Source organism: Proteus sp. G2300 (genome assembly GCF_009915965.1).
GTDB lineage: Bacteria > Pseudomonadota > Gammaproteobacteria > Enterobacterales > Enterobacteriaceae > Proteus > Proteus vulgaris.
Genome location: NZ_JAABNK010000002.1, coordinates 1 through 57,671 on the forward strand (window position 1 = coordinate 1; position 57,671 = coordinate 57,671).

Sequence of the window (57,671 nt, forward strand, 5' to 3'; positions counted from 1 at the left end):
TCTGCTTCTTGACGTGCTACCTCTAAACGCTCTTGTTCCGCGTTGAGCTCAGCTTGACGCTGTGCTTCTTCTTGCGCAAGGCGTTCAGCTTCTTGTTCTAAACGTTCTTGTTCTAAACGTGCTTGCTCTGCGCGTTCTGCTTCTTGACGTGCTACCTCTAAACGCTCTTGTTCTAAACGCTCTTCTTCTAAGCGTTGCTGTTCTTTCTCTTGCTCAATATTTTCTTCTTTGTTACGCCCAAAACCGAGCCACGAGAAAAAACCTTTTTTTTCTTTTGCCATTAGCTACTAAACTCCTCGCACTAAATCATGGCGCGATTACATTGACGATATTGAAAATAATAATGAAGTCTATCATTTGATCATGGATAAACGCATCTTTTATACGAATTTTATGGTAAATTATTCTGGATTAAATCAAGGGAAGTCATCAAGATATTAATAGACACCGATCCCTTATTCAAAAAGACACTCCAGAAATCACGTTTAAACGATATAAATCAAATAATATGGCCAAAAAACCACAAAAAGCCCCAATGGGACAAATTAGAGTCATTGGCGGGAAATGGCGTGGTCGTAAACTCCCTGTTCTCGATAGTCAAGGATTACGACCAACAACCGATAGAGTGAAAGAAACGCTCTTTAATTGGCTTATGCCCATCATTCAAGATGCACGCTGTCTCGACTGTTTTGCCGGTAGTGGTGGCTTAGGAATTGAGGCACTTTCTCGCTATGCTCGTGAAACCACGTTTATCGAATATGAGCGTCCTGTTGCCAAACAAATTACTGCAAATTTAGCCTTACTTAATGCTGATAATGGACATGTTATTCAAGACAGCGCATTATCCGTTCTCGCAAAACAAGGCACGCCTTATAATGTGGTTTTCTTAGATCCCCCTTTTCATAAAGGCATGTTGTCTGACACTATCCAACTATTAGAAAATAACGGTTGGTTAGCACAAGATTGCTATATTTATATTGAGGAAGAAGTTAAAGCACAAACTTATACTATTCCGCCTCATTGGACATTGCATAGAGAGAAGATCGCAGGACAAGTTGCGTATCGCCTTTATATTCGCAGTTTATCTGCTTAATTTTTTATGGAGTTGCTATGTTAATCTTTTTAGGCCGATTTTTAATGGTTGGTGTTTGGGGTTTTCTGTTTTTAAATATTATTTCCCCATTTCCTAAGCCTTTAAAGTATTTTATGGATATTGCATTGATTTTTATGGTAATTATGCATGGGTTACAAATCGTTATGTATAAAGCGGGACAACCTAAAGATCAAAAACCATCAACAGCTCAACAATTTCGCATTTTCTTCTTTGGTATTTTTGAACTATTGAAAATACAAAAAGAGTTACGAAAAGAATACGAAGAAAAACAGAAAAATAAAACGAAACAATAGTCGTAATATTCGTATACCCTCGCAATTATCTGGGGTTGCCCATCTACCCCAGAGGTTGCAAATCTTATAAAGACTCTTGCTTATTTTTTACTTTGCTCATCAATTGGTACATCTGTTTCAAATTTCACAAAACGACTGCCTTGCATAAATAAACGTCCTTTCATTTCAGGTTCAATATTTAGATAAGAAGATTTATCAATATTCAAAACCAAATCTTTACGCTCATCAGTAGTTAAACGAAAGGTGACTTGATAATAATACGTTGTTTCTGGACCATTCACGTCATTTTCTCTTGAGCGCCTTTCATTTGCCGCGACTTCTTTTTTATCTATTATTTCAACCATATAAAGTTTTACAGGTGCATTATCGTCACTTACTCGTTGTTTTCGCTGTTCAAAAAAACGATGCGTTGCCGATGCTATAATAATGATCAGTACTGCAATACCAATAATCGCTGCTTTATTCATTACATTAATTCCTATTGTTATATGGATTAAAAAGCAGTGTGCTTATATTATTTTAATGAGTCCGTCAGTTTCGTCATTAACCGCTATTCTTAAATTAAGCTTTCTGTTATGAATAATAAAACAGTTCTGAATATAAGGGAGATATTATGAGTTGGCCTTTTCTCGCGGTATTATTCTCAGGATGGCTTTATATCGATGCCGCATATCGTGGACCTAATTGGCAACGATGGTTATTCCGTCCTATTACACTACTTCTTTTATTACTTTGGGCATGGCAAGTCCCTGAACACAATATTAATAGCTACCTGATTGTTGGCGCGTTATTAGCAACGCTGCTTTCTGATCTATTAAGAATATTTGATGGTAAGTATTTACTACCATCCATTGCCTTGGTATTCCTGAGTTATATTCTTTATATGGTGAGTTTTTTATTACCACTCCAACTCTCGTTTTATCTTCCTTTACTTGGGTTCGTTATTCTTGCTTTCATTATCATTTTAGCCATTGTTTGGACAAAACTCGATAAATTAGCAATCCCGGCCTCTCTCACGTTATTAGCCGCATTTGCCATGTTTTGGATTGCGGGTGAAAAATTCTTTTACCTAAGTAATGATTACAACTTATCTATTATGATTGGCTCTCTATTGTTAGTAATTGCTTACTCTATATGGCTTATCAATCGATTCCGCTTCTCTTTTACAGCATCTAAAGGGCTTGTCAGCGCCTGTTATTTTATTGGGCACTTCTTTATTGTTAGAGCATTGTTCCTTTAGTTTTAATCAACCCCTTGTTTTGATTTTTAAATCAAGGGGTTAGTTTTTCAACTTAATTCGCATTTTTTGACAATGAATTTTTATCACACATCTTGACTCTGGACTCTACTCCAAGCTGTAAAGTACTTATCAAATAAATGAAATTAGACTTTACTTCGTTGAACAAGGAGAGCCCGTTATGACTAAACATGCTCATCAACACGATAATCATAAACATACCGATGCTTGTTGCTCAAGTTCTCAATGCTGTTCAGGGCACTCTGAGAATAGTACGCACTCACATACTGAAAATGGACATTCTCATACTAAAATAGATAAAAGCGATCCTGAATGCGAGGATGAGCATCACAGCAAGCATTCTCACAATCACGATCACGATGGTCATGGAGGTTGTGATATCAACGCCCCTGTTTCAAATATTGAACCCGAGAAAATTGCACAACAACGCTTTAGTTGGAAAGTCCAAGGCATGGACTGCCCAAGTTGCGCACAAAAAATTGAAACAGCTGCACTCAAAGTCGTGGGTGTAAAACAAGCAAAAGTCCTTTTTGCCACCGAAAAATTGGTTGTTGATGCAGATAGTGACTTACGCGCTGATGTCATTGCCGCAATTAATAGTGCAGGTTTTGAGCTTTTTGATCTCTCATCACCTCTATCTAAAAAAGTCGCTAAGCAAAGTCTCTTGAAAGAAAGTTCATTTGTTATTGTATTAGCACTTTTAATGGCAATTAGCTGGGGTGCAGAGTTTATTGATCCTCAAGCAGGTCGAGCAGCCTTTATCGCAACAACCTTGATTGGACTATTCCCCATTGTGAAAAAGTCCTTACAACTTATTCGCAGTGGTACACCGTTTGCTATCGAAACATTGATGAGCGTTGCCGCAATTGGTGCACTATTTATTAATGCTACCGAAGAAGCCGCAATGGTTATTCTGCTGTTTATGATTGGTGAAATGTTAGAGTCTTACGCAGCAGGTCGGGCTCGTCGTGGTGTAAGTGCTTTAATGGCGCTAGTTCCCGAAGAAGCCACATTAATCAAAAACGGCAAAAAACAAACCGTTTCTGTTGCGCAACTGCGCCCAGGCGATCTTATCGAAATAGCACCAGGTTCACGTTTACCAACCGATGCTGAATTAGTCAGCGCATTTGCAAGCTTTGATGAGAGTGCATTAACGGGAGAATCTGTCCCTGTAGAACGCTTACAAGGCGAAAAAGTGGCTGCAGGCTGTTTATCTGTGGATAGATCTGTGCAAATGAAAGTGGTCTCAGAACAAGGACAAAATGCCATTGACCGTATTTTGCAACTGATCGAAGAAGCAGAAGAGCGTAGAGCGCCAATCGAGCGCTTTATTGACCGTTTTAGTCGCTACTATACACCCGCTATTATGCTGTTCTCAGCACTAGTTATCATTATCCCACCGTTATTATTTTCACAACCTTGGGAAACATGGATTTATCGCGGTTTAACTCTGTTACTCATTGGTTGTCCTTGTGCTTTAGTTATCTCAACACCTGCTGCAATCACATCAGCCTTAGCAGCCGCAACTAAACGTGGAGCATTGATTAAAGGAGGTGCAGCATTAGAACAATTAGGCACAGTTAATACTATCGCACTAGATAAAACAGGCACGCTAACTGAAGGGAAACCTCAAGTTACTGATGTTGTTGCCGAAACCGGTTTTAATGAGAAAGAGGTCCTGACGCTTGCATCATCTGTAGAAGTGGGTTCTCATCACCCATTAGCAAAAGCGATTATCAATAAGGCGCAAGAAAACGATGTGCTTGTTGTTGAAGCAGAAGATCGTAAAGCGCTAGCCGGTAAAGGGATTGAAGGTTATTTAAATAGCCAACATATTCTGGTGAGTGCGCCTTCTCAATTATCAGAAGCCACATTACTCTCTTCTCAATGGCAACAAGAGGTTGCTCGCCTTGAAGATGAAGGCAAAACCGTGGTAGTCGTATTAAAAGAGAGTCAGCTTATCGGTGTTATCGCTATGCAAGATACCTTACGCAGCGATGCTGTCGAATCAATGAAGTTATTGAAAGAGATGAACATCAATGCCGTTATGCTAACAGGTGATAATCCAAGAGCAGCAGCCGCTATTGCGAAAAAATTAGGTATGGATTTCCGTGCAGGATTACTGCCTGAAGATAAAGTGACTTCAGTAATGGAAATCAGTAAAACGCATAACACAATGATGGTGGGCGATGGTATTAATGATGCACCAGCAATGAAAGCCGCAACGATTGGTGTCGCGATGGGAAGCGGTACAGACGTTGCACTTGAAACAGCTGATGCAGCATTAACGCATAACCGTTTAACTGGCTTACCTGAAATTATTAAGTTGTCTCGTGCGACACGTAAAATTATCCGTGAAAACATCACGATAGCACTTGGTTTAAAAGCGATATTTTTAGTAACAAGCTTATTAGGAATTACTGGACTTTGGGTTGCTGTTCTTGCTGACTCAGGAGCAACAGCACTGGTAACAGCCAATGCCGTAAGACTGTTAAGAGTAAAAATTAGCGCTTCAAACAAAGAGTAAGCACGCTAAAATAACAAAACCCAAACCTCAGTATGTGGGGCTTGGGTTATTTTTTAGCGCGATAATAAGCAATGTTTACAGTATAAATTACAGATTGCTCTCTTTTTTACGGATAAGATAACGATAAGGTGCAGATTGTGTCTCTTGATTTAATAAATCATGTTCCATAAATCGACAAAAGCCAGGAATATCACGCACTGTGGCAGGATCATCAGCAATCACTAATAACGTCTCACCTAATGCCATATTTCTTATGGTTTTACGGACTAACATGACTGGCTCTGGACAACGTAGCCCCAACGTATCTAATGTTTTAGTTGCATCATCAAATTGAGCATTCATTCTATTAACCATTTTTCTTAACACTGACAGATACCGTCATTATATCTCGCTTTCGTATTTACATCACGGCACATTAAGCACAAGAGGATTATCGCTAATCTTTGCTTTTGTTGCGCAACCAGCGTATTATGCGCATCCTCTCATTTAAGAGAAAAATCACTGTTTTATTGGGTTCCCTCACCCCAATCACTAAAAAGGTACAATTTATGTATACGTTTACTCCCCGCCAAAAAGCGGTAGCGCTGTTATGGCTTTCTTTATTTCATATCCTGATAATTACATCTAGTAACTATCTTGTGCAATTACCTATCTCCATCTTTGGTTTTCATACCACTTGGGGAGCCTTTACTTTTCCGTTTATTTTCCTAGCAACAGATTTAACGGTTCGTATTTATGGTGCCCCCCTTGCCAGACGCATTATTACTGCCGTGATGCTACCCGCATTAGCGATTTCTTACCTGATATCAACACTCTTTTTTCAAGGAAGTTGGCAGGGTTTTACCTCATTAGGTGATTTCAATATCATGGTGGCAAGGATCGCAACAGCAAGCTTTATGGCTTATGTGTTAGGTCAAATCATGGATGTGTCTGTCTTTAATCGTTTAAGACAACAACAAAAATGGTGGGTAGCACCAAGTGCAGCAATGTTCTTTGGTAATTTACTCGACACACTCGCATTCTTCTTTATTGCCTTTTATCGCAGTACAGATACCTTTATGGCGACAAATTGGGTTGAAATTGCCTTAGTCGACTATGTATTCAAATTAACCATTTGTATGTTTTTTTTCTTGCCGGCCTATGGTGTATTACTGAACTTTATTTTGCGTTACTTTTTTTCCCAACAAAATAATTCTGAAAGAAAATTCGTTGAGATAAATTAAAATAACTTCCCCTCATTTAACGGTTCTAAATGAGGGGAAGTTAAAATAAATTTATTTTGAATGTTGAAAGAATACACTAGGCATATTCTCTAACTTTTTAGAAGGTATTATCATATCCACAAACTTATACCCTACTTTATAACCAATCGAAGTAATTGATTTTGCGATAGAAGAGCTGTGAGGATGAAATATTTTTTTATTATTCGCAGATGTATTTGGATTGGTAAGGCTACCTACAACACCTCCTTGTAGCGTTGTTTTACCATAGTATGCTTCTACTGTTGCACCTAATTTGTCAGCTAAATATTGTGCGCTACAAAATCGTCCTCCATTAGCGCTATAGCACGATCTCAATTTCAACAAAATATTGGTATTGTGTAATTCAGAAATATGTTCCTTTATTACTTTAGTATAACCAACCATTGACTTAATTTTGGGATCCATCTTTATGGATTCTATCCCATCTTTGCTATGTCCACTGATTAACATAGACTCGCTTCGCATTAGAAATGGTGCGCCATGCCCTTGTAAAGTAATAATCATAATAGTCCTTTAAATTTAATGAGTTAAATTGTTTATGAAGCTTACCTCAACTCAGAAATAAATTTATATGAAAAAAGGAACATTTCTCAATATCGGCAACATATTTATATATACATGACTAAAATCTTAAATAACATCCTAACTCTTAATTAATATCACAATATATTTAGTATGATATTGAGAGAATAAAAAATGAGTCATTTTTTATCTATCATTAATACGTTGCATACAGATTTTCTCTCGTTTCACCAATAAACAGTAGGAGTCTATTATGTTAAAAATTATTCAATCCCCCGCTAAATATATTCAAGGGCCTGATGCGTTATTTCATATCGGTAAATACACTAAGCCTTTTGGTGATAGAGCATTGATCATTGCTGATAAATTTGTAATGGAATTAGTCGGCAGTACCGTTAAAGACAGTATGTCTCAGTATGAAGTTAATGGGCATTTCGAATTGTTTAATGGTGAATGTACACATAACGAAATTAATCGTTTATCCGAACTCGCAAAAGCCCAAGCATCGCTTGTGATCATCGGCGTTGGTGGTGGTAAAACACTCGATACTGCCAAGGCTGTTGCTTATAAATGTCAGCTCCCTGTCGTGATATCGCCTACCATTGCGTCGACTGATGCCCCAACCAGTGCTCTTTCCGTGATTTATACAGAACTCGGCGCCTTTGATAGTTACCTGTTTTACCCAACCAACCCTGATGTGGTTGTTATGGATACCAATGTTATCGCTTCTGCGCCTGCCCGTTTATTAGTTGCAGGTATGGGTGATGCTTTAGCAACTTATTTTGAAGCGAGAGCCTGTAGCAACGCGCAAAAACAAACTATGGCGGGAGGTAAATCAACACTTGCAGCACTTGCTTTGGCAGAACTTTGTTATAACACGCTTTTAGAAGATGGCTATAAAGCAAAACTGTCTGTTAGTCGCGGGGTTTGCACAACAGCCGTCGAAAATATTATCGAAGCCAATACATTCCTAAGTGGTATTGGTTTTGAAAGTGCAGGTCTTGCTGCCGCTCATGCCATTCATAATGGATTTACCGCATTAGAAGAGTGCCACCATATGTATCATGGCGAAAAAGTTGCCTTTGGTACATTAGTGCAATTAGTTTTAGAAAACAGTCCATTGGAAGAATTAGAAGAATTTCTCGACTTCTGTATTTTAGTGGGCTTACCTGTCACCTTAGAAGAATTAGGTATCAACGCTACAGGCGACGAGTTGAATGAAAAAATCATGGCAGTGGCTGAGTTAAGCTGTGCAGAAGGAGAGACAATTTATAACATGCCATTTGATATTGATTCAGATAAGGTTTACGCCGCTATTTTAACTGCCGACCAATTAGGTCGGGAATGGCTTTATTAAAACCTGAGTAAACAGGGAGTATTTAATTCTCCCTGTTTACATTGGCAAAAAAAGTGCTTTATGGTCAATATTGTATTAGTTTCAAAGAACCTTATGCTCGCCAATGGTATTAAAGAGCTCGTAAATCAGACTGTAGATCGCCAAGTCAAAATTGCCATCGCAACCAATTATCAAGCACCTTTAGATCTAACTCATAAAGTCTTTTCAGAAACCATACTGACAACCATAAAAAAATATTATGCAAGCAAGGTGTACTTGTTTTACTCGATACTTATACTCTTGCCATAGCTAATCTCGATCATGATATTGTAGCCCATGTTGCCTTAAGCTCTGCCCCTATTGTTGAAGGAACATTAGTCGCTACTAATGCATTAGGCGGGAAAGCAAGCGTTATTGCTGACTAATGGGCAAAATATCACACTTAAAAAAGTACAAAATATTTGGCTTTATCAAAACAGCTATATTTATATTTCTCATTAAACATAATCATTTTAAAATAATCTATTATCAACAAGGGTGGATTACTTCCTTTTTATTGTTTTTTTCTAGTACATTCGCGTTTCAATAAAAAAAGGGAATAAAAGATCCTCTTTTATTCCCTAGTTGCTTGTTATCTTAGTAATCAATTACGTTTTTATTATCTAATAGGCAATACTTATAATGCTCTTGCCAATAAACTAATAGGGTGTTCACATTTTTTCGTTGTTGACATCTCTATTTGCCATTTACAGGTTTCACAGTCTGTTATGACTAAATCGCAACCACTCTCTTCAATTTGACGGAATAAGCCAGCCCCAATACCTTGCGCAACATCGTAGTTTTCAGATTTAAAACCATAAGTTCCGGCAATACCACAACATTGAGAGTCAAGAACGATCACTTCAACGCCAGGGATACGTTTAATTAAATCAATAGAATATGCCGTCCAACCCATTTTTTCCATATGACAAGGAGTGTGATATACCACTTTTAACGGGGTGTGTTTCAGTGGTAATTCACGGCCATCTTCTAGTAAGCGATAAATATAACGTGTCGCTAATTCGATATTTTCACGTACTTTTGATGTATCAACATCAAGGATGTGTTCATACTCATCACGAATAGTGAAGGTACAAGTTGATGATGTTGCAACGACAGGAATGTTGTTTTCAACAATTTTTTCTGTCAGAGATTCAAGGTTCACGGCGGCTTGTTTTTTGGCTTGTTTAACAAAACCATTCGCAATTAATGCAACACCACAGCATTTTTCACGTTTTAATAACTGAACACCAATATCCATTTTGTTAAATACTTTAACTAAATCTTTCCCTAATTGTGGGTGGTTATAGTTAGCATAACAACCATGGAAGAAGGCAACTTGATCTTTAAAACGCGCCTGCTCTTCAACTTGTTTTTTCATCCATGTTCTAAATGTACCAAAAGAGTATTTTGGTAATTCACGACGATGATCGATTTTAAGCGCTTTATCCAAGATTTTACGGACTGGTTTTAATCCGGTAATAGTATTTACTATCGGCGCCATTGGCGTTGACAGTGTTCCCATTAAATCCGTATGACTTAAAATAGCATCCCGAATTTTAGGTGTTTTGGTATTGTAGTTCAGTTTCGCGCGCGAAATGATATCACCAATTTTTACATCTGACGGACATGCGACTTCACAACGCTTACAGTTAGTACAATATTTCAATGCTTCATCATAAAGCATCGGATCTTTTAAGCGTAAACGCTCACCATCAGGGCCTGCTTGTTTAGGACCAGGATAAAGTGGATTCACTTTTGCAACAGGGCAGTAAGTTGTACAAACTGTACACTTAATGCAAGCTTCAAAACTGTTATCTTGTAAACTCATTGTGCTGCCTCCACAACCGCAGATGTGGTCTGTTCTGATTTGTGATGTTGTAAAATTTGTTGCGCGGCATAAAGAGCACTAATCATTGAAACACCAGCACCACAACCTTCATTTAGCGGATCAAATCCACCTAACACAGCGCCCACAGCATAGACATTGTCTAATACTTCACCATATTTCATGGGCCTTAATTGGCTATCGGTATTAACACCAAAGCGCATATAAGGCTGTTTCGCAAAGACATTCTCTTGTGTCCACTCATTACGAGGTAATACCTCTAACAAATCCAGCTCCATTAAAGGCTCATAAACACGATCGAATTCGGCAATTAAGCCATTATTAAAAAAGCTTCCCGTTGCTAACACCACATGCTCACTACGAATAGGAATATCAGTGTGATTTCTAGTGTGAACGCCTGTAACAGTGTTACCCACTAAGTCAACTTCCTCCGCGCGATCACCTGGCATGATTAAACCACCCGCTTTTTGAAAACGCAGTTTTAATGCTTGATGTAGACGAATTCCTAATAGAGAAGGTGGCAATGTTGGTAATAGACAAATCGCTTTACCGACTAACTGTTGCAGTAATGTCACAGGCTCTTCAGCATCAAGTCCAATACATGCAGGTAAAATAATCGCTTCAACACTGTCATCAACATGCTTTTTCAGTTCGTCAGCTAACGCTTGTGTGTTTTCAGGTTTATCTAAGTAACGCGCAATATTAACTGCTCTAAATTCACTTGGATTATCACGCAATCTATCTAATAACGGTAAGTGGATATGATAAGGAATAGCTTCAACACCTTGCTCATTAAGCGTATTACTTGCAAACTGAGGTTGAAAATCTAAGAAACCTTCAATTCCTACCACGGCCAGCTTTTTCCACGGCAATGCTTTATCAATACCATGAATGGGGACTCGTTTGGGACTCATCCAACTCATACGAGAATGCCCTACTGGCGTAATACGATAATGGTTTTCATCACCACTACCTTGATATTCAAGGCCATTTGTACTTGCCAACAATGCTTGAGCTTGTTCAATTAAGGTTGAAACCTGTATTTCACCCATACGGCTATAAGGATGTTTAGGTGCTAACTCTGCCAAAGTTGCCAGTGCTTTTTTGGGGTGAGTCACCGATGTTCCATCAGGAAGATGCGTCAATAAATCCAGTGAACCTGACGAAAAATGCAGTGCACTTTGGCCATTGCTAATGATTGCACAAGACTTACCAGCTTCGGCAAGACGAATACCCGCCGTTAATCCCGCCAGCCCGCTACCTATAATGATGACGTCAAATTTCATTATCTGCCTCCGCTGAAGCTGTTTTTTCAATCATATCTGCATCTAAACCACATAAACCTTGATAAACCCAACTGGTAAACTCACTTTCACGTAACGCATTCCCCCAAGCAATTGGTCGAATGCCTTTCCAACGCTCATTGAGGAAATGAGCAAGCTGTTGCTCTGATTCATGAGGGGTAGTAACTTGTAAACGGTTTAATAACCCTGCGGCACGACAAGCACAAAGCTCACCTTGGCAAGTCCCCATCCCAACACGAGTACGACGACGTAAATCAAGTAAGTTATTAACCGTTAAAGAGTTAACCGCGTAACGCACTTCAGCAGCGGTTACTGCCTCGCATTCGCACACTAAGCTTTTATCAATACGTTCATTACTCAGTAATTTATTCGCCAAATCACCATGGCGATAAACGGCAGAGCCACGGATTGGCGCAGGCAGAGACACAACACTACGTAATGCTTGCTCCGCAGATTGGCGAGAGCCAGGTAATGCTTCTTCTGCGGTAGTACATTTCGCAGAAATATTTAATTTCTCACAGATTTTATCTGTCGCCCATTCAGCCATTAAACGGTAAGTCATTAATTTACCGCCCGTAATAGTAATAAACCCTTCTAAACCATCGCGTTGAGCATGGTCGAGTAAAACGATACCACGACTCACATTACGACCAGAAGGATCATCATCACTAGCCACTAAAGGCCGGACACCTGCGTAAGCACGTAGAATTCGTGTTTGAGCCAATTTAGGCGCTAACATTGAACCTTCACGAATAAGGATATCGACTTCTTCAGGAGTGACATACATATTGTCGATTTCATCGTAAGGCACACGCGTTGAAGTTGTACCAATTAATGAGATAGTATCACCAGGCACTAAAATATCGGCATCCGCAGGTTTACGACAACGGTTGATCACCATATTGTTAATACGATGACCTAAAATCAGTAATGCACCTTTTGCTGGGAACATTCGAATTTTTAATTCACCGTATTCAGCAATTTTTTGTCCCCAAATACCACCAGCATTCGCCACAATTTGCGCACGAATTTCATACATTCTTTTTGTTTGATGATCGTAAACTTTGACACCTTTAACACGATCGCCTTCACGAATAAGGCCAACAACTTCATGGTAAGTCAGTACTTGTGCACCATGTTCGCGAGCATCTAACATATTTGCTGCAGTTAGACGAAATGGATCAACGGTGCCATCAGGCACTTTAACTGCGCCAATTAAATTTGGGTTAACAGAAGGCTCTAAGCGAATAGCTTCTTCGGGTGAAATCGCTTGAGCATCAATACCTGCAGCTTGGCAAGCTTGAATAAAAGTCTGTTGAAACTCTAAAGAATCATCAGGTAAGGTAATAAAAAGGCCATCCGTCTTTTCAACACAATGACGAGCAACCCGTTTTAAGATCATATTCTCTTCAATACACTCACGCGCTGATTCAGGATCGGTTACTGCATAACGCGCACCACTGTGTAACAATCCATGATTTCGACCGGTTGCACCGGTTGCAATATCGTGTCTTTCAAGCAGGACGCAACGTAACCCACGGCGCGCGCAGTCTCTTGCCATGCCTGCACCGGTTGCTCCCCCGCCAATAATAATGACATCTGTTTCTGTCACTGGTGAACCGCTCATCATAGAGATGCCCTCTCACATTACATTCAGCAAACGCTTAATTATTCTTTAGCGCTAATTATAGTGTATAAGATACACAAAAAGTGTGGTTAATGTTTGATAATGAGCAAAAACGAAAGAGAAACGCTCATGAGTGAGAAATTAAAACCACATCTGTGATACTAATCACAAATTATTTAACAGAAAGTATTTCATAAAGTTAACATATCACTCAAAATTGCACATATTGAAAATTTATTCGACAACTGAGTAATACCTCACAGTAAATTTGATTGTATAAGTTTACTATTAAGTTCGTTAAAGAAAATTTTTTGATAACTTCATTGTTCGTTTTGTCATTATTTAATATCAACATATTAAAATAAAAGCCATCGGAGGCTAATATGTTAAGTCTGTTTAGACCTGCGCCACATAAAGCGCGTTTGCCAAAAGAGCAGATAGATCCCGTCTATCGTCGCCTACGCTGGCAGATCTTTATGGGGATTTTCTTCGGTTATGCTGCTTATTATTTAGTAAGAAAAAACTTTGCATTAGCAATGCCTTATCTCGTAGAAGAGGGATTCTCTAAAGGTGATTTAGGTTTTGCTTTATCAGGGATCTCCATTGCTTATGGTTTCTCTAAGTTTATCATGGGCTCTTTCTCTGACCGTGCTAACCCTCGTTATTTCTTACCCGCAGGTCTTATTTTAGCGTCTTTAGTGATGCTAGTTATGGGCTTTGTGCCATGGGCAACTTCGAGCATTATGGTTATGTTCGTTCTGTTGTTCCTTTGTGGTTGGTTCCAAGGTATGGGTTGGCCTCCTTGTGGACGTACCATGGTTCACTGGTGGTCACAGAAAGAACGTGGCGGTATCGTTTCGATTTGGAACTGTGCGCATAACGTCGGTGGTGGTTTGCCTCCATTACTATTCTTATTAGGTATGGCGTGGTTTAACGACTGGAAAGCAGCGTTATATATGCCAGCATTTGCAGCAATCTTAGTTGCAATGATTGCATTCGCATTAATGCGCGATACCCCTCAATCTTGTGGTTTACCTTCAATTGAGGAGTACAAAAACGACTATCCACCTGATTATAAAGAAACTGACGAACAAGAACTGACTGCAAAAGAAATCTTTATGAAGTATGTGTTCCCTAACAAACTTCTGTGGATGATTGCGATTGCGAACGTGTTCGTTTACTTACTGCGCTACGGCGTGCTGGACTGGTCACCAACTTATCTGCGTGAAGTTAAACACTTCGCAATGGATAAATCATCATGGGCTTACTTCTTATACGAATACGCAGGTATTCCGGGCACTCTGCTGTGTGGTTGGATGTCAGATAAAGTGTTCAAAGGTAACCGTGGTGCGACAGGTGTGTTCTTCATGACCTTAGTAACTATCGCAACTATCGTATTCTGGATGAACCCAGCGGGTAACCCGAATGTTGATATGGCGTGTATGTTAATCATCGGTTTCTTAATCTATGGCCCTGTTATGTTGATTGGTCTGCATGCACTTGAGCTTGCACCGAAAAAAGCAGCAGGTACAGCAGCTGGCTTTACCGGTCTATTCGGTTACTTAGGTGGTTCTGTTGCGGCGAGTGCTATCGTAGGTTACACAGTTGACTACTTCGGCTGGGATGGCGGCTTTATGGTCATGATCGGCGGTAGTGCACTGTCTGTTGTATTATTACTTATCGTGATGGTTACTGAAACCAAACACAAACGTGAAATGCTTCAGAAGTACGAATAATCGCTAACTGATTATTTATGAAATTAGTTAAATCTCATCTCTAAAAACCAAGCCACATCAACTGTTTTGATGTGGCTTTTTTATTGCCAACTGTACATAACTTTGTTGTACGTAGAATTAAAATGGAGCAGCTTTATGAGTACATCTTTTAGAATAAAACCGTTAGTTGCAGGCGTTCTTTTAACTCTATCTTTAAGTGCAATCGCACAAGCGGCAAGCGATAAGGTTGTTATTGCTCACCGTGGTGCAAGTGGTTATTTGCCTGAACATACGCTTCCTGCCAAAGCATTAGCTTATGCCCAAGGCGCAGATTATCTAGAGCAAGACTTGGTGATGACCAAAGACAACGAATTAGTTGTTTTACATGACCACTATCTTGATCGTGTAACAGATGTGGCTGATCGTTATCCTGATAGAGCAAGAAAAGATGGTCGTTATTACGCCATTGACTTTACACTTGAAGAAATTAAAGGACTGAAATTTACGGAAGGCTTTGACATTGTTGACGGTAAAAAAGTCCAAAGTTACCCAAACCGTTTCCCTATGGGTAAATCGGATTTCCGTGTACATACTTTCCAAGAAGAAATTGAATTTATCCAAGGCTTAAACAAATCAACAGGCCAAGATATTGGTATTTACCCTGAAATTAAAGCCCCTTGGTTCCATGAGCAAGAAGGCAAAGATATCACCAAAAAAGTACTTGAAGTACTTAAACAGTACGGTTATACGAAAAAAACTGACAATGTTTATCTACAATCCTTTGATGCTAACGATCTAAAACGCATCAAAACAGAATTAATGCCCCAAATGGGCATGGATTTAAAACTTGTTCAGCTAATCGCTTATACTGACTGGAATGAGACGTATGAGAAACAGCCTGATGGAACATGGACAAATTACAGCTATGAGTGGATGTTTAAGCCAGGTGCAATGAAAGAGATTGCCACTTATGCAGATGGAATTGGACCGGATTACCATATGTTAGTGGAAGATAATTCAACACCAGAAAATATCACTTTAACGGGTATGGCGGCAGATGCTCACGCTAATAAACTCACCATTCATCCGTTTACAGTACGTATTGATAAACTACCTAAATACGCAAAAGATGGTGATCAGCTTTACGACATTATCTATAACCAAGCTGGAGCGGAAGGTGTCTTTACTGACTTCCCTGATTTAGGAGTTAAATTCTTACAAAAACAAGCTAAATAACCCATCGCATTTTATTTACGCCCTAAATAATTCAAGGTGTAGCTAAGCGGATACTAGTCGCATACATTAGTATGCGACTAGTACGAGTAAACGCAGTCAACAACGCTACAACTTGAAGTATGACGAGTATCCTATTCTTTATTGTGAAAGAGTAGGCTATTTGCACCCTTTCTGATTGTATATTTCTTCATCTTTCTCTAAGTTGCTCTAATAATTTAATTAAAAACTATAATCACTTTTTAATTTAGCTATCATCATTTATTAAATATTCAGAAAAAGGGATCACAATGACAATAATGGCTATTATTTTACTCGTTCTTATCGTTCTTTTTATTAGTTGGGGTATTTCAATTTATAATCGTCTTATTGCGATGCGCAATCAAGTCAGTAATCAATTTGCGAATATCGACGTTATTTTAAAACAGCGAGCAGACCAAATTCCTCAATTAATGGCTGTGGCTGAAAAAGCCATGGAGCATGAAAAAAGTGTATTTATTGCATTAAGCGACGCAAGACAACGCTACTTTAAAGCGCAAAATATTAATGAAAAAATCAGCGCATCAAATGAGATGAATACCGCATTGCGCGGCATGATTGCCCTTGCTGAAAATTATCCTACATTAATTTCAGGTGAACAATTAGCATTACTTCAAACTGGTGTTAGTGATGTAGAAAATAAAATTGCTCAACGTCGTGAAGGCTTTAATGATGCAACCACCAACTACAATACTGCAATAGAAATGTTTCCTGATAGCTTAATTGCTGGCCTTTTCCGCTTTGAACACATGCAATTGCTAGAAATACCAAAAGAAGAAATGAAGTTTGAAGGCATTCATTTTAAATGACAGCAATTTAAATAACCGCATTAAGGATAGGTTACAGTGTTAATTTATTTTTTTATCGGCTGTGCTGTAGGCGCATTAATCTATTTTTTACGTAGCAAACGCACCCAAAAAAAGAAGAATAACTTAGGTATTGTTCCCTTTTTAGGGATCGCTTTTGCTACTGGAAATTATCTGTTTTTTTCGCGAGAAAATGGCCTTTATCCTAGCGGTGAAGACTCCATTGTTAATCTCATCTCCTGTATTGCATTTGTTGTTATTTTGATATTTTCCTATGGTATTTCAAATCATATTGGAAATATTGGTGAAAAGGCGATAAAAAATTATCATCAATTACAAATGGAAGGTGAGTCTAAGTTTTCGGCACTGGTTAACACCATATTTATTAGCCTTTTACTGCTCTGCTTAAGCTTTGGCTTTTTTATTGACCATAGATTGTTCTTTTTAAGTTTCGTTTTAATGTTCGTTTATCAAGTTGTCAAAAGAACACCTGAAAAGCGTTTTTTACGTTTTCAAAAAATTCTAGCGACATCTAAAATTCGCTCTTTAGCCATTGGACTTGTTGAGATAGAAGGCAAGATAACTGCGGGAAAAAAATTAATAAGCCGCCTCGGTAAAAAAGAGTGTTATGGTTACTTCTATTATGAATATGACGTATCCAAAGATAAAGAAGGCAAGAAAAGTTATCATCAGTCATTCTGTGAAAAAAAGATCAACAATTTCACGATGACTGATGATACCGGATCAATTCAAGTTCTCGCAGCTGATAACCCCTTAGTGCATCTTGGTATCGAGCCTCATCAAGATCTTGAATACAATAATAAACGTTTTAAAGAGTACATCTTAGGATCAGACACAACATATTTATTAATTGGTAATGCAGAATCTATCAATGGCGAAGTGGTTATCACACGTAAAGAACCACATTACCTGCTAGGTTTATCACCACAAGATTATGTTGCGCGTTGGAACAAAGCGCGCCCTTTTCGTCGTAACTCTACCATCATCGTTATTATTGCTCTTTTTGTTATCTTCTCCATTTTAGTAATACCCATGGATTACCAAAACGGCATACTAACACTTTATTTTAATAACACTTTTTCTTGGTAATTGATTAATATGGAATGGCTTATTTTCATCATTTTTATTCTCACCTTGGTTTATTTTTTAATACGCCAATTAGTGATGATTTATAACAACATGGTGATGCTCAAAAACAATTGCTATAAAGCCTTTGCAAATATTGATGTTTTATTAAAAAAACAAGTTGACTTGATCCCCATGCTGATAGTGATTACACAAAAAGCAATGGGCCATGAAAAAATCTTATTTGAAAGATTAGCTGAAAATAGAGATCACTATTTACATGCAGATGTATTAGATCAAAAAGTTAATTTAGCGAATCAGTTATTACCTCAAATAAAAAAATCACTCATTATTGCTGAAAATTATCCTGAACTTATCAGTGAAAAAAATTTATACTTATTACAAACACAAGCTAAAGAATTAGAAGAATGTATTGCAGATAGGCGTGAATTCTTTAATCAATCTGTCACGCTCTATAATACTGAAATACATATTTTTCCTAATGTATTCTTTAAACTGATTTTTAATTTTAAAGATATCCCTCTTTTCTATCCTAGTAGAGAGGTAACTTTATGATAGAAATTCCTTTTTCTTTTTTTGGCATAACAGATTGGTTTCTGAGCTTTGATGAACCTATATCAATTATTATGTTTGCCACATTTGGAGTGCTGTTTTCTATGGCTATTATTTTGCCATTAATAAGTATCACTCCTTTAAAAAAATATATGCCACAAATTGCGGGAGGGTTATTTAGCTCGATATTTGTCAGCTTAATAGTTTTAATTAGTTTTAATTTAATACTAGGAATTCATTCTGCATTAAAATTACTCTTAATCTGGTGGGTTATTTTATTTTCTTGTATTACGTATTGGTTTATTAATTATCGCTATATGAAAGACGTAACAGGGAATAAGTTTGCAAAGTTTCAAGAAAAAGCCCTTGAAACAGAAGAAAAACGAAGACAAAACCGAAAATCAAAAAAATAAAAGAGAGTCTAGGCTCTCTTTTATTGTACTATCGATATCACATTTATGCTCTGTAAACAGGAAATGCAATCACATCGCTAATACGCTCTACACCAAGCGCCAGCATAATGAGGCGATCAACTCCTAAAGCCACACCAGAACACTCTGGTAATCCCGCTTCAAGAGCGGCTAAAAAACGCTCATCAATGGGTTGCTCTGGTAATCCCATTGCTATTCGCTGACGATTATCACGTTCAAAGCGATGGCGTTGTTCTTGCGCATCAGTCAACTCACGAAATCCATTCGCTAATTCAACACCTTTAAAATAGACTTCAAAACGTTCTGCTACACGATGATCTTCAGAACTAATTTCAGCTAATGATGCTTGGGATGCAGGGAAATGATAGATAAAGGTGGGCTTTTCTAAACCGATATGAGGTTCAACCCCAGAGACAAATAGTAACTGAAGCAGTGTATCTTTATCTTCTTCAGTATCTGCGATATTTGATAAATCCAGTTTTGCAGCAACTTCGCGTAATTTTTCTTTATCTACCGATAAAGGGTCGATATCAAGATAACGCAAGAATGCTTGCTGGTAAGAGAGTGATTCGGATGCTTCACAATCTAAGACTTCTTGCAGTAGATCATCGACTTCATTCATCAACCGGTACATATCAAAACAAGGGCGATACCACTCTAGCATCGTAAATTCCGGATTATGATATCTACCGGCTTCCTCATTACGGAAGCAACGCCCCATTTGATAAATAGGCCCACTGTTCGCAGCTAATAAGCGCTTCATATGGTATTCAGGGCTAGTCATCAAATAAAGCTTAAGCCCTTGTGAAGCACCTGGCCCGACAAAGTGGGTTTCAAATGGGTAAAGATGAACATCGGTAACGGTAGCCTGACTCATCATAGGTGTCTCAACTTCTAACACACCACGATCAGCGAAAAAACGCCTAATATTACTGACTATTTTCGCCTTTTTCAGTAAGTTGGCGATTGAGGCGCTTGGCTGCCAATCCGCGATTTCACTCATGAATGAAAAACTCCAACAGAAAACAAAGCGTGCAGTTTACTCGCATCCTCCTCAACAGACAAATTTCTCCCTGATAAAGAGGTATGCTTATTCATTATTTTCCGCCTTTCTAAGTAAAAATACATAAGGTAATTAAATGTTATTCTACAAAATATCTACTTTAAGGCACTTTTATTGTCGAAATAAACACCAACCCAATACGATAGATACAACTCTTTAGCGATTATCTTATAATAAAAGTAAATTGTAATAATTCTTTTTCTCAATTGCGAGTAACAATAAACTAACACAATACTTATATTTAAATCGTCACTCTCATCTTAACTTCAACATTAACTTTTTATTTAAATTTGTATATTTTGACGAGTATTAAAAACCTTTAGAAATATTATTAATATTTTATTAACAATTAACAAGACAAACCGATTTGTTTTAGATAAATAGTAAAAAAAATATTTTAATTTTTAGAATGAGCTTTAATTAAATTAAATTAACCAAATGGAAAGGAAAAATATTTATCCTTTAAAATCAACAGATAACAAAAAATCATTGTCATTTTCAATTAAAGTTATCTATACTTTCAAAACCAGTTATTCATTACTATTTATAATTTTCAATTTAAAAATATATATTTTATTTTATCCTCAAGTTTCTCTGGGCTCTTATTATCAAAACCCAGAATTCTTGGTGTGGATCACACTTTTTTTGTGAAATACGGGAAAACCATCATTCATATCAAATTTCGGTGGCTTACATTTCGTTATACTAAAACTACAGTCAATGATAATAAAGATGTTATCAAGCGCAGTCACAAGGCAGTGAAACAATTTCGTTACGGATAGCTTAAAAAAATAGCATTACAAATTAATAATGTCAGTGAATTGAATTCTAGACAATTATTCCAATTTTCACTTGAACAATGGAGAAGCGCAGTGCAAACCTTTAATGCCGATATAGCGATAATCGGAGCCGGGGGCGCAGGCTTACGAGCAGCAATAGCTGCCGCGGAAGCGAATCCTCAACTGAAAATTGCTCTGATCTCAAAAGTTTACCCAATGCGTAGCCACACTGTGGCAGCAGAAGGCGGATCAGCAGCAGTGACTCAGGCTCACGACTCCTATGATTTCCACTTCAATGATACCGTTTCAGGCGGTGACTGGTTGTGTGAACAGGATGTCGTTGATTACTTCGTTGAGCATTGTCCAACAGAGATGACTCAACTAGAACTCTGGGGCTGTCCTTGGAGCCGTAAAGAAGACGGGTCAGTCAACGTCCGACGTTTTGGTGGGATGAAGATCGAACGGACCTGGTTCGCGGCCGATAAAACCGGCTTCCATATGTTACATACCTTATTCCAAACATCCTTAAAATACCCACAAATTCAACGTTTCGACGAGCATTTTGTTCTCGATATCCTCGTTGATGAAGGTCACGCTCGTGGTGTTGTTGCTATCAATATGATGGAAGGGACGAAAGTTCAAATTCGTGCCAATGCCGTCATTATGGCAACAGGGGGGGCTGGACGTGTTTATCGTTTCAATACCAATGGCGGTATTGTTACCGGTGATGGTATGGGTATCGCTTTACGTCATGGCGTTCCATTGCGTGATATGGAATTTGTTCAATATCACCCAACAGGCTTACCTGGCTCAGGTATCCTGATGACTGAAGGTTGTCGTGGTGAAGGCGGTATTCTGGTCAATAAAGATGGTTATCGTTATCTGCAAGATTACGGTTTAGGACCAGAAACACCATTAGGTAAACCAGAAAATAAATACATGGAATTAGGTCCTCGCGATAAAGTCTCTCAAGCATTCTGGCATGAGTGGCGTGCAGGCCGTACCATTAAAACTCACCGTGGTGATGTGGTTCATCTGGACTTACGTCATCTGGGTGCGAAAAAACTCCATGAACGTCTGCCATTTATTTGTGAACTGGCAAAAGCGTATGTGGGTGTTGACCCAGTTAATGAACCAATTCCAGTTCGTCCTACTGCTCACTACACTATGGGTGGTATCGAAACCAACCAACAAACAGAAACTCGTATTAAAGGTCTGTTTGCAGTAGGTGAATGTTCATCTGTTGGCTTACACGGCGCTAACCGTTTAGGTTCTAACTCACTAGCAGAACTGGTTGTATTTGGTCGTCTTGCGGGTGAAGAAGCGGTTCGTTGTGTTCAAGAAGCGGCACCTGCTAATGCATCAGCATTAGATGCTCGTACTCGTGACATTGAAGATGACCTGAAAAAGCTGATGAATCAAAAAGGTTCTGAAAGCTGGTCACAAATTCGCGATGAAATGGGTGAATCAATGGAAGAAGGTTGCGGTATCTATCGTACACCTGAATTAATGCAAAAAACTGTTGATAAACTAGCTGAATTAAAAGAACGCTTTAAACGTGTTGAAATTAAAGACACTAGTAGCGTCTTTAATACAGATTTACTGTACAAAATTGAGCTTGGCTTTGGTTTAGATGTCGCTGAATGTATGGCTCATTCTGCAATCAATCGTAAAGAGTCTCGTGGTGCACACCAACGTCTTGACGAAGGTTGTACTGAGCGTGATGACGTGAACTTCCTGAAACATACTCTGGCGTTCTATAACCCAGAAGGGGCACCTCGTTTAGAATATAGCGATGTGAAGATCACGAAATCTGCTCCTGCTAAACGTGTCTATGGTGGTGAAGCGACTGCACAAGACAAGCAGAACAAGGAGAAAGCGAATGGCTGATGACATGAAGCACGTTAAGATGGAAGTCATGCGCTATAACCCTGAAACGGATGAAGCGCCTCATTTCGTCACTTACGATGTTCCTTATGATGAGCAAACCTCATTATTGGATGCACTGGGTTATATCAAAGATAATTTAGCGCCTGATCTTTCTTACCGCTGGTCTTGCCGTATGGCAATTTGTGGCTCTTGCGGCATGATGGTTAATAAAGTGCCTAAACTAGCTTGTAAAACCTTTATTCGTGAATATCCAGATGGTGTAAGAGTTGAAGCTTTAGGTAACTTCCCTGTTGAGCGTGACTTAGTTGTCGATATGACTCACTTTATCGAAAGCTTAGAAGCGATTAAACCTTATATCATCGGTAATGATCGTAAGCCTTCAGAAGGTCCAAATAAACAGACTCCGGCTCAAATGGCGAAATACCACCAGTTCTCTGGTTGTATTAACTGTGGTCTTTGCTATGCAGCCTGCCCTCAGTTTGGTTTAAACCCAGAGTTTATTGGTCCAGCCGCGATTACATTAGCTCAACGTTACAACACAGATAGTCGCGACCATGGGGCAAAAGAGCGTATGCCTCAATTAAATGGTGAGAACGGTGTCTGGTCTTGTACCTTTGTTGGCTACTGTTCTGAAGTCTGTCCAAAACATGTGGATCCTGCTGCCGCTATTCAGCAAGGTAAAGCAGCCAGTGCGCAAGACTTTGTCATTGCGATGCTGAAACCACGTTAAGGAGGAAACAAGACATGACAACAAAACGTAAGCCTTATGTTCGTGGTATGCAACCAAACTGGTGGACGAAACTCGGTTTCTATCGTTTCTATATCACCCGTGAAGGTACTTGTCTTCCACAACTTTGGTTCAGTCTGGTTGTACTGTTTGGTGTATTCGCACTGAAAAATGGACCAGAAAGTTGGGCAGGTTTCGTTGGATTCCTGAGCAATCCAATTGTAATGCTGATTAATATTGTGACTCTTATTGCGACAGTATTCCACACTGCAACTTGGTTTAAACTTGCACCAAAAGCTGTGGTTATCGTTGTTAAAGATGAAAAAATGCCTCAAGAACCTATTGTTCGTGGTTTTTGGGCTGTCACTATCGTTGTTACTGCCGCTATTCTGGCAGTGGCGTTAATGTAACCCAGGAGGAAATAATGAATCAGAATCAACTTCCTAAGCGCTCTGATGAACCTATTTTCTGGGGATTGTTTGGTGCAGGTGGTATGTGGAGTGCGATTGTTTCTCCAGCAATCATCATCCTGCTCGGTATCCTAATCCCTATGGGTATTGCGCCAGAAGCATTTACTTATGAACGTATTATGGCATTTAGCCAAAGCATCATTGGCCGTCTGTTCTTACTATTGATGATCATTCTGCCAGTTTGGTGTGCATTACACCGTATTCACCATACTTTGCATGATTTTAAAGTGCATGTACCTGCAAGCAAATGGGTATTTTATGGTGGTGCTGCTATTATCAGTGTTCTCGCTATCATTGGTGTATTTACACTATAATTGATTAATACGTAAGATAAAAAGCCACTCAATTGAGTGGCTTTTTTTGTGGAAATATTTCGCTACTGGTTAACCGTCAATATTTATTCTTTTTGTTGGATTTATAGTTCACAGTAAACAAAATTCATAAATAAGAAAGGATTAGACAACCAATTGTTATCTCTTCATCAAACTATTAAAATCTCAGGGCCTTGGCGTTCCAAAATACGCAACATCCTCTGTGCGGGTCCACTAGGTTTTTTTTTACCTCGCTCCCACTTAGAAACACTCTCTTTCGACATACCTAAAGCTCGCGCAAGAACGGCTTGTGACATTCCAAATTTAGCACGTAAGGTTTTAATTTCCGCACCACTCATTGAAACACTTAGATCAAAAAATCAGAAACAAAAAAGTTAGGTGATTACATTTTTTATTCTGCAAAAAGGAAATAAGGGAAGCTAAAAATATCCTACAAAATTGATTAGGAAAAAAATCAAAACCGCTAACTTCCCCCAAAGCTAAACACCACATTGGGGGCTTTTAAAAAACTGATTACAATCAACTCGCTAATTTCAGCCCAATAATACCGAAAATAATCATAGCTAAACTGAGTAAACGATAGATATTCGCGGACTCACCAAAGACCAAAATACCAAAGATTGCGGTACCCACTGCACCAATACCCGTCCAAATCGCATAAGCCGTGCCCGCAGGTAAGCCTTTCATGGCATAAGACAACATTCCCATGCTCACAATCATAGCGCTAATAGTGATAATACTCGGTGTTAAGCGTGTAAAACCGTGCGTGTATTTAAGGCCAACGGCCCAAACGATTTCCAATAAACCCGCAACAAAAAGAATAACCCAAGACATAACGTCCCCTATAGATAAATTGGGGTCGTCCCCTGAATACAAAGACAAAAAGCTGGGTCGTCCCAGCTTTTAAAAAGATGAAGTTTAAGTATAAGAAAAAGAAATTAATCATGCAATAGCATAAAATTAACTCAATTTTTTTTAGGTGCGCCCTCTTCACCATAAAGAAAAGCAGAGACATCATCCTCCACTTCTCCCATTGCCATCAAGGCATCCAGCGTCTCTTTTGCTTCTTCTTCATTGACGATACTCATGGCAAAGCCTACATGCACTAATACCCACTTTCCAATCATCGTATGAGGCTCTCCCTCACAGACTAGTGCAATATTCACTTCACGTTTTACACCACAAACATCGACCATTGCATTTTCAGTGATTGTTTTTCCTACTTCAACAACCTGACCTGGAATACCAAGACACATAACAACCCCTATTCGATCTCTATTTGCTTTATTCGCATTGCATCATCATTCTCAACACGCAAATTTTGGCTACCACAAGAAGGGCACCCTGCGTTAAATGTTGAAACTGTCACGACTTGATGGCAATCCCAGCACCACGCTTTTGCAGGAATAACTTCTATATGTAATTCACAGCCTTGTGCAATAGTGTCTCTACAAACAATATCAAAACAAAACTCAAGCGCACTCACTTCAACACAAGATAATGCGCCAATTTCCATCCATACACTTTTTACTTTTTTTGCATTATTTAATTTTGCCTGAGAATCTATTATCTCAAATGCACTTTGGCAAAGTGTGATTTCATGCATGTCGATACCTTATTGAAGCAGGATAAATAATAGCAACTATAGTATCAGCACATAGTTGCTTTATTATTGATCTTAGAACAACAATTCAGCACCGGTTTCAAAAGCTGCTTTACGACGACGCTCTTTCACCATGTCTTCAAGTGCATCTCTATCAATGCACACTAAAGCATGCGTTGGACAAACTTCAATACATGCAGGCCCCGCTTCTCGGTGATGGCATAAATCACATTTATTAGCTTCAGCCTTAAATGCATCAATAGTATTAAGCGCAGTTAATTTGCGCATGACTGGACGTGAAACCACCTCCATAGTGCCATAAGGGCAAGCCAACACACAGGTTTTACAGCCGATGCATTTATCCTGATCGACATAGTAATAATCTTTATTATGAATAATGGCACCATTCGGGCACACATTTGCACAAGGGGCATCTTCACATTGGTGACAGACAACTGCTGTACTAATTGAGAATCCTTTAACCACATGAATTCGCGGTTGAAAATTTTGCTCACTAATCTGCTCAATGGCTAAGTTATCTTGCTCGGCTTGCTGATGTGAAACCACACAAGCTACCTCACAAGTATGGCAACCAATACATTTTTTAGGGTCTGCAATGATGAAACGGTTCATCATATTCTCCTGATCTTTGTTATATATAGCCGTTATATATGGCGATAAATGCAACGAGTTATTCTAATTAAGAGTCATAATTAGGTATTTATAGAATGAATCTAGCACGGTTCATGCCAATATATTTTTGATATAACTATTCCTTATTTTTCAATTAAATAATTTTTAAATAAAAATGATTATTGATTAATAAATAAGTCACTTCGTCAAATTATTCGACATTTTTGACGATAAATGAAAGCGCTATATAATTAACTATATATCCATTTAATGAGTTTATATTTTTAAGTTTCATTGCAGATACAAAAATAGCGGGTTGGATCAAAAATGATTCAGTCATTGATATAAATTTATTATAAACCTACTACAATATAGCTAATTTTTTAGGGCAATCGGTGGTGTCATGAAATTAAGCAGTAACAACGCTGAAACTATGGAGAGCCTTCGTAATGAGCGCAACCAATATCGAATATTGGTTGATATTACAAATTCTGTATTAGCTCATTTAGACATGGATGGTCTTATTTCTGAAGTCTCTAAAGAAATACATCGTTTTTTTGGACTAAACCACATTAGTCTAATGTTATGCCGTACCTCATCACATAATAGTCATGAGGGTATTCTTTATTCTAGCCGTTATCAGACTGGAAAATCAGTCATCCGCCAACAACGTAAGTTTAGTAGCGCGAATAACAAAGCAGAAGAAATTATTAATCAAAATAAACCCGTCTTAATTGATATTAATAAAGAAGATCAAGAGGATGTTTTGATTAAGCGTCTAGTTAAGCAAAATATGCAGACGGCTTTGTTATTGCCACTGGCTTTTAATCATAAACCGCTTGGTTTATTAATTTTAGCACATGAAATCAGTCATGTTTTTACCGACGATACTTGCCAATTGCTACAACAAATTGCAGCCCGTATTGGTATCGCTATTGAAAACGCAGCCGCATATGAAGAAATAACGCATCTAAAAGACAGTTTAAAGAATGAGAATATTTGGCTTAATGAGCAAATAGATAAAAATGGATGCTTTAGTGAGATTATTTACCAAAGCGATGCTATGCATAATGTGCTCGAACAAATTGAATTAGTCGCACAAAGTGATAGTACTGTGCTTATTTTAGGTGAAACAGGAACAGGTAAAGAATTAATTGCACGCGCTATTCATCGACTTAGTCAGCGAAAAGATAAATCGATGATAAAAATGAATTGTGCTGCTGTGCCTTCTGGTCTATTAGAAAGTGATCTTTTTGGTCATGATAAAGGTGCATTTACTGGCGCAACCAATACGCATATTGGTCGATTTGAAATGGCGGATAAAAGCACGCTATTTCTTGATGAAATTGGTGATATGCCAATTGAATTACAACCTAAACTGCTTCGCGTTCTTCAAGAACGAGAGATAGAAAGATTAGGTGGTAATAAAGTTATTCCTGTTGATGTTAGGTTGATTGCAGCAACCAATAAAGATCTTCATGAATTAACAGATGAAGGTGAATTTAGAGAAGATCTTTATTATCGTCTTAATGTTTTTCCTATTATTATTCCACCACTAAGAGAACGACCAGAAGATATTCCACTTTTGGTTAAACATTTTACACAAAAAATTGCGCGGAGAATGGATAGAAAAATAGATTGTATTCCTGCTAACGCATTGGAACAACTAACGCTTTATCCATGGCCTGGTAATGTCCGTGAACTAGAAAATATTATTGAACGAGCTGTTATTTTAACCAGAGGTTCAACATTAAACCTTCAATTAAAAGAGCTTCATATTAGTAAGCCCTCTCGTTTGAAACAGGCACTAACTCAACCTTCATCCATTGAAAGGCGCATGCAGACTAATGCACCAGAAAGTGATGATGAGGAGCGAGAAAGGATCATTCAAGCATTAAGAGAAACCAATGGCGTTGTTGCAGGAGCCAGAGGTGCGGCTTTAAAATTAGGATTAAAACGAACAACGCTACTATCGCGCATGCAACGCTTAGGTATTTCAATTCCAGAAATACTTTAATTCAGAAATAATTCCTTTTAAAATTATTAAGAGAGAGTGTAATAAATTAATTACACTCTCTCTTTTTTCATATATTTGAAACTTATTAATCTCTATCTATAATCTAGTTGATTATACTTTATTATTTATTCCTCTAATTAATTATTAATAATATAAACCATCAATGGAGCATATTATATATGAATAGCCTGCTTATAAATAAAATTAGTGAAATGAAAAAAGAATATAAAAATAATAAATATCTCTTTATTCCCAAAATTTTAGTTATCGATTTAATAAAACAATTAGGTGCTGAAGAGAAAGATATTAATACACTGATGGAATATGGTGATTATTTAGCTCAAGATCCTACTCTTTCTTTTCGTTATTCCAGAACAGGTCGCTACCTTTTTGATAATGACTTAGAAACAATCTCCAGATTAGAGTATCAACCTTTTGTTCTCACTGAAGAAGATGGCTTTATTCGTGAAGACAGTGGTGCACAAAGGCATTTTAGAGCACTCGATGATCGCTGGCAGAGCAATACCGCCTATCAAGCCTTATTAAAATTAAAGATGTTATTAATTCAAGGTAATACATTTACTCCTCGTCACTTAACAGATCAACAATCGCCAAAATCAATATCAACTGTTTTTCATTTAAGATTAATTGCTCAACCGGACTCTTTAAGCGAACTTTCAATTGAAGGAGTGCATAAGGATGGAGTTGACCACACCATGATTGTTATGATGAATAAGCATAATGTGAAGGATAATACTGGTGCTTTACGTGTTCATTCACCACAAGAAGCCATAGGAACACCTTGGCAAGAAATTAACCCTGAAAATGTGCTTTATGAACACAATAATGCGCAATATCTTGATGTTCTATTAATTGCAGATAATGAATTAAATCATAGTGGTACACCTATTTTTACTCATGACAATAAAAATCAGGCTTACCAAGATTTTATGGTTTTATTATCTCGTTATCCAACGATTGATTCTCACCCATCGCATAAATTCGACTCAATGAATGCACACCCTGATTTACCCTTAACGCTTTATTTAAATCAGTCAGTTGCTTAGTCATAAATCGTTATTACATAAATTAAAACCGTTGAGTTCGGCTAAGTAACAAATCAATAATCAAGACAAGGTTTGATTCAAAGGACGAGCTTTCGATAGTATCACAATGATAATTCACTGCATCGTCATAAATGGGAAAATGAATATCAGCAAGTTCAGCCAACGGATTGGCACTTGCGCGAGTAAATGCAACAATCTTCATACCAATACTTTTTGCTATTCTCGCCTTTTCAACCACTTGTTCAGTCTCTCCACTACGAGATATCGCAATAAAAACGGTATAGCGTGAAGCATTATTAATAAAGATATTCTTACTGTCGCTCAATCCTGAGAGAAATGCATCCTTACCAATCAGCTGTAATCGCTTACTGATATATTCTGAAAATATATGAGAAAACCCTGCCCCATAAATAAAAAATGAATTCTTGCTATTAATTAAATCAACAAAAGCGTGTCTTTTCTCATCTGAAATTAACGTGAAGGTTTTTAAATAATTCGCCAAAAACTGATCAAAAAGAGGCTCTGTTACCTCGTTTTCATCACTTTTCAATTGATGAGATTTTTCAGCCGTGGATAACAATTGTTTGCAGTAATAAACCAACTCACTATAACCAGAAAAACCTAATTTCTGGCAAAGTCGCATAATGGTCGTTGTCGAAACAAAATTGGCTTGTGCTAGCGCTCTGATCGTAAGTTTTCCAACTTGTGTTGGGTTATCAATTAAATAAGAGAGAATACGATATTCTGCGCGTGTTAATTCTGTTGCTCTTGAGAGTAAAGATGATAATCGTGCCGACATACCGGTTACCTTAATTGATACATCGTCCTTACCAACATAAAAGGAAAATGCTGTTCTGGTGATAGAACAGCATTTTTATTCAATTACTCATTAACAGCAAGTGTTGAGATCAAACACGCTTACCATTTACATAAACTTTATGTAATTCAGGCCAATATTCTCGATTTGCTTCGATCATATCATCAAGGATCTTCTTCGCGTGGATCACACTTGGCACTGTTTTATTCAGTGTGAACGCCTCTAATGCTTTTTCATAGCTACCTTCAAGTGTTGCTTCCACCAATAATTGTTCTGATGCCAATTGTTGCTCTAACAAAGTACGATGGAAACGCGGAATGTCACCAACACGAATAGGTTCAGGGCCGTGAGACGTGATATAAGCCGGTACTTCGACCATCGCATCATAAGGTAAATCAGCAATCGCACCTTTATTTTCAACAATCACCAAGTGGCGCTGACGTAAATCAAAAGCTAAAGAGCAAGCAACATCAACAATAAAGGCACCATGAACACCGACATGGAATGCATCAGGTAAAATACCGGTCTCTTTGTATTCACGCGCTACTTCAAACAAGCGTTTTTCACGACCATCCATTACTTCATTTGCACGGGTGTAATCTGGATCTTGATGCTCAACGATATAATTTGGCATCAAGTAATACTGCAAATATGGGTTTGGAATATATTCAGGGAATGCTTCCATTAATGGCTGAATATGACGCCATGTTTTCACCCATGATGGATCTGAGTGTTGTGGATCAGTTTGAGCTGCATCTTCGGTTAAAAGACCGAATTTAGCGATATGTTCACGTAATTCAGGCAGTTTTTCTTCACCTTTTACGCGCACAGAAGTGAACCAACCAAAGTGATTTAGACCAAAGTAGTCCACATCTAAATCATGGCGATCAACGTTTAATACGGCTGCCATATTACGCATCGCTGCAACAGGCATATCACAGATATTCAATACACGAGCATTAGGGCGTAAACGACGTACACCTTCAGCAACGATCGCGGCTGGGTTTGAATAGTTTACAATCCATGCTTTAGGTGAAGCATACTCCTCAACTAAATCAATTAGCTCAACCATAGGTAAAATGGTGCGTAAACCGTAAGCAAGTCCGCCAGGCCCACAGGTTTCTTGCCCTACAACACCATGACGTAATGGGATCTTTTCATCCTGTTCACGCATTTTATATTGACCCACACGCATTTGAGCAAACACAAAATGAGCGCCATCAAATGCAGTTTCCGGATCTGTCGTCACCGTAAATTTAATGGTATCGCTATGATCACGGATCACTTTTTCAACCACGGGTGCAATGGTATCTTGGCGCTCTTTATCAATGTCGTATAAACGAATTTCACTCAGTGGAAAATCCTCTAAACGTACCATTAAACTTTTTACAATTCCCGGTGTATAGGTGCTTCCGCCGCCTGCAATACTTAAGATAAAGGGTGATTTAGTCATCTTACTTTCTCCTATTAAAGTGCGGCTTCGACCGCTTCACGCATTTTTTTCACATGTAATCCATAAACCACTTGAACATTATTACCGTGGCGAACAACGCCTTTAGCACCGGTTTTTTTCAGTAGATCTTCATGAATTACATCGACATTTTTAACAATAACTCTTAAGCGGGTATAACAATTATCAACCACTTCAATATTGTCACGCCCACCGAGTCCTTCAATAATCTCCTCACCTAATTCATTGATATTTTGAGTAATTTGTTCAGAGGCAGTGACTGATTCTGCTTTTTTCTTGTAATCTTCTTTGCTATATAAACGCGTCTCTTCATCATCATCTTCACGACCTGGTGTTTTAAGATTGAGTTTTAAAATCAAGGTCCTAAAGATAACGAAATAGAGAACTGACATAATCAAACCCACCACGATATACATAGGCCAATTTGATTTTTCAGTGCCTAACGGCAAGTTATATAGAATGAAATCAATGACACCGTTCGCACCAATTGCATGAACACCTAATAGGTAGAACAACATCATGCCAATACCGGTTAATACGGCGTGAACTAAAAATAAAACTGGGGCAACAAATAGGAAGGAAAACTCAAGAGGCTCTGTTACACCAAGTAAGAAAGAGGTCGCAGCCGCAGGAATTAAAATTGCCTTGGCCATCTGCTTTTTCTCTTTTTTAGCCACAGAGATCATGGCAGCAGCCGCGGCAGTTAAGCCGAACATTTTAGCAATACCGCGCGCATCCCAAATCACAGTGCTACTGAGTTGTTTAACTTCCGGGCACGCCATTTCAGCAAAGTAGATATTTCTTGCACCTTGGTAAGTTGTGCCACAAACATCAGCAACACCACCTAATTCGGTATACAAGAATGGGGTATAGACTAAATGATGTAATCCCGTTGGGATAAGAATACGTTCTAAGAATCCATAAATCAGCGCACCAAAAGCACCAGAATCATGAATAACGAGCGCCATTTTAGTAATACCCGCCTGAGCAAAAGGCCAGACTTCACACATTAAAACAGCCAATGCAATGGTGAATGGAATAGCAATAATGGCGACAAAGCAGTGACCAGAGTAGATAGCCATAATGCCGTTAAACTGACGACCTGAATAACGATTATAAAGCCACCCTGATATTGCCCCAGTTAAAATACCGGCAAATACGCCCATTTCTAGGACTTGGACACCTAATACCATGCCTTGACCAGCAGCTCGCATCTCTTCTACGCTAACCAGTTTACCTTGTAGCGTTAGCGTAATATTCATGGCATTCGTGAAAATAACAAACACCACTAAACCAATTAAACCAGCGTAGCCTTTGTCTTTTTTCGCTAAACCAACGGGAATACCCACAGCAAAGATCAGTGCCAGATTGATTAAAATAGCAACAGATGATTTTGCAAGTAATTGCCCAATACTTTGAATAATCGGGTGATTTAAAAACGGAATATATTCCGCAAGGTTGCCATTGCCAAAAACATTACCTAAAGCGATATATAAACCGACAATAGGCAATATCAAGACAGGCCCATATAAGGATTTACCAAACGCTTGTAGGGCATTAATGAGTTTTTTCATACGGTATCTCGTTGTTGTTTTCTTACACTCATTTCCATAACAGCATCCTGCGCTGGCATTAAATAAAAAGCAATTTATCCACTTGATTTAGAAACGGATTACGTTAAAAGTAACATGTTACTTTTTTTATTGTGAGCCAACTCATGGTGAATATTCAGACAGATAAAAAGAGGTTTTTAACGATAAGCTGTAGAAAAAAGATCTGATGACAATAAAAAATCATAAAAAAACCGAGCTTACTGACACAAAATCAATAAACTCGGTCTTAAGGCAGAAAAACAATATTAATCAGATAAAATTAACCCTCGGCAGCTTCTCTTAAACGACGTTTAATATTGCTATATTCCGTTTTCACATAGTGTTCTGCCTGAGCCTGCTCCTTGATTGGCTCAACACATACTGCACAATATTTATACTCAGGTGTTTTAGTAATTGGGCTTAAGTTTTCCGCAACCAGTTCGTTACAAGCACCAATCCACCATTGGTAAGTCATATATACCGCGCCTTTATTCGGTCTATCACTGACTGCAGCACGCGTAATTACTTTACCTTGACGAGAGCGTATCCAAACTAACTCTTGATCTTTAATACCCAGTTGTTTGGCATCTTCAGTATTTAACTGAACATAACCTGGCTCATCTGCTAATGCTGCCAATGCTTTACAGTTACCTGTCATTGAACGGCAAGAGTAGTGCCCAACCTCACGGACTGTTGCCAGTACCATTGGGAATTCATCAGACAGTTTGTCAATTGGTGGTGCCCACTCACAAGTAAAGAATTGACCTTTACCGTTAGGGGTATCAAAGTTACCACCTTCGTACAGATATTGTGTACCTGGGCTATCTTCTGTTGGGCAAGGCCATTGAATATAAGCCAAATCCGCCATTTTTTCGTAAGTCGCACCATAATAAATTGGGCATAACTCACGCAACTCATCCCAAATTTCTTTGGTATTGTTGTAATGCATTGGATAGCCCATTGCTGTTGCCATCAGACTGATGATTTGCCAGTCTGTTTTCACATCACCAACAGGTTCAACCGCTTTATAGAAACGTTGGAAACCACGGTCTGCTGCAGTATAAACACCTTCATGCTCACCCCATGATGTTGCAGGGAAAATAACGTCAGCAATAGACGCTGTTTTGGTCATAAAGATATCTTGTACTATCAGTAGATCCAGTTTTTCAAACGTTCTACGGATTGTTGCTAAATCAGGCTCAGTTTGCAGTGGATCTTCACCCATTACATAGTGAGCTTTTAATAAGCCGTGATCGATATTATGAGGCACTTCACTTAACGCATAGCCCACTTCATCAGGCATTGATTCAATGCCCCAGAATTTAGCAAATTTCTCACGCGCTTTTTCGTCAGTAACGTATTGATAGCCCGGCAGTGTGTTAGGTAATGCACCCATATCACACGCACCTTGTACGTTATTTTGACCACGAACAGGGCCAACACCGACATATTTTTTACCTAAATTACCGGTTAATAATGCCAAGCTAGTCAGTGAACGAACAGTTTCAACGCCTTGGTAGAACTGAGTAACACCCATTCCCCAAAGAATTGTTGCTGTTTCTGCTTTTGCGTACATACGCGCAGCTTCACGAATAATTTGAGCACTTAAACCTGTCGTTTCTTCAACGGATTCAGGTGTGTAGCTTTCAACTAATTTGCAATATTCTTCAAATTGCTCAGTGTGATTTTCAATAAAGGATTTATCATGCAATCCTTCTTCAATAATCACATGTGCAATCGCATTTAATAGCGCAATGTTAGAACCATTTTTTAAGCCTAAGTGTAAATCGGCTAAACGTGCTGTTTCGATGTAACGAGGGTCACATACAATAATTTTGGCACCCTTTTCTTTCGCCTTAACAATACGGCGAGCAACAATAGGATGCGAGTCTGCGGCGTTATAACCGAAGACAAATAGACATTTGGTATCCTCAATCTCGACGATTGAGTTGCTCATAGCACCATTACCGACCGAACGCTGCAGACCTGCAACCGAAGGGCCGTGTCAGACACGAGCACAGCAGTCTATATTATTATTTCCGATAACCGCACGAGCAAATTTCTGCATAACGAAGTTAGCTTCGTTACCCGGACCTCGTGATGAACCGGTTGTCATAATAGATTTAGCACCGTATTTCTCTTTGATAGCAAGCAGTTTGCTACTCGCAAACTCAATCGCTTCTTCCCAAGAAACCGATTCTAATTTTCCGCCTCTTTCACGACGGATCATTGGTGTTTTAAGACGTGGAGTCAGTATCTTAGTATCATGGATAAAATCCCATCCATAATACCCTTTCAGACACAGCTCACCTTGGTTTGTTAAACCATTGGCTCCTTCAGCGCCAATGATTTTACCGTTTTCCACCTTCAGGTAGATTTTGCATCCTGAGGCGCAATACGGACAGACCGTGATGACTTTTTTCATCAACATTGCTCCTGTGTTCATCAATGTTCAGGTTATTACCTGATCCTCTCCTCTATCTATGCAGAGAGTGTGCCAAATAAGCACGCTTTTTCACTTTTCTTCAAGACAATGAAAAATAAAGAAAAATAAAAACCATTGAGTGAGCAAGAAAACAATGAAAACTAAAACAATAGGAAGTGCTCGACACTAATGACGATATTTATGTCGACTTTCGTTTCCATCAATATACGTTATACATAAGAACTTATAGCGAAAGAACATCTTTCATTTGATAAGAAATAACAATTGAGCAAATACGCCTTCTTATCTGCCTTTATCAAGGTCTTACCGTATATAATGATGACAATCTCCTAATATCTCTACCAATATTTCTATCTACTAAAACTATTTAAAATTAATAATTTTGATATTAATGTCATTCAAATAAAAAATTTTTAAACTTCAATAAAAAAAAGCACATAATACTGAACCTGAAAACAACTTCGCGGTCATAAAGACCTCTACACCATACATTTTGATAATAATTGAACATGCAAAAATTAAAGTTTTTAAGGTTTTCGAAAGAAAATATTGCCCTTTTTTTAGCAGTCTACCTTGGTTTTTTTCTTAATCTTTCCGTTTACATTGGCCGATACGGCACACAGAATACAAACAACCCCCTCATTGATGCATTATATATTCTAGGTGAAATTGCCGTTAATATTGCTTTTACCTTCTTCTTATTACGACTTATTTCTTTTTTCGGCTCTCTCTTTTTTAAAATAGTTGCCTCTTTTATTCTCGTCGTCAGTGTCTGTGCTAGTTACTATATTTCTTTTTATGACGTCGTCATTGGATACGGTATTATCATTTCAACACTCACCACAGATACCGATTTATCTAAAGAGCTGGTCAGCCCAAATGTGATTATTTGGATTATTGGCTTATCTATTTTACCTTTAGCGCTTATTTGGCTATGTAAGAAACCAGAAAAAAATCTCACGACTCAACAAAAGAAAAAAATCTGGATAAAAAACACGGCCAAAATGCTTGTGATCGCGCTGGCTGTTTTTGCCTATTTGAAAACACTCGATTCAAGGCAAAAAGCCTATGAAATCAAAAATAACTTAGATTTACCAAGTTATAGTGGTGGTTTAAGTTATGCGTATTTGCCCACTAACTGGATCATTCCATTATTCCAATATGCAATAACGCAGTATGACGATACCTTTAATAGCCAAAATATTTTTGATCCTGCCGATCACTTCACTTATCAGCCCTCAAAAGCTAATGAAGATGTGTATGTCGTCTTTATTATTGGTGAAACAGCAAGATGGGATCATATGGGTTTATTAGGATATGAGCGTCAAACCAATCCGCTATTAAGCCAAGAAAAAAACCTTGTCGCCTTTAAAGGTATTTCTTGTGATACCGCAACAAAGCTTTCATTAAAATGTATGTTTGTACGAGAAAACGGAACAGAAAGTAACGACCAGCGGACATTAAAAGAGAACAATATTTTTTCAGTATTAAGCCAATTAGGTATGTCATCAGAGTTGTTCTCAATGCAAAGCGAGTTGTGGTTTTACAATAAACTTGATTTAAATAACTACGCAATGAAAGAGATGATGACAGCCAAAAATAGCAACTTTGGTAAAGAGCTTGATGACACCTTATTAATTGCTGAAACGGCGAATACGGTTTCTCAGCATCCAAAGGGAAATCATTTAGTGATTTTACATACTAAAGGCTCTCACTTTATGTATTCACAGCGTTACCCAGAATCATTCAAAAAGTATCAACCTGAATGTTTAAATGTGGATGATGAGTGTACCAAAGAGCAGTTAGTGAATGCTTATGACAACTCTATTCTTTATACCGACTATTTTATTGATGGCATACTCGATACATTACGCGATAAAAAAGCCATTGTGTTTTATACCTCCGACCATGGTGAATCTATTTCAGAGAAAGGTGGTTTACACGGAACACCAAAAGAAATTGCACCACCAGAACAATTTAAAGTGCCTTTCTTAGTTTGGATGTCAGATAGCTATTTAGCAGAGCCTGAAAATAAGCAATTATTTGATAACCTAAAACGTAATCAAGATGCAGAGCGCACGTTCTATCATCATAATATTTTTGATTCGATGCTAGGTTGCTTGGGTTATTCCTCTCCAGATGGCGGTATTAATAATCAAAATAACCTCTGTTTTGGTGATATGCCATCAACCCAAAATTAAATTTTCGTAATAACCAATAGACAAAACCCCATGCTCAATATCAAGCATGGGTTTTTTATTATCATAAGTATATATATTGTTTTATTTTTCTATTTTTAAATCTTTCATTTTTAGCTTTACAACTTCATCCCAGTTGTCAATATAATATTAACATTCATAACATCCTAATTCTGCAGCCTTCTTATAATAAAATCTTGCTTTTTCAAAATCTAACGGTATATCACGCCCTAAAAAACACTCAGTACCTACTGCTTGATAACCGCCATAATAACCTGCATCACCTGCTTGATGAAATAATTCCATTGCCTTTTTAATATTATTGTTTTTATCATACATACATATAACCTAAATTTACAGCTGATGGCCCCATGTAATCATCTTGTCGATCAATAGAGCGTTGGTAATATTTTTCAGCTTCAACATTATTACCACTTTGCTGATAAATAACTGAAACCATCCAATTAGCTTCACTATTACCATCATCAGCAAGTTTTATTAAACTATAAAATTCATCTTTTGTATTTGGCATTTTTATGTTGGACGATGCTAGAAAATCGGGCTCATGTGAATACACTTTTTCAGGAACGAGAATATCAGCTATTATTTTTCCACTAAATATAAGTGTTATAATAAAAAAATAATTTTATTCCATCTCTTTTTTATAGCCATAAGTCACCATTATTAGGTAAGATATTGTTTTGTTGGGAAGTAATATGAGTGTTAAATACAATATCTGAAATTTCAGTATGATATCCATTACTCCATGTAACAGTGCTAGTTAATAAAATTTGATTACCACTTTCATCTATAACACCATTTTTTCTTATAATTTAAATCTATCGATTCTATACCTAAACACTCTATGTTAAATAATTCATCAATATCAGTTTTTCCATTAATATTCTTATCTATCCATAAATTTAAAGAAGACCAGATTACATCATTATTATCAATTCTATTATCTTGATTGTTATCATACTGAGATAATGCATCAAACCCGTGTTTTGCATAGTCGCCTAATATATTAAAAGTGTTATTACCAAATAATTCATTACCATTATCTATAACGCCATTTTCATTTTTATCAAATACAAGAAATGCACTATTACCATCTATCCAACCTGTTGATTCATTTACTCCATCATTATTATGATCGAAATAAACACCTTCATCATCAGGTAATGTGAAGATCCCATTATCTGTTAATGCCAATAACTAATGGTGTTTCAGTTTCTTTCTGCTCATCAATATATTCTTGCATTTTTTCAATAATTTTATCTGGTGTATCACTGATTAATTGTAGAATATAATCTGGGTTGTGTTCTCCATTTTCAGTTAACGCTAATATATAGTTCACAAAATCAATACAATTATTATTAAATAGATTATAGTTACTCTCAAAATGGGTATAATCACCTGACTTCATCTTTGATATTGCATTATTAATTCTACCAATAATTTCATTGGTATATTAAGGTAATGTAGCGCTTGTCACTTTATTGGGATCATACCCTTTAGAATCATGAAATGTTAAATTATCTGAACCACCTTCCATTTTAGATCCCCCCATTCCCCAACCAATTGACTCTCCTTTAAATTCAATCCAAGCATGTCCAAACTTTGATTTTGTTGATTGGTTATTTATATCTGTATATACAGTATGTGATGGTGCTATCTTTACAGTAATTATTTCTCTAATTGTATAGTTTTTTCCTATTATTTCATTTCTTTCTATAAGACCAAAATCCTTTCCAACATTATTATCCATTTAATAATCCATTATAAAAATAGTGATATAAAAAATGACACTATAATTTATAGATTTATTTTTATATAAAAATAAAACCGCACTTAATATTTAAATTAAGTGCGGTTTTAAATTTTATAAACTATATTTTAATTATTGATTAAAACTAGCATCAGTATAAAGTTGAGTGGCTTGAATATCTTTTACTGTTTTCGCCCCACCTAACATCATATTAATTTTTAATTCTTTATTTAAATGTTGGATAACTGAATTAACACCTTCAGCACCACCTAAATTTAATCCATAAAGAATTGGGCGACCAACAGCGACAACATCTGCACCACTGGCTAATGCTTTAAAGACATGTGAGCCACGACGTACACCACTATCAAACACGATAGGAACACGTTTATTTACCACTTTTGCTATTGCTGGTAATACATCAATAGTGGCTGGCGCACTGTCTAATTGACGTCCACCGTGGTTAGAAACCCAAATAGCATCTGCACCTGCTTTAATGGCAGTATCTGCATCTTCAGGTGATTCAATCCCTTTTACAATCACAGGCAAACCAGACATTTTTTTCACATACTGAATATCTGCGGGTGTGAAGGCTTGTTTAGCTTGTGCGTAAATTTCACTGATACCCGCACCTTTACCTGTTTTCGATTTGTCATCACTGATTTTTGCGAATGCTTCTAAGTTGGCAAAACCTAATGGGAATTGGAAATTATTTTTCACGTCATCTTCACGATAACCACCCACTGAAGAGTCGATAGTCATAATGATACCTTTAGCGCCATACTGTTTTGCTTGAGATAAAATATACTCGTTAAAGGCATCATTTTTGCTCATATAGAGCTGGAAGAAGAACGGATAACCTGGTTGAGCATCAGCCACTTCCTTGATAGTTTTATTCCCATAAGTACTTAACGAGAAAACCGAACCGGCTTTCGCCATACCTCTTGCTGTGGCAACTTCGCCTTGTTGATGTGCAAGCCCTTGAGCTGCCATCGGTGCCTGAATAATAGGCGTATCTAATTTAATACCCAAAAATTCTGTTTTTAAATCTAAGTCAGAAAATTCGATACCTTGTAATGAACGAGGCATAATATATTTTTTATCAAATGCGGTCGTATTTGAACGCAAATTATTTTCGTCTTCAGCGCCACCACGAATATAACCAAAAGCGCCTTTTTCCATATTTGCTTGGACTTGTGCTTCCATCGCTTTTAAGTTAACTATTTTTATTGGACCTTCTGCATTACTTGCTTTATATTCAGCTGCCTGTGCAACACCCACACTTAATGCCATCGCAATAGCAGTGGTTTTTAATATTTTGCTTTTCATTTTTTGTTCCATTTGGATTAAAGGCTTATATTCATAAATTAATAAATATGAACTTCTATTAAATTAACTTTATCGAAAAAGAATATAAGCCTTATTTTTAGGTAAAACTTAAATTAACCGCTTATTTTTTTGTTAAAGTATTATAGCTTGTCATAAGATTACGATAGTCTGGAATATGGTTAGCAAATAGCGCACCTAATCCTTCAACATCATTACGCCAATCACGGTGTAACTCACAAGCTAAACCAAACCAGTTAATTAATTGTGCTCCTGCTTTTGACATTCTATCCCACGCAGAGTCACGAGCAATCGCATTGAAAGTGCCTGAAGCATCGGTGACAACAAACACTTCAAAACCTTCTTCAAGTGCTGATAATGCAGGGAATGCGACACACACTTCAGTAACCACACCGGCAATAATCAGTTGTTTTTTACCTGTCGCTTTAACTGCTTTTACGAAATCTTCATTATCCCATGCGTTGATTTGACCTGGGCGGGCGATATAAGGAGCATCCGGGAACATCTCAACGAGTTGAGGCATTAGAGGGCCATTAGGGCCATTTTCAAAGGAAGTCGTCAGAATGGTAGGTAAATTAAAGTATTTAGCGGCATTGGCTAATGCTAATACATTATTATTGAATTTATCTGGCTCTATATCTCTCACTAAAGAGAGTAATCCAGCTTGATGGTCTACCAACAAAACAGCAGCATTATTTTTATCAATACGATGATATTTAAAGCTCATAATAATCTCCGATAGGATAATAGAGGTAAGACTCAATTAAATCATAGCACCTAATTTATATGACAATACTCCGAACCATTTGAATTTCTATTTAAGTTTATTTATCAGTAATAAAGAATTGATGTCAGAAACTTAAAAGTTAATTAAATATCACGATATTTAATTAACTTTTTATTTTTAAGATAAATTCATTCGTTTCGTTGAAAATAATTATAAGTGCAATCTTTTTTTAATGAATCTAAAGATTATTGCTTTAACTATTCAAAAAATTTGTTGATGTTTTACGGCAGGAAAAAGAGAAAAAAACCCCCGCGGGCGGGGGTGAGATAAGCGCAATTAAAAGGTCTCTAACTTACTATCAGGAGATGGAACATTCATTAATGACGATTACGAACAATTTGATAGCGGCGGGTTAAATACTCAATTGGCACGCTCCAAATATGAACTAATCGGCAGAATGGGAACAATAAGAAAATCGTCATTCCCAAGAAGATATGTAACTTAAATACCCATGCAACACCGTCAAGATTTGCTGAAGCACCACCATGGAATGTCACAATAGATTGTGCCCATGCCACCAGCTTCATCATTTCACTACCATCCATATGTTGGGCTGAGAATGGGATAGTGAGTAGACCCAACGCAACTTGAATAACCAGAAGTGTTAAAATCATGATGTCACCAAATGAAGATGTGGCCCTTACGCGTGGATTAGTTAAACGGCGTTTTAATAACATCACACCGCCCACTAGCATTAACACACCACAAGTACCCCCCCCCACCATCGCCATAATTTGTTTATATTCAATAGGCAAGAATGATTCATACATCCAGTGTGGCGTTAACATACCTAAAAAATGCCCGGCAAAAATACCGATGATCCCAACATGGAATAAGTTAGAAGCTAATCGCATATTTTTCTTGTCTAGCATCTGACTAGAGCCAGCACGCCAAGTGTATTGACCATAGTCGTAACGTAACCAGCTGCCGATAATAAATACAGCACCAGCAATATAGGGATAGATATCAAAAAATAACATATTGATGTAATTCATTTTTGTGCTCCCGTATCCAACGAATTCCCCACATTGAGATATTGAACTGCCGTTTCTTGTGCAAAACGACGCTGATGTTGGCTAATATTGCTACTGCCACATTGCGTACCTTCTCCAAGGAACGTCACTTGTTCTTCTTCCCACACCGCATCTAACGCCGCAGGTGTATCATCTAAAGGCTCTTTTTCTACTTGAGCTGTTAGTTGTGATGCTTCTAATCCACTTTGTGAGAGGCAAAGCAACACATCAAAAAGAGCGTGATAATCACTGCCTCGTTGTTTTAAACGCTCACCTAACAATGCCAAAATAGGGGCAATGTTGTTTAGCCCTTCAATACACTCTGTTGTAGGTAAAAGTGTCAAATACTCAAGGTAAGTCGGCAAATAGTCAGGGAGTTCACGACTACTTAATGTGATCCCCGCTTGTTGATATTGATTTAGCAAATCAACCATTGCCTGCCCACGATCGCGAGATTCGCCATGAACATGTTCAAATAACAACAGTGACCGTGCTCGACCTCTATCAAAAAGCTCACTGTAATTGGCTTGTGCATCTAACAACTCTTGTTGCGTTAAAGCGTGAATAAATGCCATTAATTTTGCAACTTGAGTCACAGGAAGCTCATCGGCTTCTTGTAATGCATCGATAAGTTCGCCACGGTTATCCCATAATTCTTGTGTGGGATAATCTAAAAGATGAGAAATCACTTTCAGAGAGATCATCATATTTTCTCCTCTGAACGGCGTTCGTCTTGAGGTGTTTTTGATGTGATATCAATCGCATCAATGCGATGACTATTAAACAGGTTAAATTTGCTATCACTACCATGACAACCATCGCCAAAGCTAAAACCACAACCACTACGTTCAGGGAACGCTTCTCTTGCTAATTCACGATGACTTGATGGGATAACAAAGCGATCTTCATAATTTGCAATAGCAAGATAACGGTACATCTCTTGTGCTTGTGCTTCGGTCAACCCTACTTGCTCTAATGCACTAAGATCGGTTTTTCCTTCTACAGTTTCAGCTCGTTTGTAATGACGCATCGCGAGCATACGTTTTAATGCTAATAATACAGGTGCTGTATCCCCAGCTGTCAGTAAGTTAGCTAAATACTGAACTGGAATACGTAAACTTTCTACATCAGGTAAAACACCTGTATGCGGTAACACACCCGCATCAGCAGCAGATTGAATTGGCGACAAAGGTGGTACATACCAAACCATGGGTAAGGTGCGATATTCCGGATGCAATGGTAATGCCAGCTTCCAATCCACCGCCATTTTATACACAGGTGAACGCTGTGCGGCATCAATTACACTTAATGGAATACCTTGCTCTTCTGCTGCTGCAATCACTTCAGGATCGAAGGGATCTAAGAAGATATCTAACTGGCTTTGGTATAAATCTTTTTCATTATCTGCACTAGCAGCTTGTGAGATTTTATCTGCGTCATACAGCATGACACCCAGATAACGAATACGACCTACACAAGTTTCTGAACACAGGGTTGGCTGGCCGGCTTCAATACGTGGGTAGCAGAAAATACATTTTTCAGACTTACCGCTTTTCCAGTTGAAGTAGATTTTTTTGTATGGACATCCGGTTAAACACATGCGCCATCCACGGCATTTATCTTGGTCGATAAGCACAATACCGTCTTCAGCACGTTTATAAATCGCCCCACTTGGGCAGGTCGCCACACAAGCAGGATTTAAGCAGTGTTCACATAAACGTGGTAAATACATCATAAATGTATTTTCAAACTGTCCATACATCTCTTTTTGCATATTTGCAAAGTTTTTATCCGCTGCACGTTTGCTAAATTCACCGCCTAAATCGTCCTCCCAGTTCGGGCCTCTCTCGATTTTAGTCATACGCTGACCGGTGATCAGCGAACGTGGACGTGCTGTTGGTAATGAGCCTTCTGGTGCATTTTTTAAATGCTCGTAGTCATAATCAAATGGCTCATAGTAATCGTCCAATGCAGGCACATCTGGGTTGGCAAAAATTTTAGATAATAGACCAACACGGTTACCCATTCTTGGTACTAATTGACCTTTGATATTTTTGATCCAACCACCTTTCCACTTTTCTTGGTCTTCCCAATTTTGTGGATACCCTGTACCCGGTTTGGTTTCAACGTTATTGAACCATGCGTATTCAACACCTTCACGGCTAGTCCATACGTTTTTACAGGTTACTGAACAGGTATGGCAACCGATACATTTGTCGAGGTTGAGTACCATACCGACTTGTGAACGAATTTTCATTATGCCTTCTCCTGTCCATTCAGGGTTTGTTGATAAGCATCACCTTCACCATCAAGCCAATCAATCTGTTTCATTTTACGCACCACAACAAACTCATCACGGTTAGAGCCAACCGTACCGTAGTAGTTAAAGCTATAAGCTAATTGAGCGTATCCACCAATCATATGTGTTGGTTTAGGGCAAACACGCGTCACAGAATTGTGAATACCACCACGCATTCCAGTCACTTCAGAGCCTGGTAGGTTTATTTGACGCTCTTGTGCGTGATACATATAAATCATGCCATCAGGAATACGTTGGCTGACAATCGCTCTTGCCGTTAACGCACCATTACTGTTGTATGCTTCAACCCAATCGTTATCACTAATACCCATCTCTTTGGCATCATCTTCACTCAGCCACACTACGGGGCCACCACGACCTAGCGTTAACATGAGTAAGTTATCGCTATAGGTTGAGTGAATACCCCATTTTTGGTGAGGAGTTAGGAAGTTCAGCGCTTTCTCAGGGAAACCATTTGGTTTTTTACCTTTAACCGCATCAATCGCCTTGGTATCAATGGGTGGACGGTAAACCACTAAGCTTTCACCGTAAGCACGCATCCACTCGTGATCTTGATACAACTGCTGGCGACCACTTAATGTACGCCAAGGGATCATCTCGTGAACGTTGGTATAACAGGCGTTATAAGAGACATGTTCATCTTCAAGACCAGACCATGTTGGGCTTGAGATAATCTTACGAGGCTGAGCAACAATATCGCGAAAACGAATTTTCTCGTCTTCTTTCACTTTGGCTAAATGAGTGTGATCGCGTCCTGTCACTTTACTTAATGCATCCCACGCTTTTACAGCCACTTGACCGTTAGTTTCAGGTGCTAAAGAAAGAATAACTTCGGCTGCATCAATCGCCGTTTCAATCGCTGGACGCCCTTTTGCTGCGCCATCGTGACGAACTCGATTAAGTTTTTTCAGGAAATCGACTTCTGCTTGTGTATTCCAACTGATCCCTTTACCGCCATTACCCAATTTATCCATCAAAGGGCCAAGTGAGGTAAAGCGAGCATAAGTATTTGGATAATCACGTTCAACAGGAATAAGGTGTGGGGCTGTTTTACCCGGAATAAGGTCACATTCACCTTTTTTCCAATCTTTCACATCAAAAGGCTGAGCCATTTCAGCAGCGGAGTCATGCTGAATAGGCAATGTCACTAAATCGGTTTCAACCCCTAAATGGCCAACACACAATTTAGAGAAGCTTTTGGCGATACCTTTATAGATTTCCCAGTCTGTTTTAGATTCCCAAGCAGGATCAACCGCAGCAGTTAATGGATGAATAAATGGATGCATATCCGAAGTATTCATATCATCTTTCTCATACCATGTAGCGGTTGGTAAAACGATATCGGAGAAGAGACAGGTACTTGACATACGGAAGTCTAAAGTCACCACTAAATCAACTTTACCTTCACCGCCTTTATCTTGCCATTCCACTTCTTGTGGCTTAACTTGGCCTTGCTCACCTAAGTCTTTACCTTGTAAACCGTTTTCAGTTCCCAGCAAGTATTTCAGTAAATATTCATGCCCTTTACCCGCAGAACCTAATAAGTTAGAACGCCAGATAAATAAATTACGTGGGAAGTTTTGTGGATTATCCGGTTGCTCTGAAGCAAAACGGATTTCACCTGATTTCAATGCATTAACGGTGTAATCAGCGGCACTAACGCCTGCCTCTTGGGCTTTTTTCGCAATAGACAGAGGGTTTAAATTTAATTGAGGCGCCGATGGTAACCATCCCATACGTTCTGAACGCACGTTCATATCAACCAAACTACCACTAAAGCGTGATTTATCCGCTAATGGTGATAATAGCTCTGTCGGTGATACGGTTTCGTAACGCCACTGACTTGAGTGATTATAAAAGAACGATGTACTGTTCATATGACGAGGTGGGCGTTGCCAATCAAGACCAAATGCTAAAGGCAACCAACCTGTTTGTGGACGTAATTTTTCTTGTCCAACATAATGTGCCCAACCCCCACCACTTTGACCAACACAACCACAGAAAATCAGCATATTAATAATGCCACGATAGGTCATATCCATGTGATACCAGTGGTTAATACCAGCTCCCACAATCACCATAGAACGACCATGTGTTTTTTCTGCGTTATCCGCAAATTCACGCGCAATACGGGTGATGTCTTGACGGCTTACACCCGTGACTTTTTCAGCCCATGCTGGTGAGTACGCTTTTATTTCATCGTAATTTGATGCGCAGTTCTCATCATTTAAACCACGATCAATACCGTAGTTTGCTAATAGCAAGTCATAGACGGTTGTAACGTATTTTTCTTCGCCATTCGCCAGTGTAATACGCTTAGCAGGCAGTTTATGAACGAGCACATCATCAAGGGCAACACCTTCAAAGTATTCACTTTTGATGCCACCAAAATAAGGAAATGCAACGTCAACAACATCATCGTGGTTCTCTAAAAGCCCCAGTTGTAACGTGACTTCTTCGCCACTCTTACCATCTTTAGGCTCAAGATTCCATTTAGCAGCACCTTCCCAACGAAAGCCCATCGAACCTTGAGGAGCAACCAATTGCTGTGTTTTTTCATCAATAGCAACAGTTTTCCACTCTGGATTTTTCTCTTGATCCAGATTGTTCACTAAATCAGAAGCACGCAACATACGACCTGCAACTAGCTTGCCTGAGTCGTGTTTATCTAACATCACCAACATTGGCATGTCAGTGTAAGTGCGCACGTAGTTACTAAAGTATTCAGTTTGGCGTTTAACGTGGAATTCGTTAAGAATAACGTGTCCCATCGCCATTGCCATTGCGCTGTCAGTACCCTGTTTTGGATTTAGCCATTGATCACAGAGTTTCGCGATTTCAGCGTAATCAGGTGTTACCGCAACGGTTTTAGTCCCTTTATAACGAACTTCTGTAAAGAAATGGGCATCTGGAGTACGTGTTTGCGGTACGTTAGAACCCCATGCAATCAGGTAAGAAGAGTTATACCAGTCTGCTGATTCAGGAACGTCGGTTTGCTCACCCCAAGTCATTGGCGATGCAGGTGGTAAATCGCAATACCAATCGTAGAAGCTTAAGCATGCGCCACCAATCAGAGATAAATAACGAGCACCCGCAGCATATGAGACCATCGACATAGCCGGAATTGGCGAGAATCCGATAATACGATCAGGGCCAAACTCTTTTGCTGTAAACACGTTAGAAGCAGCAATGATTTCATTCACTTCTGACCATGACGAGCGAACAAAACCACCACGACCACGCGCTTGTTTATAGCTTTTAGTTTTTTCTGGCGAGCTAATGATTGAAGCCCAAGCATCGACAGGATCACAGTGTTGTGCTTTCGCTTCACGCCATAATTTAATTAAGCGTTTACGCACCATGGGATATTTAACGCGGTTTGCGCTGTATAAATACCATGAGTAGCTTGCACCACGAGGGCAACCACGAGGCTCATGATCTGGTAAATCCGGACGTGTACGTGGGTAATCCGTTTGTTGGGTTTCCCATGTAACTAACCCATTTTTGACATAAATTTTCCAGCTACATGAACCTGTACAGTTAACACCATGAGTGGAACGGACAATTTTGTCATGTTGCCAACGACTGCGATAACCATCTTCCCAGTCACGATTAACATTTAATTCTTGGCCATGATCCTTTGAAAAGGTATCGCCAAGCTGTTTAAAATAGCGGAATCTATCGAGAAACTTACTCATCAGATACTCTCCCAATGCGCGCGAGCGCTCTCACATTGCGTATAATTCGTCATTATTGTTTATTGTGTTTACGTCCATAGACCAACCAAGTGATCAAGACGCAGGCGATATAAAATAGAACAAAGATTTTCATGGCTCCGGCAGGTGAGCCAGTCATAGCCAGTGATGTACCGAAGGCTTTAGGAATAAAGAAGCCACCAATTGCACCAATTGCAGAGATAAAACCAAGCGCAGCGGCACTTTCTGTCACCGCTTCTTTTTGAGCAGCTTCATCGGAAGCACCTTGTGCTTTCATACGATCAACGGTGATTTTTCTAAACACCACGGCAATCATTTGGAATGTAGAACCACTACCTAAACCCGCGGTCAAAAACAGCACCATAAAAACACCATAGAAAGCGATAAATGAGCCACCAGTTCCATTTTCAGGTAGTGTTAAGAAGAGTAGAGCCGAGAATATCGCCATAATGATAAAGTTAATCAGCGTGACTCGAATGCCCCCAAATTTATCTGACAATGTACCGCCTACAGGGCGAGCTAAAGCACCTAATAAAGGCCCAAAGAAGGCATAATGCAAAATAACGATATCTGGGAATTGGGTTTTAGATAACATCGCAAAACCCGCTGAAAAACCGATAAAAGAACCAAAAGAACACAGGTATAAAATACTTAATAACCAGAGATGACCGCGTTTTAAAACAGGTAATTGCTGGCTTAAAGACGCTTTATTCGCAGCAAGGTCATTCATACCAAACCATGCGGCAACTGTCAGAATAAGCAAGAAAGGAACCCAAATCCACGCGGCATTTTCTAACCATAAACGTGAACCATCAGGTTGCACAACGCCTGGACCACTAAACATTGCAAAAACGCCAACACCTATCACTAAAGGTGCGACTAACTGCATAACGCTCACACCCAGATTACCTAATCCACCATTTAATCCTAACGCACCACCTTGACGGGCTTTAGGGAAGAAAAAGCTGATGTTTGCCATACTCGACGCAAAGTTTGCCCCAGCAAAACCACATAATAATGAAATGACAATAAAGGTTGAGTAAGACGTTGTGGTGTCCTGTACGGCAAAGCCAAGCCAAATACAAGGAATGATCAAAAAGACGGTACTGATTGCAGTCCATCGACGCCCACCAAAGATAGGAATAACAAATGAATAAGGAACACGTAAAATAGCACCAGAAACAGAAGGAAGCGCCGTCAGCATAAACAGCTGATCTGTGGTAAAGTTAAAACCTACTTTGTTTAAATTGACTGCAACGGCACTAAAAAGCATCCAGACGCAGAATGATAAAAGTAAACAAGGAACAGAAATCCATAAATTACGTGAAGCGACCTTTTGACCAGTCTTTTCCCAAAAAACTTTATCTTCAGGATGCCAATCTTCGATCACCCCTTTTCTTATTTTTTCTGGGTGTTGAGTGAGTGCCATAACAACCTCTGTTAACGGTTAAATTGACACCTTTTTACGATTAGAATTGTTAATAAGTCATGATCTGTATCAAGCAAACATTTGTTTGTTTTTTAAGCTAAAGTAACTATTTACACCTAAGTATTAATAGGATTAACCCTACTTTTTCATTTTAAATTATAATGTTAAATGAAAAACATGATAATTTAGCGGAGAAATTACCCCCGTCGGCTATTTAGAGGTAATACTTTAGTAGTATATGACATTTGATACTTTTTTAAGGCAAGATAGCGACTGAATAAATTTGGAAAAACAACAATGACCACGCATAAAATCCAATGGCACTACCGTTTTTCAATTATTAATCAAATCGCAATATTGATGTTACTTTTCACCCTACTGGGTGTGGTAGGCATGGCAATTTCTAACCATATTATTTTAAGTGTACAAGGCAACGCGCACGCGATTAATAAATCAGGATCTTTGCGTATGCAAAGTTATCGCTTGTTATCTGCGTTACCTCTGGATGAGCAACACCGTTATTACCTTCATGAGTTAGAAACTGATTTAGACAGCGATGAGTTACTTCAAGTCCTGAGCAACGCATCATTACAATCACAATATGCTCAGTTAAATACTTATTGGAAAGAAACCTTAAAGCCAACTTTGCTCTATGCTCACCAACGAGATGATGCAAAACAAGAGGTCGCCTTTTTTGTTTCTCAATTAGATAAATTAGTATTAAGCATAGATCAGCTAACAGAACAAAAAATAAGGCTGGTGGCTTACACTCAACTTATATTTACCGCACTCACACTATTACTATTATTTGGCTCCGTCTGGCATTTCCGTCGTCGTTTATTGCATCCTTGGCAACAATTAATGGAAATGGCGAATTCAATTGGTCATGGTAATTTCTCAGCACGCTTCCACCAGCGCGATCATCATGATGAGATTGCGACATTAGGTATCGCACTTAATACTATGTCAGAAGAGCTTTCAACGCTCTATAGTGAATTAGAGAAAAGAGTGATTGAAAAAACACATGATTTACAACAAAAAAATAAAGTGCTCTCTTATCTTTATCATTCAAGCCAGCAATTACATTCCCCGGCACCACTTTGTGCTCGATTAAGACAGATACTATTTGAACTTCAACAAATTATTCCTGATACCTATTTGCAGATACGTTTGTATGAGGATAATCATCACACATTATTTAATGAGATCAGTTTAGAGCCACACTCACGTCCTGAACATTGCCCAGACCAACAATGTGAGCGCTGTGATGAAACCGTTTCAGCCACTATTCCACTAAGCCGTGAACTATTACATTGGGAATTAGCAGATCAGATCCATCGTTATGGGTTATTTGTTATGCAGTTACCAGAACATACCGCCCTGACAGATGAACAGAATAATTTAATGTTATTGCTGACAAAACAAATCTCCGCCATGTTGGCAATGGAACAACAAAATGAGCAACAGCAACAGCTTTTACTCATGGATGAGCGCTCTGCAATTGCCCGTGAATTGCATGACTCCATCGCACAATCACTTTCATGTTTAAAAATGCAAGTCAGCTATTTGCAAATGCAGTCAGAAACCTTACCAGATAATTGCCAAAAATTACTTAAAGAGATGCGAGAAGAGCTTAATGTTGCTTATCGCCAACTAAGAGAATTGTTAACTACATTTCGTTTAAAACTCACTGAACCTGGATTATTGGCCGCATTAGAAAGTACATTAAATGAATTTAATCAGCGACTTGGATTTACTATTAATTTTGACTATCAATTACCCGCAAAGTGCGTAAATTCACATCAAAGTATTCATGTAGTTCAAATTGTGCGTGAAGCATTGAATAATATATTACAACATGCCAATGCCAACTGGGCTGAAGTCTCATTGTCTCTTGATAGTGGCATTATTGAACTAAAAATTAACGATAATGGTGAAGGAATTAGTCCTAACCCTGAAAAATTAAATCATTATGGCCTTATTATTATGCGCGAACGCGCAAATAGCCTAAATGGTTCTTATACTATAAAAGTACGTGAACAGGGCGGTACTCAAGTGTTTGTTAAATTTCCATTAATCACTACTCATAAAGACCCTGTCTAACATGGAGCAAGTCGTAATGAATAACATGGGCTCACCCACAGAAAAAGCGACAATTTTACTCATTGATGATCACCCAATGCTACGCAATGGCGTAAAGCAACTCTTAAGTCTTGATACAACATTAACTGTCGTTGGGGAAGCGGGTGATGGTATTCAAGGTGTAAAGTTAGCTGAAGAATTAGATCCTGACTTAATATTATTAGATCTGAATATGCCAGGAATGAATGGTTTTGAAACCCTTGATCAATTGCGATTAAAGTCATTATCAGGAAGGATCGTCGTGTTTAGTGTATCAAACTACAGCGATGATTTAGTGACTGCGTTAAAACGTGGTGCTGATGGCTATCTTTTAAAAGATATGGAGCCTGAAGAATTGTTAGCAGCACTAAAACAGGCGGCAGCTGGAAAAATGGTTGTCAGCCCTGCATTAACGCCTATTTTAGCGGAATCATTACGTGAAGATCGCTCTGAAGGTGAGCGTGATATTGAGCAACTCACCCCACGCGAACGCGATATTTTAAAACTAATAGCGCAGGGGCTATCTAATAAAATGATCGCACGTAAACTCGATATTACGGAGAGCACGGTCAAAGTACACGTTAAACATTTACTGAAAAAGATGAAGCTAAAATCTCGTGTTGAAGTTGCTGTTTGGGTTCATCAACAACGGGTCGATTAATCAAAATTAGGTACAATGGGCTGATGAGTACTCATCAGCTCAACTAACTCTTTCGCCCCTTTTTGTAGTGACTCTCCTTTTAACCACATGGCATGAATAGGTAATCGCAATTCATTTTTCGTGTTTTTAAACTGAAGCTGTTTTAATTTACCTTTCTGCAATTGTGTATAAATTAGCGAATACGGTAAATTACCCCATCCCATTCCGGCTTCAACCATACCTAATGCCATTTGAAAACTATCGGTTTGCCAATAATTTGTCGCGACTAATGAGCGCTCATCTCTAAGCTCTTTGGTATGGCTAGCTATCATTATTTGGCGAACATTTACTAAATCCTCAATAAATACGCCTGAAGGATGTGCTAGCGCAATATGGCTCGCGGATATCGTTGCCACTAATGACTCAGAGCCAAGATATTGAAACTGCTCATCACCATTCACATACAAGCCACCATAAACTAGGCTCAATTGAATTTTATGTGCATGTAACATCTCAATAATGTCATCTTGTGCCGCGGTTATCACATTCACATTAAGTAATGGATAACGTTGCGTTAATTCTGATAACGCAGGTAATAGATAATCAGGATTAATATCAGCCGCAACACCAATATTTAAGACACTTTCGAGATCCATCGAAAGCTCTTGTGCATGCACTTGTAATAATTTTAATTGTTCTGCGATCATTCTGGCATGAGGCTCAAGTGCCTTCGCTTTTTCGGTCGGCTGAGGCTCTCGTGATGAACGCTCAAAAAGTGCATAACCTAATTCAGCTTCCATATTGGCTATCGCCATGCTAACCGCAGAGGGAACGCGTTTTAATGAACGTGCAGCTGCAGAAAAAGAACCTTTATCCATCACGGCTAAAAATATCGCAATATGTTCACTTGAAAACTGCATGTTCACTCCTGATATTTCAGTTAAATTGATACTAGCTGACTTTTTCTGTCATTCTTGCTGATTTATCTTACGATGCTTAACAACTCTAATCCACAGAAAAAGAGAGAGCAATGCAAGGTATCAAACGAAAAATTGTCTACGTAACAGCTTATGAGATTTTTGGGTGGGTTATTTCATCCGTCGGACTTGCCCTTTTAGCTGATAGCTCTACAGCGGTAACAGGCCCATTAGCGCTTGTGATAACAACAATCGCGGTGAGTTGGAATTTTATTTATAACTGCATGTTTGAATTTTGGGAGAGTCGACAAGTTTCAAGAATTCGAACTTTTAGGCGCCGTCTTGTCCATGCGATTGGATTTCAGCTAACACTGGTGGTCTATTTAATTCCATTAATTGCCTGGTGGCTTAATGTTTCGTTATGGCAAGCGTTAGCGATGGATTTTGCGCTCATCCTCATCATCCCTTGTTATACCTTCACTTATAACTGGGTATTCGACAAAGTGTTTGGTTTACCTAAATCAGCATTACCTGAGAATGTTCCCACAGCCTAGGCGATAAACGCATTGAGAAGAGTGATCCTATGATGGTTCACTCTTTAACAGGATAGATATCTTCTAAGGCAAATTGCTCAATACCGCCTTCTAACTCACAGCGACCTAAACCAATATTTTTATCATCAGCCGTTGTTCTTCTTAACAATTTACCCGTCACTTGAGAAAGCGTTGAGTCAATTTCAATCACACGGTAATACTCTTTCATATAGCTCTCTTCACCTAGCGCCATATAAACTAAAAATTCATCACCTATTTTAATGTTCATCTCGTTGTACTTACTCTTAGTCGTTAATCTAATGATGATAGACTAGTTTAGTCTAACGAAAGGTGATAAGAGAAAAATTGACTCACTCGATATTACATTAAGTTAATTTATTAACTTCCAACTCATCATAATGATGCTGATCAGAATAAATGATAGTGTTATGTATTGAAAGAAACGCTCTGATAAATACACTAAAAGATAGCGTGCTAGCGGAATAGAAAGCAATGAACCTAAACAGAGGATAAGAGCGGTATGTACATCGGTATAACCACCAGCACTATAAGCGATAGCTGAACCACCAGAAAGAATGGTCGTGATAAAAATAGAAGTACCTATCGCCTCTTTAATCCCCATTTGTGCAAACCGCATTAATACAGGCAATACCACTAATCCCCCTCCCACTCCCGTTGCTCCAAGCACAAACCCCGCACTCATTCCTGGTACAAATAAGGAAGAAAAAGTCACTGTAGAAGGTGGTGGCAAAACAATTAGAGGATCTGAAATTGCTGACCTTCTTATCATTCGCTGTAAAAATAAGATCAATGAAAATACGATAGCAACGATCATTAAAATATTAATCGCTGATTCAACACGATCGTAATATTGAGGCTGCGATCCCAACCACGTCACCCCATAACTCGCTAAAAAAGTCGCAGGAAACATAATCGCCAAAATTAATAATGCAGGTTTTAATGGAATATTACCTAGACGAAAATGGATATAAGAAGACGAAAGTTTCATTAACATCGATAGCAAATTAGCCGTTGCCACTGCCGCTAATGCATTCATGCCAAAAAGATAAATCAGGACAGGCAATAAAATAACACCTCCTCCAACACCAGTCGTTGTAATAACTAACCCTATTGCAGCGCCAATAAGCAGTTGTGAGACGAGTAACATCTTATTTCCTTTTGCTGATAATTTAGCGAGCCTAGATTATAGGCAAAATAACTTATAACCAAAAGGAATTAGATATAACAAATAGATATATAAATAAAATTATTATAAAAAAGCCCCTTAATACGAAATTTACTCATATTAAAGGGCGACGTCTAAAGATTAATATTACCCTTATTAATCAATATATTAATTTTTAATACATCTAATTTATTTCAGCTAAAATAGTTTCAGCAGAAAAATAATCACCTGTTTTAGCTTTTTGTAATAATACCCCGCCACGAGATGCAACCACCTGAACTTCCATTTTCATTGCTTCCATAATAGCGATGACATCGCCTTCTTTAACTTTATCACCATCAGATAAGATCCAGCTATGTAATACGCCAGAGATTGGCGCTATCACAGCTTTTTCATTCTCTTCTTTTTCATGACTAGCTTTAATAGCTGTTGGTATTGCCGCAGAGAGCGAAAGTAATTGAGCAGGTAAAGCCAGTTCATGACGACGACCATCAATTTCAATAAAAGTACGAACAAGCTCTTCATTTTTTGCAGGTGTGCTACGAGGGAAATGGGTATTTTTTGCCTGAAAATCTGTTTCAATCCAACGGGTATGCACTTTGAAATCTTCAGTAAAATCGGCATGCTCCATCATTTCACAATGGAAAGGCAATACACTTGCTACCCCTTCAATTTTAAATTCGGATAATGCTCGACGAGCCCGTGCAATAGCTTGTTCGCGAGTTGCACCTGTCACTATCAATTTTGCCATCATAGAATCGAATTGGCGTGAAACCTGATTATTGTCAGTAAAACCACTATCAACTCGCACACCTGGACCTGAAGGCTGAGAAAAATGCGTAATTAAGCCTGGTGTAGGTAAAAAACCTTTGGCGGGATCTTCTGCATTGATCCTAAATTCAAAAGAGTGACCCCGAGGAACAGGCGTTTTATCAATACTTAGCGGTAAACCTTCAGCAATACGTAACTGCTCGATCACTAAATCGATACCCGCCGTTTCTTCTGTAACAGGATGCTCCACTTGTAAGCGTGTATTCACTTCTAAAAATGAGATAGTGCCATTTGCACTTAATAAAAACTCAACTGTACCTGCACCCACATAACCTGCTTTAGCACAAATATCTTTAGCCGACAGGTGAATACGTTCACGTTGTTCGTCTGTCAAATAAGGTGCTGGCGCTTCTTCAATAAGCTTTTGATTACGACGTTGTAGTGAACAATCTCGTGTCCCGACAACCACAACATTGCCTAGTTTATCGGCAATAATTTGCGCTTCAATATGACGAGGTTTATCTAAGAATTGTTCAACATAACATTCGCCACGGCCAAATGCGGTCACTGCTTCCCGTACTGCGGAATGGTAAAGTTCTTCAATTTCTTCCATTTTATGGGCAATTTTTAAGCCTCGCCCACCACCACCAAAAGCGGCTTTGATGGCAACAGGTAAACCATATTGCTTGGCAAAATCTAATACTTCTTTAGCATCATTAACGGGATCCGCAGTACCATTAACAAGAGGAGCACCAACTGATTGCGCAATCTTACGCGCTTTCACTTTATCGCCAAGTACCTCAATCGTTTCAGGATTTGGCCCAACCCAAATAAATCCGGCTTCTTGTACCGCAGCTGCAAAATCCGCACGCTCTGAAAGAAAACCATAGCCTGGGTGGATCATAGTCACTTTATTTTTACGTGCGATATCAATAATTTTATCGATATCTAAATAGCTTTCTTTCGGTAAGTTGCCATTA

Annotated in this window: 54 protein-coding genes and 1 pseudogene (1 of these 55 running past the window's edge); 22 read left to right on the plus strand and 33 right to left on the minus strand. The window is 38.5% G+C overall.

What is annotated here, in order from left to right; all coding sequences use genetic code 11:
* Positions 1 to 281: pseudogene (locus GWI97_RS00065) on the minus strand (signal recognition particle-docking protein FtsY); the annotation flags it as partial.
* A gap of 227 nt (positions 282 to 508) precedes the next feature.
* Between GWI97_RS00065 and rsmD the strand changes: the two are divergent.
* Together rsmD and GWI97_RS00075 are read left to right on the plus strand one after the other, a co-directional pair.
* Entirely contained in the window at positions 509 to 1,093 is a 585-nt protein-coding gene (gene rsmD / locus GWI97_RS00070; RefSeq protein WP_036933129.1) for a 16S rRNA (guanine(966)-N(2))-methyltransferase, read from the plus strand.
* 17 nt (positions 1,094 to 1,110) lie between these two features.
* Positions 1,111 to 1,407: a DUF1145 family protein gene (locus tag GWI97_RS00075; RefSeq protein WP_036933130.1), complete on the plus strand. Its 297-nt coding sequence runs from the start codon at positions 1,111 to 1,113 to the stop codon at positions 1,405 to 1,407.
* An 80-nt stretch (positions 1,408 to 1,487) separates the two neighbouring features.
* On the opposite strand, the gene GWI97_RS00080 is transcribed toward GWI97_RS00075, so the two are convergent.
* Positions 1,488 to 1,874: a DUF2500 family protein gene (locus GWI97_RS00080; protein ID WP_036933131.1), complete on the minus strand. Its 387-nt coding sequence runs from the start codon at positions 1,872 to 1,874 to the stop codon at positions 1,488 to 1,490.
* Between the two features lie 146 nt (positions 1,875 to 2,020).
* On the opposite strand from GWI97_RS00080, the gene GWI97_RS00085 reads away from it, so the two are divergent.
* Positions 2,021 to 2,647, plus strand: a complete 627-nt coding sequence (locus tag GWI97_RS00085) for a lysoplasmalogenase (protein ID WP_036933132.1) — start codon at positions 2,021 to 2,023, stop codon at positions 2,645 to 2,647.
* 178 nt (positions 2,648 to 2,825) lie between these two features.
* Positions 2,826 to 5,192, plus strand: coding sequence for a zinc/cadmium/mercury/lead-transporting ATPase (locus tag GWI97_RS00090; protein WP_036933133.1), 2,367 nt, complete (start codon positions 2,826 to 2,828; stop codon positions 5,190 to 5,192).
* 87 nt (positions 5,193 to 5,279) lie between these two features.
* Here GWI97_RS00090 and tusA read toward each other — a convergent pair whose 3' ends face one another.
* Positions 5,280 to 5,534: a sulfurtransferase TusA gene (tusA, locus tag GWI97_RS00095; RefSeq protein WP_036933135.1), complete on the minus strand. Its 255-nt coding sequence runs from the start codon at positions 5,532 to 5,534 to the stop codon at positions 5,280 to 5,282.
* A 206-nt stretch (positions 5,535 to 5,740) separates the two neighbouring features.
* Between tusA and GWI97_RS00100 the strand changes: the two genes are divergently transcribed.
* Entirely contained in the window at positions 5,741 to 6,415 is a 675-nt protein-coding gene (locus GWI97_RS00100; RefSeq protein WP_036933136.1) for a 7-cyano-7-deazaguanine/7-aminomethyl-7-deazaguanine transporter, read from the plus strand.
* A 51-nt stretch (positions 6,416 to 6,466) separates the two neighbouring features.
* On the opposite strand, the gene GWI97_RS00105 is transcribed toward GWI97_RS00100, so the two are convergent.
* Positions 6,467 to 6,958: a hypothetical protein gene (locus GWI97_RS00105; RefSeq protein WP_036933137.1), complete on the minus strand. Its 492-nt coding sequence runs from the start codon at positions 6,956 to 6,958 to the stop codon at positions 6,467 to 6,469.
* A 271-nt stretch (positions 6,959 to 7,229) separates the two neighbouring features.
* On the opposite strand from GWI97_RS00105, the gene GWI97_RS00110 reads away from it, so the two are divergent.
* Entirely contained in the window at positions 7,230 to 8,333 is a 1,104-nt protein-coding gene (locus tag GWI97_RS00110) for a glycerol dehydrogenase (protein WP_036933139.1), read from the plus strand.
* A gap of 655 nt (positions 8,334 to 8,988) precedes the next feature.
* Here the strand turns inward: GWI97_RS00110 and glpC are convergent.
* From glpC to glpA, 3 genes are read right to left on the minus strand one after another with little or no spacing between them, the layout of a single operon-like run.
* Positions 8,989 to 10,182: an anaerobic glycerol-3-phosphate dehydrogenase subunit GlpC gene (glpC, locus tag GWI97_RS00115; protein ID WP_036933140.1), complete on the minus strand. Its 1,194-nt coding sequence runs from the start codon at positions 10,180 to 10,182 to the stop codon at positions 8,989 to 8,991.
* Positions 10,179 to 11,486: a glycerol-3-phosphate dehydrogenase subunit GlpB gene (gene glpB / locus GWI97_RS00120; RefSeq protein ID WP_036933141.1), complete on the minus strand. Its 1,308-nt coding sequence runs from the start codon at positions 11,484 to 11,486 to the stop codon at positions 10,179 to 10,181. Before glpB ends, glpC begins: the two co-directional genes overlap by 4 nt.
* Positions 11,476 to 13,134: an anaerobic glycerol-3-phosphate dehydrogenase subunit A gene (gene glpA, locus GWI97_RS00125; protein ID WP_180978775.1), complete on the minus strand. Its 1,659-nt coding sequence runs from the start codon at positions 13,132 to 13,134 to the stop codon at positions 11,476 to 11,478. Before glpA ends, glpB begins: the two co-directional genes overlap by 11 nt.
* Before the next feature lie 380 nt (positions 13,135 to 13,514).
* Here glpA and glpT point away from each other — a divergent pair, with 380 nt between their 5' ends.
* The 6 genes from glpT to GWI97_RS00155 all read left to right on the plus strand — a co-directional run bounded on the left by glpT (position 13,515) and on the right by GWI97_RS00155 (position 18,996).
* Positions 13,515 to 14,867: a glycerol-3-phosphate transporter gene (glpT, locus tag GWI97_RS00130; protein WP_036933142.1), complete on the plus strand. Its 1,353-nt coding sequence runs from the start codon at positions 13,515 to 13,517 to the stop codon at positions 14,865 to 14,867.
* Between the two features lie 135 nt (positions 14,868 to 15,002).
* Entirely contained in the window at positions 15,003 to 16,082 is a 1,080-nt protein-coding gene (glpQ, locus tag GWI97_RS00135) for a glycerophosphodiester phosphodiesterase (protein ID WP_036933143.1), read from the plus strand.
* A gap of 287 nt (positions 16,083 to 16,369) precedes the next feature.
* Positions 16,370 to 16,927: a LemA family protein gene (locus GWI97_RS00140; RefSeq protein WP_036933144.1), complete on the plus strand. Its 558-nt coding sequence runs from the start codon at positions 16,370 to 16,372 to the stop codon at positions 16,925 to 16,927.
* Positions 16,928 to 16,963: 36 nt separating this feature from the next.
* On the plus strand, positions 16,964 to 18,034 hold the full coding sequence (locus GWI97_RS00145; protein WP_087802892.1) for a hypothetical protein: 1,071 nt from the start codon (positions 16,964 to 16,966) through the stop codon (positions 18,032 to 18,034).
* 9 nt (positions 18,035 to 18,043) lie between these two features.
* A complete protein-coding gene (locus GWI97_RS00150; RefSeq protein ID WP_036933147.1) occupies positions 18,044 to 18,586 on the plus strand; it encodes a LemA family protein in 543 nt (180 codons plus the stop codon).
* Complete coding sequence (locus GWI97_RS00155; protein WP_036933148.1) at positions 18,583 to 18,996, plus strand: hypothetical protein; 414 nt, start codon at positions 18,583 to 18,585, stop codon at positions 18,994 to 18,996. Before GWI97_RS00150 ends, GWI97_RS00155 begins: the two co-directional genes overlap by 4 nt.
* 43 nt (positions 18,997 to 19,039) lie before the next feature.
* On the opposite strand, the gene epmA is transcribed toward GWI97_RS00155, so the two are convergent.
* On the minus strand, positions 19,040 to 20,017 hold the full coding sequence (gene epmA, locus GWI97_RS00160; protein WP_036933149.1) for an elongation factor P--(R)-beta-lysine ligase: 978 nt from the start codon (positions 20,015 to 20,017) through the stop codon (positions 19,040 to 19,042).
* A gap of 932 nt (positions 20,018 to 20,949) precedes the next feature.
* Here epmA and frdA point away from each other — a divergent pair.
* Genes frdA through frdD form a run of 4 tightly spaced genes read left to right on the plus strand, consistent with a single transcriptional unit; the run spans position 20,950 to position 24,257 of the window.
* Positions 20,950 to 22,746, plus strand: a complete 1,797-nt coding sequence (gene frdA, locus GWI97_RS00165) for a fumarate reductase (quinol) flavoprotein subunit (RefSeq protein ID WP_161751792.1) — start codon at positions 20,950 to 20,952, stop codon at positions 22,744 to 22,746.
* A complete protein-coding gene (locus tag GWI97_RS00170) occupies positions 22,739 to 23,476 on the plus strand; it encodes a succinate dehydrogenase/fumarate reductase iron-sulfur subunit (protein WP_036933152.1) in 738 nt (245 codons plus the stop codon). The genes frdA and GWI97_RS00170 overlap by 8 nt, the downstream gene beginning before the upstream one ends.
* A gap of 14 nt (positions 23,477 to 23,490) precedes the next feature.
* Entirely contained in the window at positions 23,491 to 23,883 is a 393-nt protein-coding gene (frdC, locus tag GWI97_RS00175; RefSeq protein ID WP_036933153.1) for a fumarate reductase subunit FrdC, read from the plus strand.
* A gap of 14 nt (positions 23,884 to 23,897) precedes the next feature.
* Positions 23,898 to 24,257, plus strand: a complete 360-nt coding sequence (frdD, locus tag GWI97_RS00180; RefSeq protein WP_023583699.1) for a fumarate reductase subunit FrdD — start codon at positions 23,898 to 23,900, stop codon at positions 24,255 to 24,257.
* 167 nt (positions 24,258 to 24,424) lie between these two features.
* Here frdD and GWI97_RS00185 read toward each other — a convergent pair whose 3' ends face one another.
* From GWI97_RS00185 to hydN, 5 genes are all read right to left on the minus strand, one after another.
* Positions 24,425 to 24,613, minus strand: coding sequence for a helix-turn-helix domain-containing protein (locus GWI97_RS00185; protein WP_161750037.1), 189 nt, complete (start codon positions 24,611 to 24,613; stop codon positions 24,425 to 24,427).
* Positions 24,614 to 24,794: 181 nt separating this feature from the next.
* Positions 24,795 to 25,109: a quaternary ammonium compound efflux SMR transporter SugE gene (sugE, locus tag GWI97_RS00190; RefSeq protein ID WP_036933155.1), complete on the minus strand. Its 315-nt coding sequence runs from the start codon at positions 25,107 to 25,109 to the stop codon at positions 24,795 to 24,797.
* A 131-nt stretch (positions 25,110 to 25,240) separates the two neighbouring features.
* A complete protein-coding gene (hybG, locus tag GWI97_RS00195; protein ID WP_036933156.1) occupies positions 25,241 to 25,531 on the minus strand; it encodes a hydrogenase maturation factor HybG in 291 nt (96 codons plus the stop codon).
* Between the two features lie 8 nt (positions 25,532 to 25,539).
* Positions 25,540 to 25,881 (minus strand): hydrogenase maturation nickel metallochaperone HypA, encoded by a 342-nt coding sequence (gene hypA, locus GWI97_RS00200; protein WP_036933157.1) that lies wholly within the window; start codon positions 25,879 to 25,881, stop codon positions 25,540 to 25,542.
* Between the two features lie 72 nt (positions 25,882 to 25,953).
* On the minus strand, positions 25,954 to 26,511 hold the full coding sequence (hydN, locus tag GWI97_RS00205) for an electron transport protein HydN (protein WP_036933158.1): 558 nt from the start codon (positions 26,509 to 26,511) through the stop codon (positions 25,954 to 25,956).
* 403 nt (positions 26,512 to 26,914) lie between these two features.
* Here hydN and GWI97_RS00210 point away from each other — a divergent pair, with 403 nt between their 5' ends.
* Positions 26,915 to 28,528, plus strand: a complete 1,614-nt coding sequence (locus tag GWI97_RS00210) for a sigma 54-interacting transcriptional regulator (protein ID WP_052038411.1) — start codon at positions 26,915 to 26,917, stop codon at positions 28,526 to 28,528.
* Between the two features lie 179 nt (positions 28,529 to 28,707).
* Positions 28,708 to 29,595, plus strand: a complete 888-nt coding sequence (locus GWI97_RS00215) for a 2OG-Fe dioxygenase family protein (protein WP_161751793.1) — start codon at positions 28,708 to 28,710, stop codon at positions 29,593 to 29,595.
* A gap of 22 nt (positions 29,596 to 29,617) precedes the next feature.
* Here GWI97_RS00215 and GWI97_RS00220 read toward each other — a convergent pair whose 3' ends face one another.
* The 4 genes from GWI97_RS00220 to fdhF form a co-directional block, all read right to left on the minus strand.
* Positions 29,618 to 30,394, minus strand: a complete 777-nt coding sequence (locus GWI97_RS00220) for a MurR/RpiR family transcriptional regulator (protein WP_036933160.1) — start codon at positions 30,392 to 30,394, stop codon at positions 29,618 to 29,620.
* Between the two features lie 109 nt (positions 30,395 to 30,503).
* The gene (locus tag GWI97_RS00225) at positions 30,504 to 31,865 is read right to left on the minus strand and encodes a 6-phospho-alpha-glucosidase (protein ID WP_161751794.1); all 1,362 of its coding nucleotides are present in this window, start codon (positions 31,863 to 31,865) and stop codon (positions 30,504 to 30,506) included.
* Positions 31,866 to 31,879: 14 nt separating this feature from the next.
* Positions 31,880 to 33,457 carry a PTS transporter subunit EIIC gene (locus GWI97_RS00230; protein ID WP_103004991.1) on the minus strand — a complete coding sequence of 526 codons (1,578 nt, stop codon included), beginning with the start codon at positions 33,455 to 33,457 and terminating at the stop codon, positions 31,880 to 31,882.
* Positions 33,458 to 33,755: 298 nt separating this feature from the next.
* On the minus strand, positions 33,756 to 35,900 hold the full coding sequence (fdhF, locus tag GWI97_RS00235; RefSeq protein WP_082239423.1) for a formate dehydrogenase subunit alpha: 2,145 nt from the start codon (positions 35,898 to 35,900) through the stop codon (positions 33,756 to 33,758).
* 530 nt (positions 35,901 to 36,430) lie between these two features.
* Here fdhF and eptB point away from each other — a divergent pair.
* Positions 36,431 to 38,122, plus strand: coding sequence for a kdo(2)-lipid A phosphoethanolamine 7''-transferase (eptB, locus tag GWI97_RS00240; protein WP_036933164.1), 1,692 nt, complete (start codon positions 36,431 to 36,433; stop codon positions 38,120 to 38,122).
* 147 nt (positions 38,123 to 38,269) lie between these two features.
* On the opposite strand, the gene GWI97_RS00245 is transcribed toward eptB, so the two are convergent.
* The 12 genes from GWI97_RS00245 to GWI97_RS00300 form a co-directional block, all read right to left on the minus strand.
* Positions 38,270 to 38,458, minus strand: coding sequence for an SEL1-like repeat protein (locus tag GWI97_RS00245; protein WP_161751795.1), 189 nt, complete (start codon positions 38,456 to 38,458; stop codon positions 38,270 to 38,272).
* On the minus strand, positions 38,451 to 38,651 hold the full coding sequence (locus GWI97_RS00250) for a hypothetical protein (RefSeq protein ID WP_161751796.1): 201 nt from the start codon (positions 38,649 to 38,651) through the stop codon (positions 38,451 to 38,453). Before GWI97_RS00250 ends, GWI97_RS00245 begins: the two co-directional genes overlap by 8 nt.
* Before the next feature lie 272 nt (positions 38,652 to 38,923).
* The gene (locus GWI97_RS00255) at positions 38,924 to 39,334 is read right to left on the minus strand and encodes a hypothetical protein (RefSeq protein ID WP_052038413.1); all 411 of its coding nucleotides are present in this window, start codon (positions 39,332 to 39,334) and stop codon (positions 38,924 to 38,926) included.
* Positions 39,318 to 39,479, minus strand: a complete 162-nt coding sequence (locus GWI97_RS00260; RefSeq protein ID WP_161751797.1) for a hypothetical protein — start codon at positions 39,477 to 39,479, stop codon at positions 39,318 to 39,320. The genes GWI97_RS00255 and GWI97_RS00260 overlap by 17 nt, the downstream gene beginning before the upstream one ends.
* A 114-nt stretch (positions 39,480 to 39,593) precedes the next feature.
* Positions 39,594 to 39,890, minus strand: a complete 297-nt coding sequence (locus tag GWI97_RS00265) for a hypothetical protein (protein ID WP_115370493.1) — start codon at positions 39,888 to 39,890, stop codon at positions 39,594 to 39,596.
* A 132-nt stretch (positions 39,891 to 40,022) separates the two neighbouring features.
* Positions 40,023 to 41,219 (minus strand): lactate oxidase, encoded by a 1,197-nt coding sequence (locus GWI97_RS00270; protein ID WP_036933167.1) that lies wholly within the window; start codon positions 41,217 to 41,219, stop codon positions 40,023 to 40,025.
* A 121-nt stretch (positions 41,220 to 41,340) separates the two neighbouring features.
* Positions 41,341 to 41,964 carry an isochorismate family cysteine hydrolase YcaC gene (gene ycaC, locus GWI97_RS00275; protein WP_036933168.1) on the minus strand — a complete coding sequence of 208 codons (624 nt, stop codon included), beginning with the start codon at positions 41,962 to 41,964 and terminating at the stop codon, positions 41,341 to 41,343.
* A 377-nt stretch (positions 41,965 to 42,341) separates the two neighbouring features.
* Positions 42,342 to 43,019, minus strand: a complete 678-nt coding sequence (gene narI, locus GWI97_RS00280) for a respiratory nitrate reductase subunit gamma (protein ID WP_036933169.1) — start codon at positions 43,017 to 43,019, stop codon at positions 42,342 to 42,344.
* Complete coding sequence (gene narJ / locus GWI97_RS00285) at positions 43,016 to 43,741, minus strand: nitrate reductase molybdenum cofactor assembly chaperone (protein ID WP_036938705.1); 726 nt, start codon at positions 43,739 to 43,741, stop codon at positions 43,016 to 43,018. The genes narI and narJ overlap by 4 nt, the downstream gene beginning before the upstream one ends.
* Positions 43,741 to 45,294, minus strand: a complete 1,554-nt coding sequence (gene narH / locus GWI97_RS00290; protein WP_036933170.1) for a nitrate reductase subunit beta — start codon at positions 45,292 to 45,294, stop codon at positions 43,741 to 43,743. The genes narJ and narH overlap by 1 nt, the downstream gene beginning before the upstream one ends.
* Entirely contained in the window at positions 45,294 to 49,055 is a 3,762-nt protein-coding gene (locus GWI97_RS00295) for a nitrate reductase subunit alpha (protein WP_036933171.1), read from the minus strand. Before GWI97_RS00295 ends, narH begins: the two co-directional genes overlap by 1 nt.
* A 52-nt stretch (positions 49,056 to 49,107) precedes the next feature.
* On the minus strand, positions 49,108 to 50,502 hold the full coding sequence (locus GWI97_RS00300; protein WP_036933172.1) for a NarK family nitrate/nitrite MFS transporter: 1,395 nt from the start codon (positions 50,500 to 50,502) through the stop codon (positions 49,108 to 49,110).
* Between the two features lie 297 nt (positions 50,503 to 50,799).
* Between GWI97_RS00300 and narX the strand changes: the two genes are divergently transcribed.
* Complete coding sequence (narX, locus tag GWI97_RS00305) at positions 50,800 to 52,605, plus strand: nitrate/nitrite two-component system sensor histidine kinase NarX (RefSeq protein WP_123822508.1); 1,806 nt, start codon at positions 50,800 to 50,802, stop codon at positions 52,603 to 52,605.
* A 25-nt stretch (positions 52,606 to 52,630) separates the two neighbouring features.
* The gene (gene narL / locus GWI97_RS00310) at positions 52,631 to 53,284 is read left to right on the plus strand and encodes a two-component system response regulator NarL (RefSeq protein ID WP_082239485.1); all 654 of its coding nucleotides are present in this window, start codon (positions 52,631 to 52,633) and stop codon (positions 53,282 to 53,284) included.
* On the opposite strand, the gene GWI97_RS00315 is transcribed toward narL, so the two are convergent.
* Complete coding sequence (locus tag GWI97_RS00315) at positions 53,281 to 54,183, minus strand: LysR family transcriptional regulator (RefSeq protein WP_036933176.1); 903 nt, start codon at positions 54,181 to 54,183, stop codon at positions 53,281 to 53,283. The two genes, narL and GWI97_RS00315, sit on opposite strands and share 4 nt — an antisense overlap.
* A gap of 110 nt (positions 54,184 to 54,293) precedes the next feature.
* Here GWI97_RS00315 and GWI97_RS00320 point away from each other — a divergent pair, with 110 nt between their 5' ends.
* On the plus strand, positions 54,294 to 54,734 hold the full coding sequence (locus GWI97_RS00320; protein WP_036933177.1) for a PACE efflux transporter: 441 nt from the start codon (positions 54,294 to 54,296) through the stop codon (positions 54,732 to 54,734).
* A 37-nt stretch (positions 54,735 to 54,771) separates the two neighbouring features.
* On the opposite strand, the gene GWI97_RS00325 is transcribed toward GWI97_RS00320, so the two are convergent.
* The 3 genes from GWI97_RS00325 to GWI97_RS00335 all read right to left on the minus strand — a co-directional run.
* The gene (locus GWI97_RS00325; protein WP_036933178.1) at positions 54,772 to 55,002 is read right to left on the minus strand and encodes a hypothetical protein; all 231 of its coding nucleotides are present in this window, start codon (positions 55,000 to 55,002) and stop codon (positions 54,772 to 54,774) included.
* Between the two features lie 102 nt (positions 55,003 to 55,104).
* Complete coding sequence (locus GWI97_RS00330; RefSeq protein ID WP_161751798.1) at positions 55,105 to 55,902, minus strand: sulfite exporter TauE/SafE family protein; 798 nt, start codon at positions 55,900 to 55,902, stop codon at positions 55,105 to 55,107.
* Positions 55,903 to 56,104: 202 nt separating this feature from the next.
* Positions 56,105 to 57,671, minus strand: the 3' portion of a protein-coding gene (locus GWI97_RS00335; protein WP_103004984.1) for an acetyl/propionyl/methylcrotonyl-CoA carboxylase subunit alpha. 179 nt of this gene lie beyond the right edge of the window; the window shows 1,567 of its 1,746 coding nt (coding positions 180–1,746); its start codon lies beyond the right edge, outside the window; its stop codon occupies positions 56,105 to 56,107.

Excerpts from the sequence above, each read along its gene's own strand:
- GWI97_RS00300 (WP_036933172.1), bottom strand. The coding sequence starts at position 50,502 with ATGGCACTCACTCAACACCCAGAAAAAATAAGAAAAGGGGTGATCGAA.
- GWI97_RS00105 (WP_036933137.1), bottom strand. The coding sequence starts at position 6,958 with ATGATTATTACTTTACAAGGGCATGGCGCACCATTTCTAATGCGAAGC.
- GWI97_RS00090 (WP_036933133.1), top strand. The coding sequence starts at position 2,826 with ATGACTAAACATGCTCATCAACACGATAATCATAAACATACCGATGCT.
- narL (WP_082239485.1), top strand. The coding sequence starts at position 52,631 with ATGGGCTCACCCACAGAAAAAGCGACAATTTTACTCATTGATGATCAC.
- GWI97_RS00150 (WP_036933147.1), top strand. The coding sequence starts at position 18,044 with ATGGAATGGCTTATTTTCATCATTTTTATTCTCACCTTGGTTTATTTT.
- GWI97_RS00155 (WP_036933148.1), top strand. The coding sequence starts at position 18,583 with ATGATAGAAATTCCTTTTTCTTTTTTTGGCATAACAGATTGGTTTCTG.
- ycaC (WP_036933168.1), bottom strand. The coding sequence starts at position 41,964 with ATGAGCTTTAAATATCATCGTATTGATAAAAATAATGCTGCTGTTTTG.
- GWI97_RS00215 (WP_161751793.1), top strand. The coding sequence starts at position 28,708 with ATGAATAGCCTGCTTATAAATAAAATTAGTGAAATGAAAAAAGAATAT.
- narX (WP_123822508.1), top strand. The coding sequence starts at position 50,800 with ATGACCACGCATAAAATCCAATGGCACTACCGTTTTTCAATTATTAAT.
- GWI97_RS00315 (WP_036933176.1), bottom strand. The coding sequence starts at position 54,183 with ATGCAGTTTTCAAGTGAACATATTGCGATATTTTTAGCCGTGATGGAT.
- glpT (WP_036933142.1), top strand. The coding sequence starts at position 13,515 with ATGTTAAGTCTGTTTAGACCTGCGCCACATAAAGCGCGTTTGCCAAAA.
- glpA (WP_180978775.1), bottom strand. The coding sequence starts at position 13,134 with ATGATGAGCGGTTCACCAGTGACAGAAACAGATGTCATTATTATTGGC.
- frdC (WP_036933153.1), top strand. The coding sequence starts at position 23,491 with ATGACAACAAAACGTAAGCCTTATGTTCGTGGTATGCAACCAAACTGG.
- tusA (WP_036933135.1), bottom strand. The coding sequence starts at position 5,534 with ATGAATGCTCAATTTGATGATGCAACTAAAACATTAGATACGTTGGGG.
- GWI97_RS00250 (WP_161751796.1), bottom strand. The coding sequence starts at position 38,651 with ATGCCAAATACAAAAGATGAATTTTATAGTTTAATAAAACTTGCTGAT.
- GWI97_RS00220 (WP_036933160.1), bottom strand. The coding sequence starts at position 30,394 with ATGTCGGCACGATTATCATCTTTACTCTCAAGAGCAACAGAATTAACA.
- sugE (WP_036933155.1), bottom strand. The coding sequence starts at position 25,109 with ATGTCTTGGGTTATTCTTTTTGTTGCGGGTTTATTGGAAATCGTTTGG.
- narH (WP_036933170.1), bottom strand. The coding sequence starts at position 45,294 with ATGAAAATTCGTTCACAAGTCGGTATGGTACTCAACCTCGACAAATGT.
- GWI97_RS00330 (WP_161751798.1), bottom strand. The coding sequence starts at position 55,902 with ATGTTACTCGTCTCACAACTGCTTATTGGCGCTGCAATAGGGTTAGTT.
- GWI97_RS00325 (WP_036933178.1), bottom strand. The coding sequence starts at position 55,002 with ATGAACATTAAAATAGGTGATGAATTTTTAGTTTATATGGCGCTAGGT.
- GWI97_RS00295 (WP_036933171.1), bottom strand. The coding sequence starts at position 49,055 with ATGAGTAAGTTTCTCGATAGATTCCGCTATTTTAAACAGCTTGGCGAT.
- GWI97_RS00265 (WP_115370493.1), bottom strand. The coding sequence starts at position 39,890 with ATGGATAATAATGTTGGAAAGGATTTTGGTCTTATAGAAAGAAATGAA.
- GWI97_RS00170 (WP_036933152.1), top strand. The coding sequence starts at position 22,739 with ATGGCTGATGACATGAAGCACGTTAAGATGGAAGTCATGCGCTATAAC.
- GWI97_RS00075 (WP_036933130.1), top strand. The coding sequence starts at position 1,111 with ATGTTAATCTTTTTAGGCCGATTTTTAATGGTTGGTGTTTGGGGTTTT.
- narJ (WP_036938705.1), bottom strand. The coding sequence starts at position 43,741 with ATGATCTCTCTGAAAGTGATTTCTCATCTTTTAGATTATCCCACACAA.
- frdD (WP_023583699.1), top strand. The coding sequence starts at position 23,898 with ATGAATCAGAATCAACTTCCTAAGCGCTCTGATGAACCTATTTTCTGG.
- hybG (WP_036933156.1), bottom strand. The coding sequence starts at position 25,531 with ATGTGTCTTGGTATTCCAGGTCAGGTTGTTGAAGTAGGAAAAACAATC.
- GWI97_RS00185 (WP_161750037.1), bottom strand. The coding sequence starts at position 24,613 with ATGAGTGGTGCGGAAATTAAAACCTTACGTGCTAAATTTGGAATGTCA.
- hydN (WP_036933158.1), bottom strand. The coding sequence starts at position 26,511 with ATGAACCGTTTCATCATTGCAGACCCTAAAAAATGTATTGGTTGCCAT.
- glpC (WP_036933140.1), bottom strand. The coding sequence starts at position 10,182 with ATGAGTTTACAAGATAACAGTTTTGAAGCTTGCATTAAGTGTACAGTT.
- narI (WP_036933169.1), bottom strand. The coding sequence starts at position 43,019 with ATGAATTACATCAATATGTTATTTTTTGATATCTATCCCTATATTGCT.
- GWI97_RS00080 (WP_036933131.1), bottom strand. The coding sequence starts at position 1,874 with ATGAATAAAGCAGCGATTATTGGTATTGCAGTACTGATCATTATTATA.
- GWI97_RS00210 (WP_052038411.1), top strand. The coding sequence starts at position 26,915 with ATGAAATTAAGCAGTAACAACGCTGAAACTATGGAGAGCCTTCGTAAT.
- GWI97_RS00320 (WP_036933177.1), top strand. The coding sequence starts at position 54,294 with ATGCAAGGTATCAAACGAAAAATTGTCTACGTAACAGCTTATGAGATT.
- GWI97_RS00100 (WP_036933136.1), top strand. The coding sequence starts at position 5,741 with ATGTATACGTTTACTCCCCGCCAAAAAGCGGTAGCGCTGTTATGGCTT.
- hypA (WP_036933157.1), bottom strand. The coding sequence starts at position 25,881 with ATGCATGAAATCACACTTTGCCAAAGTGCATTTGAGATAATAGATTCT.
- GWI97_RS00140 (WP_036933144.1), top strand. The coding sequence starts at position 16,370 with ATGACAATAATGGCTATTATTTTACTCGTTCTTATCGTTCTTTTTATT.
- GWI97_RS00270 (WP_036933167.1), bottom strand. The coding sequence starts at position 41,219 with ATGAAAAGCAAAATATTAAAAACCACTGCTATTGCGATGGCATTAAGT.
- GWI97_RS00225 (WP_161751794.1), bottom strand. The coding sequence starts at position 31,865 with ATGACTAAATCACCCTTTATCTTAAGTATTGCAGGCGGCGGAAGCACC.
- rsmD (WP_036933129.1), top strand. The coding sequence starts at position 509 with ATGGCCAAAAAACCACAAAAAGCCCCAATGGGACAAATTAGAGTCATT.
- epmA (WP_036933149.1), bottom strand. The coding sequence starts at position 20,017 with ATGAGTGAAATCGCGGATTGGCAGCCAAGCGCCTCAATCGCCAACTTA.
- glpQ (WP_036933143.1), top strand. The coding sequence starts at position 15,003 with ATGAGTACATCTTTTAGAATAAAACCGTTAGTTGCAGGCGTTCTTTTA.
- GWI97_RS00110 (WP_036933139.1), top strand. The coding sequence starts at position 7,230 with ATGTTAAAAATTATTCAATCCCCCGCTAAATATATTCAAGGGCCTGAT.
- eptB (WP_036933164.1), top strand. The coding sequence starts at position 36,431 with ATGCAAAAATTAAAGTTTTTAAGGTTTTCGAAAGAAAATATTGCCCTT.
- GWI97_RS00085 (WP_036933132.1), top strand. The coding sequence starts at position 2,021 with ATGAGTTGGCCTTTTCTCGCGGTATTATTCTCAGGATGGCTTTATATC.
- glpB (WP_036933141.1), bottom strand. The coding sequence starts at position 11,486 with ATGAAATTTGACGTCATCATTATAGGTAGCGGGCTGGCGGGATTAACG.
- GWI97_RS00245 (WP_161751795.1), bottom strand. The coding sequence starts at position 38,458 with ATGTATGATAAAAACAATAATATTAAAAAGGCAATGGAATTATTTCAT.
- GWI97_RS00230 (WP_103004991.1), bottom strand. The coding sequence starts at position 33,457 with ATGAAAAAACTCATTAATGCCCTACAAGCGTTTGGTAAATCCTTATAT.